The sequence below is a fragment of the Rhizobium sp. BK377 genome (genome assembly GCF_014193935.1).
In the GTDB taxonomy this organism is placed as follows: Bacteria; Pseudomonadota; Alphaproteobacteria; order Rhizobiales; family Rhizobiaceae; genus Rhizobium.
Window position 1 is genome coordinate 1 of record NZ_JACIAC010000002.1, and the last position, 53,730, is coordinate 53,730.

The following is a 53,730-nucleotide window of genomic DNA, read 5'->3' on the forward strand; positions in this document are numbered from 1 at the left end:
GTGCCCGGGATGTAGAAGTAGCCGGTGCCGTAAGCGTCGCAGACGCGAACGTACTCAACCGGTTCCGGCTCGGCAGCGACGATTGCGTCTGCTGCAAGTACCGGAGTCGATGCAGCAAATGCTGCTGCCGACGCGAGCAATACCATCTTGATGTTCATTGTAGAATTCCACTCCTTTGTCGATCGGGGCTTTACCCTGTCTCCGAAGATCCAAAGCCGACCCGTTTGAACAGCCTCACGGCGTGCGGATCGATCGAACCGCCGAACGTTCATCCCACAGACATCAGACTGTAGCAATTCGTGAACGGCCCCCACCCGCAAACGCAGCATTCTTTCTGCGCAAAGCGTGGTTTTTATACAACAATTTCAACGAATTGGATAGGTGACGCGCAAAAACCGCCGCGACAAGCAGCGGCTGTCGCAAGCGGTTGGATAATCCTCCCAAGGCATCGCGAAACGGAGCAAGCTCAAACGCTTCGCGAAACAAGGGAACTGTAGCGCCGGCTAAGGACTATATAAAGATCGGAGATTGGGACATTGTGTCCTGAAATCGAACCTAATGGTGCAGATCGCGACCATTTGATCGACCTGAAGGCCCGCTGGGCGTTGTCTTATCAATCAAGATAGATACGCGCGTTGCCATTGGCCTAACGTTTTGGCCAAGAATCAAAAATATTGCAGCGCGCGATATTGCGCTGCACGGACATTATCCAGATATCCCCTGGTCTCTGCCCGAATCAGCACTTGCGCCTCCCCAACGCCCAGGCCAATTCACGACCAGGGTGGCTTCGCACAGTTCCATGACAGGAAGATTACAATTTGGAAAGGTTTAGCGCTCGACGTCGAGATGTAGGTTGTTCGTCTGAGAAGTCACGGATGAACTCCTGAGTCTCCGCGGCTCGTCTGCGCAGATATGTCTCCAAGAGGAGCTTCTCCCCTCGTTAAAGCAGGCGTGATTCGCTCGCGCCTGCTTGAATTATACGCACTTCATTGAAGGCGCCTGCCCGCCTCAGTCCTCGTTGGACTTGGCGTTTTCGATTAGCATGTAGTCGAGCGGCAGCTGCGTCGAATACTTGATCTGCTCCATCGCGAAGGCAGAAGACACATCCCGAATCTCGATCTTGGCGATCATCCGCTTGTAGAAGGCGTCATAGGCGGCGATATCGGGCACGACGACGCGCAGCAGATAGTCGACATCGCCGCTCATGCGATAGAATTCGACCACTTCGGGGAACTCCGCCACGACCTCGGAGAAGCGGCGCAGCCATTCGATGGAATGGGTCGCGGTGCGGATCGACACGAAGACCGTGACCTTGGTGTTGACCTTTTCCGGATCGAGAATCGCTACCCGGCGCTTGATGACACCGTCTTCCTCCATTTTCTGGATACGCCGCCAGCATGGCGTCGTCGAAAGCCCGACCTTTTTGGCGAGGTCGGCGACGGCGAGCGTCGAATCTTCCTGGAGCAGGCGCAGTATCTTTCGGTCGAGGCGATCCATGCGAAATTAAGTCCCTTTCGAATTATTTTCTTTGTATAGCGCGATTCCGGCCGACGAAAAGAATTTTGTTTCAGAAGGCAAGCATTTTGATTCGCCGACGTAGCTCGGGAAGCAGTTCTTCCTCGAACCACGGATTCCGTTTGATCCAGCCGGTATTGCGCCAACTTGGATGCGGCAGCGGAAGAACAGCGGGCTTGCCTGGAAGAGTGAGGCTGTCGCGCCAGGCCCGCACCGTCTCTGTCATGTTTTCGCGCCGCATCGACCCCATATGCGAGGCCTGCGCATATCCGCCGACGGCAAGCACCAGTTCGATCTGCGGCATGGCCGGAAGCACGCGGCCCCGCCAGACCGGCGCGCATTCCCGTCGCGGCGGCAGGTCGCTGCCCTTGGCGTCGTAACCCGGAAAGCAGAAGCCCATCGGTACGATCGCAAAGCGATCCCGGTCGTAGAAGGCGGGTCGGTCCACCTGAAGCCACTGCCGCAGCCGGTCGCCGGAGGCATCGTCGAACGGCAGCCCGCTTTCATGGACGCGAAGCCCCGGCGCCTGGCCCGCGATCAGCACACGGGCGCGCGTCGAAAGAACGGCAACCGGCCGAGGCTCATGCGGTAGACGATCGTCTATGCCGCGGATCGGCGCGTCGCGACAGATCCGGCAGGCGGCGATGGCCTGCCGTAATGCCTCCAGCCCGTCATCGGGCTCACCATCAGTCATTCCCATCCTGTCCATTCGCCGATCAGCCGCCGCAGGCTGGAGCTTTCATGCCGCGCCTGATCCCTGACGTCGCGCGGCATTTCGAAACGACCTGCCCAAAGCCCGAGCTTTTGCACCCGCGCCTGCTCTTCCTCGTGCTGGTAGCCGCCATAGGAAACTGCCATGCCCGAGGCTACCATGCGCGCATTGATATCGCCGGCGTTGCTGCGGCAGACGACCAGAAGCCGGTCGTAACGATCCCGCTCGCTTCCCCCGCATTGGGTGCCTTTGTCAGAAACCAGCTGCTGCAGACTGCGCTGGGCAAGTCTGCCGCAGGGCCAGTCTTGTCCTGCCCGCTCGCATGTCTGCGACAGTTCCGGCGCGTCAATGCCCTTCAGCCGCATGCGCTCGCCCTCAAGAGCAAGGCTGTCGCCATCGGCGGCATGGAAGGCCCCCTGATGCTGGATGTCGGGCCTGTCGTTGAGCTTGGCCGCGATTAATGCAACGAATACAAGAAAAGCCAGAGCGGTTGTACCGTCCCGGGTCAAGACAAGAAGCCGCGCCACGCTTTTGCCTCCTTCAAAAACAAACCCTTGGCAAAGATGGCAAACATCTTCTTAAGACTTTCCGGTTAAGCTCTTATTCATCTGCGGAACAAATTTCAACGTGCACATGAGTACCGGCGTCAGCACATCGACCGACAAGATCATTGTCGACAAATCGCGCGGCCACCGCAACAAGGCGGTCTCCAGGGCCGTAAGGCAGACGCGCGAACGCCTGCAGTCCGGTCATACCTCCAGCTCTGCCTTCGATCGTGATGTGCTGCAGATGTATGTCACTGCCGTGCTGCAGGGCGCGGCGATCATGCCGCTTTTCGTCATCATCGTCGCAGCACTCGGCACCTATTTCGCCGAGGATGCGAGCCTGCTCTTCTGGGCGTTGCTGACGCTGACCTGCCATACAGCCAATATTCTTCTGGCACGCCACGCCAGGACGAAGGAAATAACGGCTGAAGCGGCGCGCCGTTGGCGCAACCTGTTGCTTGCGGGCCAGTTCCTGATCGGCTGCTGCTGGGCGGTCTTTGCCCTGCAGGACTGCTCGGCCTGCGAACCTTCGAGCTTCACGCTCTATAAGGGTGCCACCCTGTTGATCGCACTGTCGGTCACGACCATGTCGAATTTCATGCTGACGCCGGCCGTGCTCGTCGGCTTTGCGCCCGCTGTCGTGGCGCTCGCCGCAAAAAGCGGCCTGTCGCGCGATATTCTGGAACTCTCGCTGGCCGGTGTCTTCACCGTGACGGTGGTCTTCTTCAATTATATCAGCGACCGGCTCTTCCAGTTCAGCCTGAAGATCCTTTCCTTCCAATCGGAAAAGGATGATCTGATCGCCGAGCTGGAGGTGGCAAAATCCATGTCGGACGAGGCGCGCCGCCGTGCTGAGGAGGCAAACCTCGCCAAGTCTCGCTTCCTCGCCTCCATGTCGCATGAGCTGCGCACGCCGTTGAATGCCATACTCGGCTTTTCCGAGGTCATGTCGGCAGAGGTCATGGGTCCGCTCGCAAATCCGACCTATAAGGAATATGCCGGCGATATCCATCGCTCCGGCCAGCATCTGCTCGATCTCATCAACGAAATCCTGGACCTGTCACGCATCGAAGCCGGCAAATACGAGCTCAGCGAGGAGGCGGTCTCGCTGCTCGACATTACCGAGGACTGCATCGGCATGGTGCAACTTCGCGCCCGCGCCAAGAACATCACCATCCACGATCAGGTCGAGCGCCAGCTTCCGGCGATCTGGGCGGATGAGAAATCCATGCGTCAGGTCGTGCTCAACCTACTTTCCAATGCCGTGAAATTCACGCCTCAGGGTGGAGAAATCAACGTCAAGGTCGGCTGGACGGCCGGCGGCGGCCAGTACATCTCCATCAAGGATAATGGCCCCGGCATTCCCGAAGACGAAATCCCGGTCGTGCTGTCGGCCTTCGGCCAGGGCTCGATCGCCATCAAGAGCGCCGAACAGGGCACCGGCCTCGGCCTGCCGATCGTTCAGGCGATCCTTGCCAAGCATGACGGCCAGTTCATCCTGAAATCCAGGCTACGCGAAGGCACCGAAGTCATCGCCATCCTGCCGGCCAAGCGCGTGCTGCAGAGCATCCCGGCTGTGGAACAGGCTCAGCCGGTTGCCAAGAAGCGCCGCAGCTTCGCTTAGTCCATCCCATAACTTAAAAGAACAGATGCCTGATGATGACGAAGCCGAGATAAAGGCTGCAGGCAGCGATCATGCAGGTCACGGCGAAGGAGCCGAGATCCTTGGCATGTTTGCCGACGATCGAAATCTCCGGTGAAATCCGGTCGATTACTTCCTCGACCGCCGTATTCATCGCCTCTATGGAAAAGAGCCCGAGGAAAAGCACCGTGGTGACGACGAATTCCGTGGCGTCAGCACCGATGAAGAAAAGCACGATCAGCGCCACGGCAAAGAAACCGATCTCCTGCCGGAAGGCCGCTTCCCTGAAGACCCGCAGGAAGCCGGCCCAGGAATAGCTGGCCGCTGCCACGAAATGGCGAAATCCCGTTTCCTTGATCACGGCAGGTTTCGTCAAAGGCGCCTCGTTTCCTCCAAGCCGGTCTTTTTGCCGACGCTTTCATGTATGAGCGAATACGCAGATACCGTTTCCCCGATCTCGGCGCAAGCAATGCGCTGGCAGGGTTGCGGTTTTGACCGTATCAATGTTTGCCGGAAACGCCGGCCTGGCTGAAGGTGGCCATGCCGGAATGGCAGGCGGCAGCCGCCTTGACGATGCCGGCAGCAAGCGCTGCCCCCGTGCCTTCGCCAAGCCGCATCCCGAGCGCCAGAAGCGGCGTCTTGCCGAGCTGTTCGATGGCGCGCAGATGTCCCGGTTCGGCCGAGACATGGCCGATCAGGCAGTGGTCGAGCGCAGACGGATTGGCCGCCCTGAGGATAGCGCCTGCGGCAGTTGCCGTATAACCGTCGATCAACACAGGAATACGCTCCATGCGCGCCGCAAGAATGGCGCCCGCCATCGCCGCGATCTCGCGACCGCCGAGCCGGCGCATGATTTCCAGGGGATCGTCGAGGTGATAGCTGTGCAGCTCCACGGCGCGCTCGACGGCATCGATCTTGCGCTCCAGCATCTCGCCTTCCGAACCGGTGCCGGGGCCGACCCAGTCGCGCGCCGTGCCGCCATAAAGCGCGTAGTTGATGGCGGCCGCAATCGTCGTGTTGCCGATGCCCATTTCGCCGATGCAGAGCAGGTCCGTGCCGCCGGCAATCGCTTCCATGCCGAAGGCCATGGTGGCGGCACAATCGCGCTCGGTCAGCGCCGGTTCCTGGGTGATGTCGCCGGTCGGGTACTCGAGCGCCAGATCGAAGACTTTTAGGCCGAGATCATAGGCGACGCAGATCTGGTTGATTGCCGCCCCGCCAGCCGCGAAATTCTCGACCATCTGCTGCGTGACTTCAGGCGGGAAAGGCGTGATCCCCTGCCGCACGACGCCATGATTGCCGGCGAAGATCGCCACCAGCGGCCGATTGACGGCGGGCGGCTTGCCCGTCCAGGCGGCGAGCCAGAAAGCGATCTCTTCCAGTCGTCCAAGCGCACCCGGCGGCTTCGTCAGTTGTGCGTCGCGTTCGCGGGCGGCGACCAGGGCGCGACCATCCGGTCCCGGCAGCTCACGAAGAAGGGCGCGAAAATCGTCGAACGGCAGGCCTGAAACGCTCATCTGAATGGCTTTCCTTGTATTCTTGTCTTTTCCCGGCAAATCGGGTTCTTTGCGTGGCGACTCTCTTAAAGCGAGCGGCTCAGGCTCACAACTCAAAAAGCCCGAAGATGGCAGTCGTCCGAGAAGACCAAAACGCCGCAGGGGAGACGGGGGCCGCCGAGAATGATCCCAGGAATGATAAAGGACATTGCAGTCGATGCCGCGCGCGCAGTGGCGTTCTTAAGCCGCATTCCCATGCCGCCATGGCTCTTTACCGGCGATGACGGCAAGATTAGCCGGCTGGTCCGTATCTTCCCCGTGGCCGGGCTCGTTATCGGCGCCCTGCCCGCTCTCGTCTTCCTGCTGATGCTGGCATTTTACGCCGACCGCTTGATGGCCTCACTCGCAGCGCTCGCCGTGCAGACGATCCTGACCGGCGCACTGCACGAGGACGGGCTTGCCGATACCGCCGACGGTATCGGCGGCGGCAAATCCCGCGAGCAGAGCCTTGTTATCATGAAGGACAGCCGCATCGGCAGTTACGGCGCGATCGCCCTCATCCTCTCTTTTGCCCTGCGGGCCTCGGCACTTGCCGCCATTGCACGTGAAGCATCGCCTTTTGCCGCAGCACTCGCCATTCCCGCCGTCGCCGCACTCAGCCGCGGGGCCATTGCCTGGCACTGGCAGCGCCTTCCCGCGGCAAAGCCGGATGGGCTCGCGGCCTCGACCGGCAGCCCCGCCGAGGTAGCCATGCAGATCGCCCTCGTCACCGCGGGCTTTATCACCGCCATCCTCGTCTGGCCGACACTCGGTCTGCTGCCGTTGGTTTCGACCCTTCTTGGCGCCGGTTTCTCGACGCTGGCCTTCACCTGGTTCATCCGCCGCAGGCTCGGAGGGCACACCGGCGACACGCTCGGCGCCACCCAGCAGATTTGCGAGGTCGCAGCCTTCTGCGCTCTTGCCATGGCGCTGTGAAATTACGATATATCGCCCATGCGAACACCATGCATCCGCGTATGCTCCTTGGATCCTCTCACCGGTCTTTGCGCCGGATGCGGCCGCACAACGGATGAAATTGCCGGATGGATGCGCTTCTCCGACAAGGAGCGCGAGACCATCATGGAAAACCTGCCCACCCGCCTCGCGGCACCCGCTGCCGAATCGACGAAAACCCTGGAGGCCATCGGTTGATGCGCCTCATTCTCCTGCTTTCCGTCATTGTCATCGGCCTTGCCGTCCTGCTCCTCAACAATGATCAGAGTCCCATCATGGGCCTTGAAAGCGATGATTTCGGCCGCTTCGTCTACCTGTTGCCAATCGCTCTGATGCTGGCAGCCGGAATCTGGGGCAGCCGCCAGAATATCGGTCAGACCCTGCGCCAACTGACGATCTGGGTCGTCATCATCCTGGCGCTCGCCACTGCCTATCTCTACCGGCAAGACGCGATGGCAGTCGGCAACCGCCTGCTTGCCGGCCTCGTGCCCGGCCGCGCCGTGGTGGTTACGACCAGCGAAGGCGGGCAGGAAGTCATCGTCCACAAGATGCTGAACGGCCATTTCGAGACCGAGGTATCGGTCAACGGCCAGTCCGTGCCGATGCTGGTCGACACCGGCGCCAGCATGGTGGCGCTCTCGCACGCCGACGCGCTGCGCATCGGCATAGACCCGAAGCAGCTCACCTATTCCATGACAGTGATGACCGCCAACGGTCGCGCCCGCGCCGCCCCTGTTACCCTCGATCAGGTTGCGATCGGCCCGATCGTGCGCAGCAATGTCGCGGCATCCGTCGCCGAAGACGGCAGGCTCGACCAGAGCCTGCTCGGCATGAGTTTTCTTGAGACACTCGGCTCCCTGCAGATGCAGACGGATGAGTTAAGGATGCGGGACTAACAGCCGCATCCGCCTTGCGGCACGGATCCTCTAGCCCTAGTCTCTCCGCATCCCCGCCATAGAGGGTCACATCCGCCAATGTCCATTACCATTGCATTGTTCGGCGCCGGCGCCATGGGCAGCGCCGTTGGCCGCCGCCTCGCCGAGTCCGGCGCCAAGGTCATCACTTTTCTCGACGGACGCAGTAAAGCGACGATCGATCGCGCCCGCGTAGCGGGCCTCATCCCCGCTCCGCTTTCGGCATTCGCCGAGGCCGATATCATTCTCTCCATCGTCCCGCCCGCCGAAGCGCAGGAGGTTGCGGATCTCATCGCTCCGCTGCTGCGCGGCAGCGGCAAGAAGCCGCCCTTCGTCGATCTCAATGCCATCAGCCCGAAGACCATGGAAAAGCTTGCAGCGAGCCTTGCTCCATCAGGCGTTAAGGTCCTCGACGGCTCGATCATTGGTGGCCCGCCGGTATCAGGCAAGGCCGGTCCGGTCGTCTGCCTCAGCGGCGATCTCGCCTGCGAGCCGGATTTGCTCTCCCGCTTCGGCCTGAAGATCCGCCCCTTAAAAGGCCCGGTCGGAGCCGCCTCGGCTTTGAAGATGTGTTACGCCGGCATCAACAAGGGCATCACCGGCCTCTCCGCCGCCATGCTGCTTGCCGCCGCCCGCAACGGCGCCAGTGAGGCATTGAAGGTGGAGCTGGCCGAAAGCCAGGCCGAACATCTGAAGCGGCTGCGCCAGTCCATTCCGGACATGTTTCCGAAGGCCTATCGTTGGGTGGCGGAAATGGAGGAAATCTCCGAGTTTCTCGGAGCCGATGATCCCGCCGCCCTCATCTTCAAAGGCATGGCAGGCGTCTTCCGGACCATTGCCGATGATCGCGCCGGCAGCCGGGAGCTGATCACCACTCTTGAGCGGATGCTCGAGGACGGAGATTAAACCGGTCACAGGCCCTGCGCGAAATCTATAATCGCGCGGCTGACGATCTCCGGCCGCTCCTGCGGCAGCCAATGGCCAGCACCGGGCACGAAGTGCGTCGCCCTGAGGCAAGGCGCCAGCCCTGGCATCACATCGATAACCTCCCGCATACCGGGGATGGCGAGGCCCGTGTCGCGTTCGCCGGTCATGAACAGCGAGGGAACCTCTACTTTCAGCCCCGCCAAGGCTTTCTGCAGTTCCCAGTTCCGGTCGAGGTTCCTGTAATAATTCAACCCGCCGCGAAAGCCTGACGCTTTGAATGCATCGGCAAAGACGTCGAGCTCGGCTTGCGGCAGCCATTCAGGCAGCCTTTCCTCGTCGGGCAGATCAGCAAGCAGACCGGATGCGCGCGAGACCATGCCGAACGGATTGGGCGTTCCGTCGCCTGGCAATCGCGGACCCGCCTCACCGCCGGCAGCGCCATAGATCTTGCGCAGTGTGACATCCACATTCCGCTCGAACTCGGTTTCCGCCAGTCCCGGCTCCTGGAAATAGAGCACATAGAGCAGGTGATCCGCTGTCGCCGGAAAGATTTTCGTCGGCGGCACGGGCGGCTGGCCCATGAAAGGCACGCTCATCGCGACAATGCCCCGAAATCTGTCCGGCCGCATCAGTGCGGCCTGCCAGGCAACCGTCGCACCCCAGTCGTTGCCAACGATAACAGCCTTTTCCTCACCAAGCGCATCGATGAGCGCCACCATGTCGGCCACGAGATCAAAGACTGTATAGGCGCCGGTCTCATCAGGGCTTTCCGTTCGGCCATAACCGCGCATATCGGGCGCCACGGCATGGAAGCCCGCCCCGGCAAGTGCGGTAATCTGATGGCGCCAGGCATGCGAGGTCTCTGGAAACCCATGGCAGAGCAGCACCAGCGGCCCCTCGCCGGCTTCAGCAATGTTCATCCTCAACGTTGCGGTTTCAATCATGCGCTGCTGCATCGCTGCCTCCTCGACAACAGGCGCGCTCCGGAAAAAATGCACCCGGGCGCCATTGAATCTTTAATTCCGTATCTTTTTACGTTACAGAAAACAGGAGTCAATAGAGCGTAACACTATTTGTTACGCTATCGAGAGGCACAGATGCGACAAGACGGAAGACTGGCGCGGATGATCCACGTTCTCGTCCATATGGGATTGCTGGGCGGCCGGGAAACGAGTGAGCGCATCGCCCAGATGCTCAACACCAATCCTGTGGTCGTCCGCCGCACCATGGCCTCGCTGCGCCAATACGGCATCGTCGAATCGGAGGGCGGTCGCGGCGGCGGCTGGTCGCTGACGAGACCGCTTTCCGAGATCACCATTCTGGATGTGCAGCGCGCCCTGCAGGGCGAAACCATTCTCGATGCGCCGCTCTCAAACGATCACCCTTCCTGCCCGGTCGAGCGCGCCGCCAACACCAAGCTGCAGCGCGCCTTTGAAAGCGCGGAGCAGACGCTTGAGCGGGAATTCCAGCAGGTGACGCTGGCCGAAATCGGCGAGATCGCTATGGCTTCCGCCTAGGCTGAAAAGCGGGCGTGACCGGCGTCATCCTTGTCGGCAATGCCTGACGCCTGCCTTACCGACAGCCGTAGCTGCGGGAAACGACGGTCATCACCAGATCGTCGCCCTCGGCACTGCGAACGCCTGGATTCTCCTGCAGGAAGTGGCAGAGCATTTCGCCGATAATGATCGGTGTCGTGCCCGGCGGCAGGCAGATATTCCACCCGACCGAATGGCCGAGACGGGTTATGCTGACCATCGCCTGCGGATCCCCGGCCGCATCTGCGAACGCACGCCGCGCAAGAAACTCATCCCGGTTCCATTTGTCGAGCCAGCTGGAAACATAGCCGGTGACGAACTGCCGCGAACCGCCACAATCCGAAAAGAGAAGATCGCCGCTGGCATATTCCATCGGCGCCTTGGCCGAGACAGTCGCCAACAGGGTTGCAATGAGAATGCCCGGCATCTGATCCCTCGCCCGCATATCGATGCCGGAAACTTCAGCCCGAACATGTCGGAATTAAGCTGGAACTATTGCCGATCCATGACGTCGGAGAAGATGGTAAATGCCCGAATCGGAACTGAAATTCCTTGTTAATGGGGGTAAATAGCCTTCAATGCGACTTGCCTTGCAGCAGCACATCAAAGACCATCTGCTTGAATGTCTCGAGCGGCGCTCCGATGCGTTCTGCGCGCATACGTAGAAGCGCCCCTTCCCAGCCGTTGATGGACGAGTTCGAGGCCAGGCTCTCGGCCTTCAGCACTCCGCCCTAAGCCATTCATTTCCCCTGATAAAGTCGGATGTCGCAGCAGCTTCACGCAGCGGCATGTTCAGCCTGCCGGCTATCCCACCATTTCAGCACCCTGAGCGCCCTGAGCGTCACCCAGCGGGAGGGTTCACCCTCGCCGTCATCCATTACAAACCAGGTCCGGCCGGAGACGCGCCAGTCAAGCGGCCAGCGACCGTCTTCGAGTCGTCGCGATCGGAGGTATCTGATTGCCTCCTTCAGTCGCACATCAGGCGCAGCCCCGGTCAGCAAGCTTGAGGCGCGAAAATAATCGAGCCCCCGCAGCACATCGAAGCGCCAGCGGTTCGGGTGCAGGAACTGCATGAACTTCTCGTCGACCGGTTCGCCGGTGCTGAGCCGCCACATCAGGTGCCGCGCCAGCAGATAATCCTCCCCCGACCGTCTTGCCTCGCGCGATAGCTCCGTGCCGCCGGTTGCCCGCTCATATTCCAGAAGCCCCTCCAGTACATTGATCGTCGTGTGGAAGGAGGAGCGCAGCGAGCCATTCGCCCGCTCGCAGTTCCAGCCGCCGTCGGACTGCCGCTCGCCAAGCAATCTTTCGACGATCGTTGAGACATCGACGCCGAAATAGGCGCCGTCACCAACCGTGCGGCCATTGATGCATTCCTCCACCTCGCCCTCCCAGAAAGGCTGCCCGCCCTCGTCCCAGCGGCAATTGGCGCCGATGAGCGCGACGGTTCTCTTGGCGCTCTCGGAGTGCGGATCGAGCCCGAATTCGCGAAGCTGCGTCAACGAGAAATTCGTCGCCGTCCAGGGCTGGCCAGTCGCCTGCCATTCCTCGCGCGTGAAATCGCGGGGAAGGAAGGAACCGCCCGCCCATTGCCCATCGGCATCCTGAAAGGACAATAGCTTGGCACCCCACCCCTCCCGCTCGACCTTCTGCCGCTCGGCAGACCAGACGGGTTCGGGCGCGTCCAGAAGATCGCGCAGCACCTGCCAGCGGATAGCGGGATCGGAGGCGAGCAGCCAGTCGATCACGGATGTCTCAGATGGCATCGGCAGGTCTCCCTTTGTTGCGAAGACGGTTTAAAGTTTGGCCAAGCATGCGTCTGCCGTCAATATTGCGAGGCTCTACGCGAGGATCCCCCCGGAGACTCCCTCTGCGCATGGCAGCCTGATATAGGAGCGCCCATCCTTGCCATGGAGCGCACGGAGCTCGAGATGAACCCACGACAATTGAAAACCTTCCTTGCGGTCGCAAGGCATTGCAACTTCACCCGCGCGGCCAGCGAGGCGAACCTCGCCCAGTCGAGCCTCAGCGACCAGATGCAGGCGCTCGAAGAGGAATTGGGCGTTCAGCTTTTCGAACGCTCCCGGCAGGGCGTGACCCTGACACCGGCCGGTGACACGCTGAGGGCCTATGCCGAAGAAATCCTTGCCCTGAACGACGACGCAAGGACTGCAACCCGTACAGCAGCCGGTCTTGAGAAACAGGCTCTGACGATCGGTACGCTCGAAACCATTGCGGTGGAGAAACTCGCGCCCTTTCTGTCGCGATTTCGCAGGGTCCATGCCGATATCGCTCTGACGCTGAAGGTCGCCGGCAGCGGTGAATTGCAGGGGCGGCTAAGAGATGGCTCGATCGATATCGCCTTCACATTCGATCGCGGAGAACAGGACGAACGTTTCGCGACCCGTCTCGTCTCGCAGGAACCGCTGATGCTGATTGGAGGCCGCAATTCCACGGCCACGCCGCCCGAGAGCCTTGCAGATCTGAGCCGCCTGCCCTTCATCGCCACGGAACCCGGTTGCGTCTATCGCCGCCTGTTCGACACCGCCTTCGCCGAGGTAGGCATTGCCGCACCCGCTATCGTCACGCAAGCCGACAGCATCCAGACGATCATCCGCCTCGTTGCATCGGGCGCCGGTTACGGTCTTGTCCCGCGTCTAGCCGTCACCCCGGCCGTCGAGCGCGGCGATGTCCTTGAATTGCCCTGGCCGGGCGACACGCCCACCGCCTCGCTGATCTTGATATGGCGGCGCCGGCGTGTGCAGCCGCCTGCGCTCTCCATGTTGCTTTCCGCAGCAGTAGAGGAACTTCGGCCGGTCAAACCAGCCGATGCCCGCCTTCGACGTGCAGGATAGCGCCTGTGGTAAAACCGTTGCCGATCAGGAAGCGGATTGCATCGGCAATATCTTCGGCTCGGCCCACGCGGCCGACCGGCAGGCGCTTGGCCATCGCTTCCAGCGTCGCCTGTTTGGCGTCGCCGGCCACGAAACTCCAGATCGGTGTATCCACCCATCCCGGCGACACCGCGTTGACGCGCAGAGGCGCAAGCTCCACCGCAAGCGCCCGCACCAGCCCTTCCAGCGCCGCATTGACGGCCGCAACGACCGAACCGCGAGCCGCCGGCCGATAGGCCGCGACGCCTGACGTATAGGTGATCGAGCCAGACGGCGGCAGACAGGGCGCGCCGTATTTGGCAAGCAGCAGCGGCCCGTAGAATTTGCTCTCGACCACCCGCTGCGCCGCTAAAAGCTGCAGATCCGGCAGAAGCTGGTAAGCCCCTTCGATGTCCGCCGCCGTGCTGACGATATGATCGACCGGCCCGCAATCGCGAAAGAAGGCCGCGATCTCCTCCTCCCGCGCAAGATCGAGGGTGGCGGTCTTAAGATCGGAGGGATCACCGAGTTCCCGCCGCGCCGCTTCAAGCCTCTCCTCACTGCGCCCGGCAATCGTCACCCGCGCCCCCTCGGCCAGCAGCCGTCGCGCCAGCGCCAACCCCATGCCGGAACTACCGCCCACGATGATAATCTCTGCGCCTTCTATTCTGATCTCAGCCATCTGCATCTCCTTCTTGGCTGGGAGAGCAGATGCCTCGCTACGGACTGCAAGAAAAACGGAAGAAACCGATGACGCCATCGGTTTTTCCGATGATGCTGGCAAGGGCGGCGATGCCTCAGGTCGGCCAGAGCATCCCGGCGACGGCGCAGCCGAGCAGCACCGGAATGACCGCCAGCTTGAACCGGAAGATCGCGATTGCCGCCGCAAGGCTCAGCAATAGCGACGGCAGCGACAGCGACGTCCAGACGGGCAGCTCGATCGAGATAGGTCCGATGCTGTAAACCCCGGCGCTCCGGAACAGGAAGTGCAGGCCGAACCAGATCGCGAGATTGAGGATGACGCCGACGACGGCCGCCGTGATGGCCGACATCGCGCCTGCCAGCGCGGCGTTGCCGCGCAGCTTCTCCACGAAGGGGGCGCCGAGGAAGATCCAGAGAAAACAGGGAACGAAGGTTACCCATGTCGTCAGGATGGCGGCGAGCGTGGCTGCCGTCATCGGACCGAGGCTGCCGGGATCGCGATAGGCCCCCATGAAGCCGACGAACTGGAGAACCATGATCAGCGGCCCGGGCGTCGTTTCCGCCATGCCCAGACCATCGAGCATCTCGGTGGGCGTCAGCCATCCGAAGCGCTGGACGGCTTCCTGCGCGACGTAGGCAAGCACGGCGTAAGCGCCGCCGAATGTCACCATCGCCATCTTGCTGAAGAACACCCCGATCTGCGTGAAGATATCGCCGGGGCCGAGGAAGAGATAGAGCAGCAGAAGCGGCAGCAGCCAGAGCACCAGCAGGACCGACGAGATCTTCAGCGACCAGCGGAGGTTCGGTCGCGCGTGATCAGGTATGTCTTCCCCGAGCAGCGCGTCTGCGTCGGACAGAACCGCGCCGCCGGCTGCCTTATGCCCGCCGCCGACCTGGAACAGGCGCGAGCCCGACTTCGATCCTAAGAAGCCGATGATGGCGGCCGCCAGGATGATGAGGGGAAAAGGCACATGCAGGACGAAGATCGCCAGGAAAGCGGCTGTCGCGATCCCGATCATCGCCCTGTTCTTCAGCGCACGGCCGCCGACCCTGACGACCGCCTGAATGACGACGGCAAGCACCGCCGCCTTCAGACCGAAGAACAGGCCTTCGACGGCATCGACGCTGCCGAGGGTCACGTAGAGATAGCTAAGCGCCAGGATGGATAGGAAACCCGGAAGCACGAACAGGATCCCAGCGACCAGGCCGCCGGCGGTCCGGTGCATCAGCCAGCCGATATAGATGGCCAGCTGCTGCGCCTCCGGCCCCGGAAGCAGCATGCAATAGTTCAGCGCATGCAGGAAGCGGTGCTCGCCAATCCACCTCTTCTCATCGACGACGATGCGGTGCATGACGGCGATCTGCCCGGCCGGTCCGCCGAAGCTGAGGGCTGCGACGCGCACCCAGACGCGAAAGGCCTCGCCGAAGGCGACGCCATGTGGGTCCGGCGGCGCCCCGCTATCGGGCGCCGCATGGGTGACGGCACTGTTCACGTCAGTTCCCCTTCTTCGCGGAAGGCCAGTTGTGGGTTTCGTCCGTGGCATCGCGGCACCAGCGGTAGAAGGCATCGTAGAGCAGCATGCCGGCATCCAGCTGCTTGAGGTCGTCGACGAACATACGTGACAAGCCGAGCGAGGCCGCCAGCAGCCCGGCGGCTTCGGGGGCTATATCCGGCCGGGCGGTATCGGCGCCGCGAACGATCGTTGCGAGCCTCGACAGCGGCCCCGACGTAAGGCCGAATTCCGCAACCATTACATCGAAGGTGCAGAGCTCGCCGCGATGGCTCCAGAAGACCTCTTCGATATCGAAGGGCACGGCGCCGAAGCGGTCGGCAACCAGTAAGACGTCTGACGTAGGCACGAAAAGAAAAACCGCGGCGGGATCGACGAAGCGCCGGATGAGCCACGGACAGGCGATGCGGTCGATCTTCGGACGCGCACGTGTGACCCACACGGTCCGTCCCTGCCGGTCGCGCGGCGGAAGCCTGTCGACGGGCACGGCCACGCCGCCCGAGCCTATCCACGCTTCGAAGCCGCCTTCCAGCACCTCCGCAGCGCCGCCCGCATGGCGGATATGCGCGGCGACCCCATGGCTGAGCTTGCCGCCTGCCTGGCAGACGACGACCACCGGCCCGGCGAAGCCGGCCGCCCATTCGTCGATATTGGTATGGGATTTACGGATCGAGCCCGGCACGAGCCTCGGATCACGGGCGAAATCATCGTCGACGCGCACGTCGACGATGACAGGCGCATTGGGTGTGCCGACCATACGGTTCAATTTGTCTGAAGATATTTCGAGAAATGAAGGCATGACGCGTCCTCCGGTGTTCGGTTTCATGGACGCGATTCTTCGGCATGTCGCCTCGTGGGGTGATCGCAACCCCATATGGTTTTTATGCGCGCCGTCGTTTTTCGTGTCAAGCGGCGGAGGAACTCAATTCCGCCCGCCATTCGCCCTGATCACCTGCCCATTGACCCAGCCGCTTTCCGCACTCGCGAGAAACGAGACGATGCGAGCGATATCCTCCGGCTGCCCAAGCCGGCCGAGTGGGATTTCGTTCGTCAGGCGCTGGATCAGCTCCAGGGAGCGGCCGGCGAGCAACAGTTCGGTCGCGACAGGCCCGGGCGCCACGGCATTGACGGTGACGCCGCGGTGGCCGAGTTCCTTGGCGAGGATATGCGTCATCGCTTCCACCGCCGCTTTGGTCGCCGTGTAGACGGCATTACCCGGCGAATAATGGCCGATGATGCTGGTGGAGAGATTGATGATGCGGCCGCCGTCGCGCACCCGTCTTGCACCCTCGCGCATGCCGTTGAAAGTGCCGGTCAGGTTGACGGCGATCAGGCGCTGATAGTCTTCGTCGCTCACGTCGGAAAGCGGTCCGAAGGTGGTGACGCCGGCATTGTTGACGAGCACGTCGACGGTTCCGAACTCCGCTTCCGTGCGCTGGAAGAGGTCGGCAACCGCCCCTGAGTCCGAGACATCGGCGCGGAGCGCGAGCGCCCTGCCGCCGCCTGCCGCGATGGCCGCGGCCACTTCTTCGGCCTGCGTAGCGCTTCCCGCATAATTGACGACGGTCCGGAAGCCATCGGCTGCGAGCCGTCTGGCAATCGCCGCACCGATGCCCCTGGATGCGCCGGTGACGATGGCGGTCTTGATCTCGTTCGACATGTGTCATTCTCCGTTCTGTTCCGGCTCAGGCGATCGCAGGCACGCCAAGGCGTATGCGCCTCACCGGCTCCGGTGACGCGTCAAATGAACTCGACCTCGTTGTGCTACCCGATCGCTTGTGCGCTTGATCCGACGTCGGTAATGTGAGCGATAACTCGCTTTCCCGCTACTCGCATTTCAAGGCCCGTTTCAGCGATGTCCGAAAGCCGCTCTGCGCCCAGAAAAGCGCCCAAACAGGCCCGCTCGCTCGCGACGGTCAGCGCGATCGTCGAGGCTGCCGCTCGCATTCTGGAGGAGCGCGGCCATGAGGGTTTCTCTACCAATGCGGTGGCCGAAAGGGCCGGAGTCAGCGTCGGCTCGCTCTATCAGTATTTCCCGCGCAAGGATGCGCTGATCGGTGCGCTGATCCTGCGCCAGACCATGTCACTGATCAGAGATGCGAAAAGTGCTGCCGATCAATCGACGGGTGAAGCGGCGCTCTCCGCCCTGATCGCCCCATGCGTTCGCCAGCAGCTTGAACGCCCCGCCCTTGCCCGCCTGCTGGACTATGAAGAAGCGCGCCTTCCGCTCGATGCGGAGACCGAGCAGGTCAAGCGCCGCTTCTTCGAGCTCACCCGCGAGGCGCTGCTGCGGCCGGACATGCCGGCGCAACCCGATATCGATGTCGCGGCGCGCGATGTGGTAGCGATCGTCAAGGGCATGATCGATGCCGCCGGCGAGCATGGCGAGGAGGACAGAAACGGGTTGACGCTGCGCGTCAAACGCGCCGTCATCGGCTATCTCAGAGCTTCACCGGAAGGCGGATAATCCCGGAACCAGATTTAAATCCGGATAAAAGACCCCTCGGTCCGGGAGCAGGACCGAGGGGTCTTCATTTGCAGGATAAACGCGGCGATCGCTGGGAACGACGAACCTTCGGGAGGGAACAAGGCTGCCGCGTTGCATCAGGAACGACAAGGATCGCGCTTGGTTCCCAGAAAATTGTCAGCCGCCAGCCTGCGCAGCAGAAAATCCGCGCGGGTTTCAACGTCTGTCTTCGGCAGGATGACGAGTTCATAGCCGATTTCAGGAAAGGCCGCAGTCAGCCGCTCGTATTCGGCAACCGCCTCCTCGAAACCATGCCGCCGCTCGGGATCATTGACATAGATCTCCGGCCACGGCGGCGTCAGAAACACCGTCTGGTAATAACGATGCCGATCCCGGAGGGTCTCCAGCACCGCTTCTCCGGTAGCGGCCTGCAGCGCGGCGGCGCCATCGATCAGACCGCGATCGAAAAACGTCCAGCCCGACTGCGTCTCTGCCAGCGCCTGATCATCGAGCGCCATCGCGATCGCGCGTCTGGCAAATGCCACCGGATCGACCCAGGGCAAGGCTGCGCCCTGCCCGGCCAGCTCCTCTTTCACGATCCGCCGTCCGGGCTCCTCGACGGTGGCGTAGCCGCGCCGGGAAAGCTCTTCGAGCAGAGTGGATTTCCCGCCGCCGGAGCAGCCGGATATGACGACCAGTTTGATCATGGATATCTCCAATCAGTGACAAGGATGAAATGCCGGGCCGGAGCGCCACGAGTCCGTTACGCCACCGGCGCTTGAGTGCTGAGAGGGATTGGGATTGCGGGGCCGAACCGCCTCATCGCTGCGCGAAGCATGAGGATACGCCACCCGTTTGGAAAATCAGGAGCCGATTTCCAGATCGAAGGCGTGGCCCCGCTGGGAGCCGGAGCAGCGCAGTGAACCCCGATGAATCGCGGCGATGCGCTCGACGATCTTGAGGCCGATCCCGAGGCCGTCGCTTTGCGTGGCAAAAGTGTTGACGGCGGCGGGATGCTGATCCTCGACTCGAATACGGCCATTGGCAACACGCACGATAATGGCGGTACGGATAGGCGTATGGCGCACGGCATTTTCGATCAGGTTGCGCACGGCATCTTTGAGCAGGGCCGGCACACCCTGCACGATGGCGGCATCGACCTGCGCGGAGAATTCCAGCGAATGGTCGTTTTCGTAGACCCAGGGCGCAAGCTGTTCCACGACGCTGGATGAAAGCTCGACGAGATCGACCTCCTCGAACATGCCGTGATCGAACGTGTCAAGCCTTGCGAGGGCGGTGATCTGGCTGACGAAGCGCACGAGATCGTCGAGGTCCGCCTCCGCCTTGCGCGCCCGCGGATGGTCGATATGGCCAAGCTCCAGCTTGATCGCCGCAAGCGGCGTGCGCACCTCGTGCGCGATGCCCGATGTCAGGATCTTCTGGGATTTCATCAGTTCGCCGACACGTTCGAAGGCCCGGTTGACGGCCTCGGCGAGATGGGCGATCTCCCGCGGCATATCCTGGAATTGCAGATGCGAACGGGAATCCATCGGGTCGATCCGTTCGGCCGCTTCGGCCGCGATCCGCACCGGCTTCAGCGCCTGGCGCACGGAAAGCAGGGTGGCGCCGAGCACGAGCACCAGCAGAATGCTCATCGGCACGATCATATGTTCGATCACCTCATTCCAGAGGACATCCGATACGACATCCTGCGGATCCCCCATCGTCGCGACATCGACGAGGAAGCGCCGTCCGCCGATCGTGAACGCGCGCCCGCCCACCAGCGTTAGCGGTTTGCCGGCTTCCAGCGACCGCAGCCAGAAATCCGGAGGGTTCACGTCCGGCGGCAGGAAACGGCTTTCGCAGGCGGCGTCGCAGGACTGGAAAACAAACCCGCCATCGGCCTCGCGGATGCGGGCCACATAGCCGGTCTGCGCCTGCCCGTAGCGCCCCTGGACGCTCTCAGGAAGCCAATAGCGGACGGCGCCGTCCTCCACCGCGATGCCGGAGGCCAGCCGTTCGGTCTCCTGCTCCACGAAGAGCCGTGAAAGCTCCCCCACATTCCAGTAATAGTCGGAGAAGATCACGGCGAGCTGCACCACCATGGCCAGCACCGCGAAGAAGGCGATACGCCGGGCCAGGATCGCGCCCAGTGTCGGCGACCGGCCGCTCATGCGCGCGCCTCCCGCATCATGTATCCGACACCTCTGACGGTCTCGATCAGCACCTTTGTCGGATGTCCTTCGAGCTTCTTGCGCAGCCGGGAAACAGCAAGCTCGACGGCATTGCTGCTGCGCTCATCTCCGAATTCCGAGAACGCATGCTCGATCTTCGGCTTGGGCACAACCTGGCCGCCATTGCGCATCAGAAGTTCGAGCAGCCCTTTCTCGGAGGGCGCAAGCGCAATCTCGGTACCCGCACAGACCACCCGGCGCGAGGCCACATCATATTCAAGTGCGGCGAATTCCAGGACGGGCATGACGGTAGCCGGCGCGCGCCGCGTCAGGGCGCGGATGCGGGCGATCAGCTCACCGTTGTGAAACGGCTTTACGAGATAATCGTCCGCGCCGGCATCGAGCCCGGCGATGCGTTCGTCGATCGCGCTGCGCGCGGTCAGCACCAGAACCGGCATCTGAATCCTTGCGGCCCTGAGCGACCTGAGAAACGCGATCCCGTCCTCATCAGGCAGGCCGAGATCGAGAAGCAGCAGGTCATATTCCGCTTCCTGCAATGCGAGCCGCCCCTCCTGCGCGAGCGCGAAGGCATCGATCTTCCAGCCGACATCGTGGATGGCTTCGCAAAGCAGCTCGCGAAGCCGGGAACTATCCTCGATCAGCAGTATCCTCATGCCCTCTTTCGACCCGTGACCATCGACCAGACGAGGTTTTCCTTGTGTCTCCAGCTTTCGACGATGGCCGCACCCGCATGGATGAGGGCAAGCACCATGATGCCGTTTGCGATGGTGCCATGCAGCTTCTCCAGCCACTTCTCGCCCCAGAAGGCATCCAGCGTCGTCATCCAGCCGGTTAGCGCCGTTGCCGCCAGCAATGCCATCAGGGCAAGCATCATAACCGATGCCAGCGGGTTGTGACCAAGATAGCGTCTCTCGTTGCCGTCGATCATATCGAGGATCTGCTCCATCACCCTGCGCGGCGTCGGCAGGAAATCGGAAAAGCGAGCGTGTTTTGTACCGGCGAAACCCCAAATGATGCGAATGACAATTGCCGCAGCCACGATATAACCCGTGATGCGGTGCCAGTATTTGCCCTCTTCGAGGATGAAGAGATTGAGCGCGCAGGCCGTAACGACAGTCCAGTGAAACAGCCTGACGACCGGGTCCCAGACCCTGATTGTCTCCGTGGCGGCTTCGGAGGGCTCTTGGCCCTCCTCCTCCTTCTTCTTCAATGAGATGGCGGACATCGCTCAATCGCCCTTCTGGACAATCTCGCCGGAAACCGGATTGAAATAGACTTCGGCGCGCTCGCCGTTCTTGTCCTTGCCGTAGATCTCGTAGCAATTGCCGGTGACCTCGAAGGTTTTGATCTTGTAGCCCATGGCCTCGATCTTCGCCTTCATGGCCTCCTCGGACATCCACTTGGATTTCGGCTCCTTCGTGCAGCTTGGGCTCGCGAGCGCCAAGGCCGGCGAGAGCGACAGGATTGTAAGAGCGGCGATCAGTTTCAGCTTCATGATTTTACCCTTTTGCTGCGGCCCCTAGCGGGCGACGACAATCGGGTAGCGCGACGAAGCTGTCTGTTTGCTGTCGGGAATTGCAGACTGATCTCTTTCAGCCGGCGGATACTGAGCTCTCCGCCCTATTTGCTACGCGGCAGCGGCCGCAGGAACAGGCGCTCGTAACTCTTGAACGGCGGATCGGCGCCGAAGCGCGCGTTGGCTGCGATACTGTCGGGATCTGCAGCGACATTGGCGCGGTAGCTGAGATAGGTCTCCTCATCCGGAAAGGTGAAGAGCGCTATCGCAATATTGCCTGCCCCATCCGCCCCGGCGCCGGGAAAACTCAAGCCTGCACCATCGGGCTTTTCGCGCGGCATGAAATATCCGTGATGTGTTCCGCCATAGCGCTCGATGAGCTGCATCCAGACTTCGGCATAGGCTTCGAATTCCGCGCGTTTGTTCGGATCGAGGCGGTAGCGCACCTCGCAGGTAACAGGCATGGTCGACTTCAAGGAAATTCCTCCCATGTCAGCATATAGCTCATAAGAGGACGCCGGCCATGCACACAGTGCCAGATCTGACGGAATTGCAGGAAACGCGGCTGCGTATGGAGGTCAAATACCTGCCCGCCTCGCCGTTCCGGCGGAGTTATGAGCGGCTCTGCCGGCGCTTCGAGGAGGATCTCGCCGATGAACGGGACCGCCTGCTCAGCCAGTGCGCAAGCCTGATGCTGATCAAATTCATTCAGGAGGATATTGCAGGTGTGACGGATTGATGCCGGCTCTGAGCCCTAACCGGTCCGTCATTCCAGCTTGCCGCGAATCGCGCCGCCCGCTACCTCTTGGGCAAGGCTCGACCCAAGCCTCCTCCCTCCATCCGGGAAAGCATCGTCCATGCGGGGCAATCCACCATCGAACCATCTGTTCGAGCACCGCATAAGGAGGGGTTGCGTTTCCGGCTCGCAATGGAGGTTTGAATGAAACTGTCTGCACCCATCTATCAGCTGAAGCGCCGGGCGAAATTGCTGGCGCGTACCGACACGATCCCGCTCCATCAGGCGCTCGATCGCATCGCGCAGGAGGAAGGCTTTACGGCCTGGAGCTTGCTTTCTTCCCAGCATGAGTCAACTGCATCTCCCATGCTATCGCAGCTTGCTGATGGCGATCTGCTGCTGATTGCCGCCCGCCCCGGCCACGGCAAGACCCTGCTCGGCCTGCAGCTTCTGCTCGATGCCGTCAGGCAGGCCCGAAGGGCGACCTTCTTCACGCTCGAATATACCGAAGCGCAGACCCTGCAGCGCCTGCATGCCCTGCCCGAAGGCCACGTGCTGGGCGAAAAGATCGAGATCGTCACCTCGGACGAGATCAGCGCCGATTACATCATGCGCCATCTCGCGGGCGCGCCCAAAGGCACGGTTGCCGTCATCGACTATCTGCAGATCCTCGACCAGCAGCGCATCAAACCGAGCCTTTCTGAACAGGTGACCGCGCTTCGTAGCTTTGCCCGCGAAACCGGCATCGTGCTGGCCTTCATCTCGCAGATCGACCGGTCCTTCGAGGCCGACGACAGAGGCCTGCCGGACCTGACCGATATCCGCCTTCCTAACCAGCTCGATCTCAGGCTGTTCAGCAAGGCCTGCTTCCTGCACAATCGCGACGTCCAGCTTCAGCGCGTCGGCTGAACCGGAAATCGGGGCCGGCGCCCTGCCTGAGCTGTCATGGCGGGCAATGGCAGAGCTCTGCTCGCGTGATCTTAGGCAGAAAGTTGCAGAAATGCCGCAGACGACAGTTCCCTCTCGTGGACTGCGGTATGACACTCCCGTTCGGCCGGATCATTTGCTATCCCTGCGCCCGAAGAGCATGGGCGCATCGAGGTAGACTTTGCCTAAGTAAGAATCGGTCTCAACCCAGTTTCACCCGTACGGCTTGGCGGCTATGGCTGCCGGCGTATGAATGCGTTCATCGGGTGGCGGCAAGAGACCGGTTTGGCATTGTTCTCAATGTGCCAGTGCAGTTCCGCTGTCTCTGCTCTTCAACCACCCCAAGGCATCGCCACACCGCGCCCTCAAGGCATTTCTCTCGCGCCATCTTGGTGGACTTCCGAACGGAAGACCAAGACTTATGTGCGATACTTTACGGGTCCGATGGACCGTTACGCCGAAAACCGCCCCCCAGCCCTGGATCGCCTGTGGCGGATGCGGCGGATTGAGAGCCTTTCAATCCAGTGACAAGATCAGGCTGAATGCCAACGGCCGCAAGCTGGATGCCTGGCTCATCTACAAATGCCTCACCTGCGACAAGACCTGGAACCGGCCACTCTTCGAGCGCCAGAACGTCCGCGATATCGATCCGGCCACTCTGGAAGCGCTGCAATCCAACGATATCAGATGGATCCGGACGGAAAGCTTCAACCTCGATGCCTTGAAACGCAAATCGCAGCGCATCGACGAATTCCCGGAATTCGATATTGCGAGAGAGGTGCTGTCAGAGACTGCCGGCTGGACGCGGCTGGAAATCGAACTGGTGGTACCGTTGCCTGCGGGCATACGCCTCGACCGTCTGCTGGCGTCCGAGCTGAGGCTTTCGCGCACGCGGCTTCAGACGCTCCACGGGAGAGGTCTGCTCGGAACGAGCTCGGATCGCGCCGACATCCTGCGGCGGCGTATCAGGACCGGTATCGAAGTGGTGATCGATCTTGCGACCGTCGCGGATCGCGAGCTCTCCTGGGGACCTCTGGCAACCGGCAGTCCCAGGTAGCCTATTGCGCGAAGGCCCGTATGCCGGGCCTTCGCCACTCCATGGGGCATTCCACAGAAATGGGGGCAGTCAGTGTGAGGCCGGCGACGTGGCGAGCGACACTGCCGGCTCATGCACCGGTCGCCGACCGGCGATCCTCCGAGGCTTCAGCCGGTCCTGCGATGTCAGGGGATTGTCCGCGTCGATGGAGCGGAAGAGCGCCTGCAGCTCAGGCTCCTCGACAAGCAGCGCTGCCTCTGCCGGCGAAATCCAGATCTTCTGCCTCTGGGCATATTCGCGGAAATGCGCCGCCTCGGTCGCCAGCCGCAACAGATGGATCGAAACCGTCAACGGCGTCTCATGATCTTTCAGGTAGGTGTAATAGCCGAGCGGCTTCTTCCTCACCTTGCCGATGATCCCGGCTTCTTCGAAAGCCTCGCGCTGAGCACAGCGATAGGGCTTTTCCCTCCGCTCCGGATAACCCTTGGGGATCACCCATCGTCCGGTATCTCGGCTGCTGATCAGCAGCACGCTCAGCCTTCCGCCCCTCTCGACGCGGCAGCAGATGGCACCGCTCTGGTCAACCCAGCGGCCGCCCGCCTTTGCCGGGACTTTCTTATTCAATTCAGATAAATGCCTGGATGGATGCATAGTCCGCTCGTTGTCTCCTTCTCCTTGCATGAAGAATAGAGCACAACGCCGAATCGAAAATAGCGACCCCTAAAATTAGGGTATCCGATGCACGAGCAACCCCTTGCCCTCAGGCAAACAGGTTTGCAATCCCATAGCAGGCGGCGGCGATAGCGGCGGCAGCCGGCATGGTGATGATCCAGGCAATGACGATATTGCCGGCAATACCCCAGCGCACGGCCGAAAGACGCCGCGCCGCCCCGACGCCGATGATCGCGCCGGTGATCGTATGCGTCGTCGAGACGGGGACGCCGAGCCACGTCGCACCGAACAGCGTCAGCGCCCCGCCGGTTTCGGCGCAAAATCCCTGCATCGGGTTGAGCCTCGTGATCTTCGAGCCCATCGTGTGAACGATACGCCAGCCGCCGAAGAGCGTGCCGAGCGCCATGGCCGACTGGCAGGAGATGACCACCCAGAGCGGCACATGAAAGCTCCCGCCGAGATGACCCTGGCTGAAGAGAAGAACGGCGATGATGCCCATCGTCTTCTGCGCATCGTTGCCGCCATGACCGAGCGAATAGAGCGATGCCGAGACGAACTGCATGAAACGGAAGGTGCGGTCGACGGCGAACGGCGTCTGGCGCACGAACATCCAGGAGACGACGAGCACGAAAAACAGCGCCAGCAGGAAACCGATTGCCGGCGACATGACGATCGCACCGACTGTCTTCAAGAGGCCACTCCAGACGATGGAACTGAAGCCGACCTTCGCAAGTCCGGCCCCGACCAGTCCGCCGACCAGCGCATGCGACGAAGACGAGGGAATGCCGAACAGCCAGGTGACGATGTTCCAGACGATCGCCCCCATCAGCGCCGCAAAGATCACCTGCGGCGAGACGATTGAGGGATCGATGATGCCGGTGCCGAGGGTTTCGGCGACATGCAGGCCGAAAAACAGAAATGCGATGAAGTTGAAGAAGGCCGCCCAGGCGACGGCATATTGCGGCCTCAGAACCCGGGTGGAAACGATCGTCGCAATCGAATTCGCCGCGTCATGCAGTCCGTTCAGGAAATCGAAGAACAGGGCCACACCGATCAGGCCGATCAGCAGCGGAAGGGAGAGAGTGGCTTCCATCAGACGTTCTCGATGACGACGCCGCTGATTTCATTGGCCACGTCCTCGAACCGGTCGACGATCTTTTCCAGGTTCGAGTAGATCTCGCTGCCGATCATGTAGGCCATGGCATTGCCGCTGGCACCATGCCGGCGATAGAGGTCCTTCAGCCCCTCGTCATGCAGTTCGTCAGAACGGCCCTCGACTCGCGTGATCTCCTCGGCGATCGCCGACAGCTGATGGGCATTGGCGCCGATCCTGTCGAGCAGCCCGATCGCCTGCTGCATCAGGCCGGCAGCCTTGACGATCTCGCCGCCCAGTTCCCGCATCAGCGGATCGAAGCTCGATTGCTCGAAAAGCCGTATGATCTTCACCGTCTTGTGCATCATGTCGATCGCATCGTCCATGGACTGGATCAGGTCCTTGATGTCGCCGCGATCGAAGGGCGTGATGAAGCTGCGCCGGATGGCAAGCAGAACTTCACGTGTAATCTGGTCGGCATCGTCCTCCAGGGCGATGATGCGATCGCAGTTCTCCTGAACCGCCTCGCCTTTCAGGAGCTTCTCCATTGCCTCGGCTGCCGCCACGACGGTTTTCGCATGCCTGCAGAACATCTCGAAGAAGCGGTCCTCCCGCGGCATCATCTTGCGAAACACGCTCATCATATCAGGCGATCCTTCCCTGTGCGGGCGACGGTCATCGGAGACTGTCATAAATGTGTCATAAAGCGTCGCAGGCAATTGATCGAAAAAGTAAAAGTTGACAATGCTTGATGTCATGAAATCCAGCAAAAAAGGTGCAAAATCTCGCACCGGTCCATCGAGACCCCTGTTGAAGCAGCTTGCAGGACGGCCGGAGAAGCTCTTTTCCGGCGCCTTTCGCCAGCAATATGGCGCGCTCTGCTTCCGCTATACGAACCCCGGTGCGGAGACCGACCACCCCGAGATCGAAGTCCTCGTCGTCACCACGCGTGACAGCCGCCGCTGGATCATTCCAAAGGGCTGGCCGATGAAAAAGAAGAAACCGCATGAGGCGGCCGCCACCGAGGCCTGGGAGGAAGCCGGCGTGCGCGGAACCGTCAGCAAACAGCCGGTCGGCCGCTATACCTATCTCAAGGAACTCGATGACGGCGACGTCGTTCCCTGCATCGTCGATATCTTTCAGATCGAGGTGGCGCACACCCAAGAGCAATTCCGGGAAGTCGGCCAGCGCGTGCTGGACTGGGTGAGCCCGGACGAAGCAGCCCGGCGCGTACGCGAACTCGAACTGAAATCCCTGCTCGTCGATTTTCGCCCCCGGTCCGGCAAGGGGCAGCGCAAGAAGAAGGGCTAAGACGTAGAGCAACCCTACTCCCGGTCGCCCCGCTTCTCCTGCGACATAAGCTGGCTGAGCGTTGCCGCCGGGATCGCATCGGCGGCATAAGTGAAGGTGCCCGATGATTTCACCTCCTCGGCCGCCCGCAGCAGTGCACCCAGTGCGGCGCGCGCAAAGGACCCGCCCACACTCACACGGCGCACCCCGGCAGCCGAGAGTTCGGTAACGCGATAGCGCGGCCCCTTCAGCCCCATCACGACATTGACGGGCTTGTCGACGGCGGCGCAGACCGTTCTGATCGCTTCGATATCAGGCAGGCCGGGCGCATAGAGCACATCGGCGCCGGCTGCCGAGAAAGCCTGCAGCCGCCTGATCGTGTCATCGAGATCGGGACGCTCCCACAGAAAATTCTCCGCCCTTGCCGTCAGCAGGAAAGGCAGTGTCCGCGCCGCTTCCGCCGCGGCCTGCACACGCTCGACGGCCTGTGAGAGATCATAGATCGGCCTTGCCGGATCGCCGGTTGCGTCTTCGATCGATCCGCCGACCAGCCCGGCAGCAGAGGCCAGCCGGATCGTTTCGGCGCAGATCTCGGGCGCGGCACCGAACCCGTCTTCGAGATCGGCGGATACGGGAAGATCGGTCGCTCCGACGATCTCCGCGGCATTGTCGAGGATCTCGCCGCGCGTCAGGCTGGCAAATGAATCCCGCTTGCCCTTGGAAAAGGCATAGCCGGCGCTGGTCGTTGCCAGGGCTTCGAAACCAAGGCCTGTCAGGATCCGCGCCGAGCCGGCATCCCATGGGTTCGGAATGACGAATGCCTCATCCCGCTGATGCAGTGCCTTGAACCGCTCGAACTTCGTCTGTTGCTCCGCCACGACTCTCCTCCTCCGCATATGACAGCTAGGTCAGACTAGCATCCGCGAACAAAATGTGAACGACTTTGTACTGTCTATACAGTTTTTGCCGATGGCGGTCCGCCGATCAGTTGCGTAGCCGATAGCCCGTCTTGAAGATCCAGCCGAGCGTGCTGAGACAAATCACCAGAAACAGCGAAATCATGCCGAGGCTGACCAGCGGGTTGACGTCAGCGATCCCGTAGAAACTCCAGCGGAAGCCGCTGACGAGGTAGAGCACCGGGTTGAAATGGCTGACGGCCTGCCAGAAGGGCGGCAGCATGTTGATCGAGTAGAAGCTGCCGCCGAGGAAGGTGAGCGGCGGTACGACGAGCATCGGGATCAAGTTCAGCTGTTCGAAATTCGTCGCCCAGATGCCGATCATGAAGCCGAACAGACTGAAGCTGATTGCCGTCAGCAGGAAGAACAGCACCATCATGAAGGGGTGCTCGATGCGGACATCGACGAAGAGATTGGCAGTCAGGAGGATGATGGTGCCGATGATCAGCCCCTTGGTGGCCGCCGCCCCGACATAGCCGATCAGGATTTCCGTCATGGCGACGGGGGCCGACAGGATCTCGTAGATCGTGCCGGTGAATTTCGGAAAATAGATGCCGAAGGAGCCGTTGCCGATGCACTGGCCGAGCAGCGTCAGCATGATCAGGCCGGGCGTGATGAAAGCACCGTAGGAGACGCCCTCCACCTGCTGGATGCGCGAGCCGACGGCAGCACCGAAGACGATGAAATAGAGCGAGGTGGAAATGACGGGGGAAACCACGCTCTGCAGCAGCGTGCGGCGCGTGCGCGCCATCTCGAAATAGTAGATCGACTTGATCGCCTCGAAGTTCATCTTGCGGCTCCCACCAGCGATACGAAAATGTCTTCGAGCGAGCTCTGCCGCGTCGAGAGATCCCGGAAATGGATGTTGTTCTCGCCGAGGCGCGTCAGCAGCGATGCGACGCTTTCGTGCTCGTCGCGCGTATCGAATTCGTAGACCAGCCGGTTTCCCTCTGCCTCGATCGACAGGCCGTTGCCGGCAAAACAGTCCGGCAGCGTGTCGAGCGGATCGTTGAGTTCGAGGATAAGCTGCTTGCGGCCGAGCTTGGCCATCAGCGCCTGCTTGTCTTCGACCAGCAGCAGCTCGCCGCCATTGATGACGCCGACGCGGTCGGCGATCTCTTCGGCCTCTTCGATGTAGTGTGTCGTCAGGATGATGGTGACGCCTTCGGCACGCAGCCGCTCGACGACCTTCCACATATCCTTGCGCAGCGTCACGTCGACGCCGGCTGTCGGCTCGTCGAGGAAGAGGATGGAGGGTTCGTGCGACAGCGCCTTAGCGATCAGCACGCGCCGCTTCATGCCGCCCGAGAGCTGGCGCAGCGTATTATCCTTCTTGTCCCAGAGCGACAGGTCGCGCAGCACCTTCTCGATATGGGCCGGCTTGGCCTTCTTGCCGTGCAGCCCGCGCGAAAAGCTCACTGTGTTCCACACCGTCTCGAACTGGTCGGTGGTCAGTTCCTGCGGCACGAGGCCAATCAGCGTGCGCGTGGCACGGAAATCCTTCACCACATCGTGCCCGTCGACCACGACCGCGCCGCCGCTCGGATTGGCGATGCCGCAGATGATCGAGATCAGCGTTGTCTTGCCCGCCCCGTTCGGCCCGAGCAGCGCCAGGATTTCGCCGCGCTCGATTTCGAGGTTGATGCCCTTCAGGGCCTGGAAGCCATTTGCATAGGTCTTGGTGAGATTCTGGACGGAAATGATCGGTGCCATAGGGGCTCTTTGCGGATATCAGTCGAATTTGGCCCGCTATATAGCCCCATTATGAAGCTTTGACATCCCGGCGGGTCTGAACACTGAATTCACACCATTGTCCCATCCGCCGATCCTATCAGGCATTGGACGCTATCGCGGGTCATCTGCCGCGTGAAAGAAAATCACCTCCCGGCTTCCCATGTCATCAATCGGTGATGTTCATCCCCCATAAACACACGCGAGGACAGCATCGGCTCCCGCCCGCCGCCACCCCTTTGCGGAGCCGCCCCTTCGGCGATCTCGTTACGCCTCTCTGCTGACCTCGGCATTGTAATGAAATTTATTGTCAGTCACGAAATGCAAGGAACCGGCCCAGTATCCCCTGTTCAGCCGTGTTCGTCTAAGCCGGCCCCTGGCCGGCTTCTTTTTTGTCGAAGCACAGCCTACGGCACGGCCTCATGCTCCTCCCGCGCCGCCTCCCAAACTTCCTTCGCCGCATCGAGGTTGATAAGCGCGATGGCAAGCCCGACGACGAGATCGGGCCAGATCGAATGCCAGAGATAGGCCGTCACCAGACCGGCGGCGATGATGGCGATATTGGCGGCCGCATCGTTGCGGGCCGACAAAAATGCCGCCCGCGTCAGCGAGCCGCCGGCATGGCGGTGGGCGGCGAGGATATAGGCGCAGAAAAGATTGACGGCGAGCGCCCCGAGACCCGCAAGCGACAGCGGCACGGGCAGCGGCGGCACCGGATGGACGACCTTGCCCCACGCCGTCACCAGGAAGGCGAGCGCCGGCACGAGCAGGATGCCCGCCATGCCCATGCCGACCCGCGCCCGGCTTTTCGCCGACCATGCCATGGCAAAGAAGATCAGCAGATTGACCGAGGCATCTTCGAGAAAATCCACGCTGTCGGCAAGCAGCGAGACGGAACCTATCGCCAGTGCTACCGCAAATTCCACGCCGAAATAGCCGAGATTGAGAAGCGCGACCGTCATGACGGTGCGCCGAAGGGCCTGTTCCATGCTGCTGTTCCCTACCCGATGGCGTTTCGTCCGAAGCCCCTCGCCTTAACCCGACCAAGGTCGAGGGACGTGCATACGACGCCTTGGAGAGTGCGGAGACGTTTACGACATACCTCTTCTCCCCGCCGGGGAGAAGATGCCGGCAGGCAGATGAAGGGGCTCCGGGCGCAAACGGACCTTTTCAAAACCCTTCCCTCACGACACTCGTTGCTCGATCTTGGACGGGTTTGAAACAGGATCTTTTAAACTGAACAGGAGAAGCGAAGAGAGCCGCTTCAGTCGTTGACGCTTTCGAGGATATCGTCGAAAAGCCGTTCGGCATAGCGCATCGTTTCGATCTGCTCTTCCGGCGAAAGCTTGTGTGCAACGCATTCCGCCCGTATCGCGGTCCTGAGCTTTGCCAGCAGGGCTGCCTGTTCATAGGGCGTGAAGGCGCCGTCGCGAACGGTGATCTTTGCGATCGTTTCCAGGATGGCGATACGGCCTTCCACCTGTCTAGCCGAGCCGACATAGAACGGCCGCGGCGGGCGGAGGTTACGGCGCGGAAATGCTACGATGTTGCTCATAGCCCGCTCACAGGGCTGGTGTCTTGAAATCGGAGCCTGACAACATGGTGTGCAGCTTGTATTCGCTGTCGGCACCCTGCCGGTAAAGGTCGATTGTCACACGAGCGAGTTCACGCGCCTCAGTGCAGTCGCGTGACCAGCCGCGCTCCGCGCAAAGCCGGTCGAAGGCCTTCTGCACGATCGCTAGTTCCACAGCGCCGATCCAGCGATCCGCAGGCGCATCCGTTCTGATCTTCGGTTGCATGATCTCCTCCCGATCGCTCCATAAAGATGCTGCCAAACGCATGAATGTGGAGAGAGTTCCACACAAAATGCGGAACGCAAAAATCTTCCTTCGGCTCCCCCGCACGCCTTGGTTTACCGCCTGAAAGCGTCCCCGCCGGCCGCCGGAAAAGGAAAAATTGTGCGTTAAAACTCTTAGGAATCGTCCAATCCGCGCTTGTAGATCGGTCTCCCGCCTGACGGCCCGCGCCTCCTACGGCCCGGCCCCGAAGAACGCGAGCCGGGTCAGGATCGTATAGTCCGCTTCCGATACCATCAGGGCCACAAAAACCAGCACCAGGAGCGGCGGCAGCAGGATCGCGTAGACCAGCGCCAGCCGTTCCCAGGCCATGTGCATGAAGACGGCGACGATCAGGCCTGCCTTCAGCATCATGAACACCAGGATCAGCGTCCACCTGAGATAGCCCTGGATGCCGAGATAATCGACCATGTAGGAACCGGCGCTGAGCACGAAGAGCAGGCCCCAGACGAGGAGATAGAGCCGGATCGGGTGCTGCTGCCCGCTATGTGTTTGAGCAGGCGCCGTCTGGCTTTGTGCATGCGCCGTTGTCTCGCTCATGACGACCTCACCACAGATAGAAAAACGCGAAGATGAAGACCCAGACCAGGTCGACGAAGTGCCAGTAGAGGCCCATGATCTCGACGGCCTCGTAGCGGCCCTTTCGGCTGGTGAAGAAGCCGCGGCGCTCCACATCGAAATCGCCACGCCAGACCTTGCGGGCAATGATCAGCAGGAAGATGACGCCGATGGTGACATGCGTGCCGTGAAAGCCCGTGATCATGAAGAAGGTCGATCCGAACTGCGCAGCACCCCACGGATTTTCCCAGGGACGCACGCCTTCGGTGATCAGCTTCGTCCATTCGAAGGCCTGCATGCCGACGAAGGTTGCCCCGAGAAGTGCGGTCAGCAGCATCAGGGCAGCGGTCCTTCCCCGTTCGTGGCGATAGCCGAAATTGACCGCCATCGCCATGGTGCCGCTGCTCGAGATCAGCACGAAGGTCATGATCGCGATCAGGATCAGCGGAACGTCCTGGCCGCCGATGTGGAGCGCGAAGACCTCGCTCGGATTGGGCCAGGGAACCGGCGTCGACATGCGGGCCGTCATGTAGGCGATCAGAAAACAGCCGAAGACGAAAGTGTCGCTGAGCAGAAAGATCCACATCATCGCCTTGCCCCAGGAGGCGGTCTTGAAGGCGCGCTGATCCGAGCTGAAATCGGCCGCGACACCACGCAGGCCTGGTAGCCCGACGCCGGGCTCGCCATGTGTCTGGACGGGATGTGCCATCTGCAAATCTCCTAGTTCAGTAGCGTACGGCAGAGATCGACGAAATCATTCGCCCAGCCGGCAAAGAGCGCGAAGAGCAGAAGCCAGACGGCGAGCATGAAATGCGAATAGATGGCCGAGAGATCGACGCTGAGCCGCAGCCTTTCGGGCTGGACATCGGCTGAAAATGCCCTCACCGTCGTATGCGAGAGAACGGCAAGCCCGCCCAGAATATGCAGGCCGTGCAGGCCGGTGAGCATATAGAAGAAGCTGTTGGCGGGGTTGTCGGCAAGCACGTAGCCGGCCGCGTCAAGCTCCCGCCATGCCTGGATCTGGCCGACGAGGAAGAAGACGGCAAGAGCAAGCCCTGCAACGAGCGCCGGCCGCAGGCTTTCCATGCGGCCGTGCCGGGCTTCGCGTCTGGCCCATTGCAACGCAACGCTGCTCAAAGCGAGTGCTGCGGTATTCACCCAAAGCAGGCGCGGAATCGGCATCCCCCACCAGTCGGCGGAGGCCATGCGCATGAAATAGGCGCTGACGGCAAGGCTGAACAGCGCGCCGACGACGCCGAGAAACACGAAAAGGCCGATCTTCACCGCCGGCACCGGTGACTGCTGCCTTCGGGCATCGTCATGAGCCGGCAGCTGCACCGACCCCGTTTCGAGCCATGGCTTCGAGGTCAGCCGCTGCCCCGAGAGCCACCAGATGATGATGGCGCCGATTGCGGCGAGAAAGATCAACGTGACGTTCATGCCGGAACCTCCCGCGTGACGCCGCCGCTTGCCGGCACATTCTGAGGAATGAAATCCTCGGCCGCGCCAGGCACGCTGTAATCATAGGCCCAGCGGTAGACGACAGGCAGTTCCTTGCCCCAGTTGCCGTGCGCCGGCGGCGTCTGGGGCGTCTGCCATTCGAGCGTCGTTGCCCGCCAAGGATTGCCGCCTGCCTCCCTGCCCCGGAAAAGGCTCCAGACCAGATTGAACAGGAAGACTATTTGGGCAGCCCCGACGATCAGCGCCATGATAGTGATGAAAATGTTCAGCGTATGGGCCGAAGGCGGAACGAAGGCTGTCTCCCCCATCTCGAAATAGCGGCGCGGCACGCCGAGCAGGCCGAGATAATGCATCGGGAAGAAGATGGCATAGGTGCCGAGGAAGGTGATCCAGAAGTGGATCCGGCCGAGCGTCTCGTCCAGCATGCGTCCCGTCACCTTCGGATACCAGTGATAGATCGCCCCGAAGATGACGAGGATCGGCGCGACCCCCATGACCATGTGGAAATGCGCGACGACGAACATCGTATCCGACAACGGCACGTCGACGACGACATTGCCGAGGAACAGACCGGTGAGCCCGCCATTGACGAAGGTGACGATGAAGGCAAGCGCAAAGAGCATCGGCAGCGTCAGGTGGATGTCGCCGCGCCACAGCGTCAGCACCCAGTTATAGACCTTGATCGCTGTCGGCACGGCGATGATCAGCGTCGTGGTGGCGAAGAAGAAGCCGAAGGCCGGGTTCATCCCGCTGACATACATATGGTGCGCCCAGACGACGAAGCTCAAGGCTCCGATGATGACGATCGCCCAGACCATCATCCGATAGCCGAAGATGTTCTTGCGCGCATGCGTGCTGATCAGGTCCGAAACGATGCCGAAGGCAGGCAGTGCCACGATATAGACCTCCGGATGGCCGAAGAACCAGAACAGGTGCTGGAACAGGATCGGGCTTCCGCCGCCGTGCTGCAGCTGCGTGCCCATCTCGACGATGGCAGGCATGAAGAAGCTGGTGCCGAGCAGGCGGTCGAACAGCATCATGACGCAGGCGACGAAGAGGGCCGGAAAGGCCAAGAGCGCCATCACGGTCGCGGTGAAGATGCCCCAGACGGTGAGCGGCATGCGCATCAGCGTCATGCCGCGTGCCCGCCCCTGCAGCACAGTCACCACGTAGTTCAGGCCACCCATGGTGAAGCCGATGATGAAGACGATCAGCGAGGTGAGCATCAGGAGGATGCCCCAGTCCTTGCCGCCGGGCGTGCCTGACAGGACGGATTGCGGCGGATAGAGCGTCCAGCCGGCTCCTGTCGGGCCGCCGGGCGCAAAGAAGCCGGCGACCAGGATCAGCACCGCAAGCAGATAGATCCAGTAGCTCAGCATGTTCGCGTAAGGAAATACCATGTCGCGCGCGCCGACCATCAGCGGGATGAGGTAATTGCCGAAGCCGCCGAGGAAGAGCGCGGTGAGCAGATAGATCACCATGATCATGCCGTGCATGGTGATGAACTGGTAATAGTGGTCGGCATCGATGAAGGAGAGCGCGCCGGGAAAGGCAAGCTGGATCCGCATCAGCCAGGAGAGCACCAGCGCCACCATACCGATCGAGATGGCGGTAATCGAATATTGCACGGCGATGATCTTCGCATCCTGGCTGAACACGTATTTCGTCCACCAGCTGTGCGGATGATAAAGCTCGACATCCTCGACTTCGGCGGATGGGATGCTGCCGGATGGAATCTCGACCATGATCTCTCTTCCCTTCCTTCCCGATGCGGCCTCCGGCCGTCATCTGCCGGTTGCCAGCCGGCAAGTGGCCTTTGGCCACTTTCGCCGGCTTCAGTTTACCGGCGGTGGCTCTCCCGATGACGCCGTAAGCTGGGTGAATGTCTGCTGCTGATCGAGCCAGGCCTGATAGTCCGCCGTTTCGTCGACCACGACGGTCCCGCGCATCTGCGGATGACCGACACCGCAGAGTTCGGCACAGAGGATCTCGAAGGTTCCCGTTCGCGTCGGCGTGAGCCAGAAATAGGTGACCATGCCGGGGATCATGTCCATCTTGGCACGGAATTCCGGCACGTAGAAATCGTGGAGCACATCCACGGAGCGAAGCAATATGTGGACCGGCTTACCGACAGGCAGATGCAGCTCGCCGCCCTCGACGATGAGGTCGTCGAGGCCGTTCGCGTCGTTCTTGTCGAGGCCGAGTGGGTTCTCAGGGGTAACGTCGCGCGTCTGCGCACGGCCAAGCTTTCCGTCCGCGCCCGGCAGGCGGAAGCTCCATAGCCATTGCTGGCTGACGACCTCCACCGATGCGGCATCGGCAGGCACCGTGATGAACTGGTTCCACACGAAGAGCCCCGGCGCCAGCATGGCCGCGACGCCGACCGCCGTTCCCCCTGCCAGCAGCAGCTCCAGCCTGCGGTTCTCGGGCTCGTAATGCGCCCGGTTGCCCGGCTTGTGCCGGAAGCGGAACACGCTATAGGCCATGAAGGAAATCACCGCCACGAAGACGATGCCGGTGATCCAGAAGGTGATGACGAGCGTGCTGTCGATATAGCTCCAGTTGGATGCGATCGGCGTCCACCACCACGGGCTCAGCACATGGAACAGCACGGAGCCGACGACAACAAGGACGAGAACGAGCACAACAGCCATTTCCGCCCCTCCCTGGGCCGACCGACCGTGAAACCGCATTCCGAAATATTGTGTTTATTATCGCACAGATAGAAAATATGGGCAATTACCGCTATTTAGGCATAGGTAACGGCCCGGTTCATCACTTGGAATATTGTTTGAGATAGGCGATGAGATCGGTGATTTCCTGATCATCCTTCAGGCCGACGAAGGCCATCTTCGTGCCCTTCACCTTGACTTTCGGATTGTGCAGATAATCGCGCAGCGTCGCCTCGTCCCAGACGAGCCCGCCATCGCCGGCCGCCTTCATCGAAGCCGAATAAGCGAAATCGGGATGCGTTCCGGCCTTCCTGCCGAGCACCCCGTTCAGCGATGGACCGACCTTGTTCGTATCGGATTCGACGATATGACAGGTCGCGCATTTCTTGAAAACAGCGGCACCCGCTGTCGGATCGCCCTCCTGCGCCCCTGACCTGCCAGGGGAAAGAGCAATCACGGATGCACCGATCAGCAGAACGACACGATAATCCACGGCAAACCTCATCCTCCTAAAGGTCGCCCCGCCACTCCCGCCCTCCGCTGGCATTCGCGCGCGGATCGTGGTTGCGATGGCCGAAAGCTTAATCTTTCGCGCAAGCAAGTCAATCGGTTCCCCAATTGGGAACTGGGGCATGCGGCAGAGCAGCCGCCAAAACTGACATATGATGCATGGTGGCGATATCAGGCTTAGTCGTCGCTCGACCAGCGGACGCCGGCGTCGTCCGCCGCTTCGATGAAGGCTTCCCGCGCCTCGTCGGGAAGAAGCTGGCCTTCCAAGACAGCCGCAAAGCAGGCCAGCGCATGCTCGAAGGCCAGACCATGGGTGACAGGCCATTTTTCGGCAAGAAGCACCGCCGCATGGCCCGTTCCACGCACGGTAATGGGAATCTCCTGGCCCGGAAGCCGGATATGCAAGGGTATGGTCCAATCTGGCATGATGAATAGCGCCGCCGCCCAGGATCGATCGTTCCGCGCCCAAACGCGGCGACCGGGAGAAAGTTCCCGCACGAGCACTCTGGGTGTCCTAAACAGGATTACCATTCGGTGATAGGGATCCCTGCCTATCGGCAACACAAACGGCCCGATACCGTCAGGGGATAATTCCGGCCAATGCGTTAGTGATGGTAGCCAATTTCGTGTGCGATGCGCTGGCGGGCACGGTTCACCCGGCTCTTGATGGTGCCGATCGGGCAATGGAAATGGTTTGCCGCTTCCTCATAGGAACGCCCGTCCACCAGGATGAAGGCAAAGGCGGCACGATAAGGCTCCGGGAGGTGTCCGCAGGCAGCTTCAAGCTCATGGCCGCGCAGATGCCATTCCTGATCCGCAGGCACACTGCCCTGCGACGAAGCGCAATCCTCCAAACCGAACGTCTCGCGCTGCCTAAGTCGGAAGCGCGTGCAGAAGGAATTGCGCATGATCGTAAACAGCCAGGATTTCATCCTCGTGCCCTGTTTGAACTGCTCTATATTGGCGAGCGCCCTGACTAGCGTTTCCTGCACGAGATCATCAGCATCCGCTGGCGTCCGGTAAAAGGTGCGGGCAAATGCCCTCAGCGCTGGAATGTGCGCGACTATTTCCTGTTGAAGAATTTCGGGGGAATATTTCACGTCCCAGCTCCCTGGCCCTTGATATGGATGGCCGTCGAGATGACCCACACTATCGCGGGCCTTCGATATAGAGGGGAAAGGGTACAGACCTCTATTCGTTCCACGACCGAACATATTTGAGAGGAAGCCGCGCGGAGGGAAGACTGACGGCATCCGGAGCGCCCCTGACGTCAGCTGCCGTTTTCGCTTGGTGCAAAGAGTGCCTTGGCGATCTCGGCAAGTGCGACCGGGCTCCCCGATGAGCCTGTAGCCGCCGTATCTTGCGGCACATTCACGTCGACCCGTGTCAGAACTCGATCCAGGTTTCCAGCCGGGCCTTCCGGAAGGATTGTTGGGCACTTGCCGGCGCCGCGCTGTTAGCCGCTCAGTAGGCTCAAGAGATGCTGCACATGCCGATGAACGGCATCCGCACTCTCCTCTGCCGATAGCGAGGTAACATCGAGGTTGAGTTTATTGACATGCTCGGGATTGAGCACCTGCAGCGTCCGGCTGCGTTCCCGCGAGGCTTCGGCATCGACCGATTTTAACCGCTTGCGCCGCTCCGCTATGGCAACCCGCCGCGCCAGTTCCTCCACCTCGCAAAGCAATCGCACCGGCACCAGCAGCGATCGCCGCTGCTCGGCAGCGTCGGCAATCTGTTGGAAGGTTCGATGACTGCGCTCGTCGTCCTGAATGCCGGCATGGGTGAAGATGAAATTGACTGAAGGCGTGCTGAAGGCGACGATCGTATCCAGAACCGCCTGCCGCACCCTGCCCGTTTGCTCCCAAATCTCCTTGGGCAACGGCGTTGTCAGATCATGATCGAGAACGCCGAGCACCGGGTTGTTGACCCAGTGATTGTCGATGATTTTTGCCGAAAGAAGCGGGCTCAACTGCTTGGCGATGGTGAGCTTGCCGCTGCCCGGAAAGCCGATGAGCAGGAGGAAGATGCCATTCATGGGGGCGCAACTTCATGAACAGGTTGACGACAATAGTTTTGTGCGAATGGGCGCATGACACCTCTCAAGCTTCAACAAATATTGTTAGATATTGATAGGGCGAAACTGTCGCTGTCACCGTCGGCATCAGCGACGCTGACTCAGACCTCTCCGTAATGTCAGCTTATTTGCAGACGGCTCGTCCGCCCCTGCGCGACATGAGATCAAAGTGGAAATGGTTCCAGTGCTCCGGATTGTAGCCGGGGCCGAGCACGGTAGTGAAATAATTGCAGCTGTCGCTGCGCACCGCCTTCAGCAGGCGCCCTTCGCGGAAGGAGAACAGTCCCTTCTTGCGCACGTCGATTTCATGGCCGTCTTTCAGCACGAACTTGCCGACATCGATGGCGTTGCCTTTCGCGTGTTCCGATATCGGATTGTATCTCTGGCGGCTGTTGTTCATGCGCCGGCAGGAGTAGCCGCCAAGCGGCTCGATGGTGCGAATGCCGGTCCAGTAGCGGAATCGGGCCGACGGTGCGAGTTCGTTCTTCACCCATTTGGCGAAGGCGAGTGTCACCTGGCAATTCAGAACCACCGCCGGCTTGACGCCGATATTACCCGAAAGGCCCTTCAGCGACACCGGATATGGCACTTGGCATGACGGCCCGTTGGAGATCGGCGGGCGGTCCTCGAAGATCACGCCCATACGCTTCAGTTCGCGCCGGCAGGAAAGCTCCGAGGCCGGCATGGCGCCGGGATCGACGGGAGTTGCCGGCTCGCTCATCATGGGATTGTTCGGCCGCAGCATGGCGACCTGTTCCGGCTCATCCTCTTCCGGTACGCGCGTCGGCGCAAGAACCGGGCTGCCGTCGCTCCAGGTCTGCGCACGGTTGCCTGCGGCGCGCATCGGCGCACGGCTCATCTGGCTGGCGGCGACCGGCTGCGGCATGGTCCGCTGGTTGAGTTGTCTCGGATTATCGGTGCCGATACCGTCGACGACGGGCTGGGTGGCGTTGCCCTCGGCAATCTGCTGCTGCTCGTCCTGCGCCAGCCCCACCACCGGCTCGTTATCAGATCCGGCGCCGAGTTCCTCATCCATATTGACGCCCCCTTCGGGAACGGCGAGCGGCTTCACGCCGCCCCAGTTGCCGCCGGATGCCTCTTGCTGCTGGCCCTGTTGCTGGGCGAGCGCCTCGTCGCTGTCGATCATCGGCAAGCGCCGCCGCCCTTGCTGGGGCGTGCCCATGGGCGCCGATGGCTGTGCCGGGGCGCGCATCTGCTGGCCCGTTCCGGCAAGGTTTGGCGTATCGAGATAATCGATCTGCCCCTGCGTATTGCCGACGGGAGCGCTGGCGACAGGATAGGGTTGCTGGCTCTCGACCGTCGCCATGCGCGCGGCCCCGCGCGCCGGCGTGATGGAGCTCACCCTGGTGCCATGATCGACATTCTCAGGCGGCACCAGGCCGTCGCTGATCGAACAGGTCGTCAATGCCGCAGAAAGCAGGACTGGCAAGGCGGTACGCCGGAGAAGGGAAAGGAACGCCATACTTATCGCTTCCGCATGCGGCCTGTGATCGGAAAACCTCGATTCAAATTTAATTAAAAACGGTGAATGAAAGCTTTACGTGTGGAGAATGGCTTATCGTGAGGGTCAACACTCGCTGGAGAGGTATCTCGACACCGCGGGATTAGAGGATGCCCTTGAAAGCCGTTTGGTGAGCCGGTCCGCTCAAGCTTTCCACCGCACATCGCGAAAGGCGCAAACGAAATGAACACACTTGAAATCCGCATCAAAGAAATCCGTGCACGCGAGGAGGCCTTGCATCGGCCGGAGATACGCCGCTCCCGCCAGGCCTTGGAAGATCTGCTGGCGGAGAGCTTTTGCGCATTCGGCGCATCGGGGACAGTTTATCGGCGCGCCGACATGATCGAACTTATGCTGCAGGAAAGCGACAGCGCCGGTAACGGCGAACTTTATTCCGGCGACTATGCCTTAAGACCGATCTCGGCCGATGCTGCCCTCCTGACCTACCGCACATGGCGCAAGCAGGCGGACAGATCGGAGCGGCATGTGCTGCGCAACTCAATCTGGAAATACGACGGACGGCGCTGGCAGATGCTCTTCCACCAGGGCACGCCGACACGGCACTAGCGCCGCAAGCGGATCGTCGATCCGGCGCCGGCGCCTCCGCGAAGGCCGGTCATTGCTTTGGGCCTATTGGCATCCCCAGCCGGCACCATACCTACTGCACCATAAGCCCGTACTCAGAAAAACAACCGATGGAAGCGGCAGTAGAAAAATTACTCGAGCGCTACTAACGCCTTTTCCGGCAGGCACTCGCCGGCAAAGCCGATATGGATGAGGTCGCCACCCTCTATGCCTCCGATGTCATCGCCGCCTCGCCTGCCGGAGTCAGGTCCGGCAAGAATGACGATGGACTCAGGCGGATGATGGCGCAGGGGTTATGAGCGCTATCGCTCCATTGGCACCAAGGAGATGACGCTTCGGCATATTCGCCTTTCGACGATCGATGAGAGCCACTGTGTTGCCCATGTCGCCTGGAGGGCAACTTATGCCCGCAAGGACCAACCGGACACCGACATTGACTTCGAGGTCCATTACCTCGTGCAGGTTCTGGATGGAGATGCGAAAGTCTTTGGCTGGGTCTCCGGCGACGAGCAGGCGCTCTTGAAGCAGCATGGTATCGGCTGACGCGCTGCCAGACCTGACCTGTCTTCGGAGGAAAAACATAGGGCCGCGGCAACCAACGCCGCGGCCCTTTGTCGTCACATCAGCAGCCTGTCAAGCCGCCCGGCCGTACTGGGCACCCTGCCCGGCCTGACCGCGCAGCCGGAACTTCGACAGCAGCGCCCGCAGTTGCTGGCTTTCCTCCGCAAGGGTCTGGCTGGCGGCCGTGGTCTCCTCGACCATCGCCGCATTCTGCTGGGTCATCTGGTCCATATGATTGACCGAGGTGTTGATCTCGTGCAGCCCGGTCGCCTGTTCGCGGGCGGCGGTGGCGATGGTGTCGACATGGGCGTTGACGCGGTTCACCAGGGCCTCGATTTCGACCAGCGCATCGCCGGTGGAGCGCACCAGCGCCACGCCGCCTTCGACTTCGGCTGCCGAGCTCGAAATCAGCGTCTTGATCTCCTTGGCCGCATTGGCCGAGCGCTGCGCCAGCTCGCGTACTTCCTGCGCCACAACGGCAAAACCGCGGCCCGCCTCGCCCGCACGGGCCGCTTCCACGCCGGCGTTCAGCGCCAGGAGGTTGGTCTGGAAGGCGATCTCGTCGATGACGCCGATGATCTGGCTGATGCGGCTCGAACTATTCTCGATGCGGCTCATGGCCGAGACGGCGTTGCGGACGATCTCACCGGATTTGCCGGCACTCGTCTTCGTCTCCGCCACCATGCTGCGTGCCTCATTGGCACGCTCGGAGGCGGTGCGCACCGTGGCGGTGATCTCGTCGAGCGCGGCTGCAGTCTCTTCGAGCGCTGCGGCCTGCTGCTCGGTGCGCTTGGAGAGGTTGTTGGTCGCCTCGCTGATATCTCGGGCGCTGTCATTGACGACATGGCTCGATTCCGCGATCGCATTGATGACGCTGTTCAACGCATCGACGGCGGCGTTGAAGTCGGACCTGAGCTTGGCGTAATCCTGGCCGAGATCATCGATTGCAACCGTCAGGTCACCCGCTGCAAGCCGTTCCAGCCCGGCGCCGAGCGCGCGCATCGCCGCCGTCTGGCGTTCGGAGGACGAGCGCAGGCTCGCCTCGTTGCCGCGCCGCTCGCTTTCGATCTCCTGCCGGCGCTCGTCTTCGCGAACGCGCAGTTCCGCCCGCTCGGCAACGGAGTCGCGCAGCACGATCAGCGATTTCGCCATCTGGCCGATCTCGTCGCGCCGGTCGGCGTCTGATATCTCCACGGAAGCGTCTTCGTCGGCAATCGCATTCATAGCGGCCTTCAGACGTGCAACCGGCGTCGTCACGCTGCGCACGATGGCATAGGCGATGGCGAGGGTGGCGATGGCGCCGATCAGGCAGAGAGCCGCGGCCCAGATCGCATTCTGGCGATAGAGCGCAGCAAGGTCATCCGCATAGACGCCGGTGCCGACGACCCAGCCCCAGGGCTGAAAACCTGCCACGTGCGAATATTTCAGCACCGGCTGGTCGGCGCCGGGCTTCGGCCAATAGTAATCTACGAAGCCTTGCCCGTTCGCCTTCACCGTATTGACGAATTCGACGAACAGGAACTTGCCGTTCGGGTCCTTGTTCTGTGTGAGATCCTTGCCGTTGAGTTCGGGCTTGACCGGATGCATCACCATCGTAGGATGCATGTCGTTGATCCAGAAATAGCCGGTACCGCCGCCGTAGCGCATCGAGGCGATCACTTCCTTGGCGGCCTCCTGCGCCTGCTCGCGGGTCATCGTGCCCGCCTGCTCCAGCTTGTAATATTTGTCGAAGATGGCAAGCGCCGTGGCGTCCATCTGCGCCAGACCGGCTTTGCGCTCGGCTTCCAGCTCGCGATAGGAATAGTTGAGGAAGAAGATCATCGTCGCGGCAAGCACGACTAGCGCGAAGGCGACGAGGCTGTAGAGGCGGGTTGAAATCCTGATGTTGCGCATGGGGTTCCGGCGGCTCTCATATGTGACAATGATCAGATACTGATGGAGGTCGCTTACCGGACGGTAAAACTTGATTAGAATATTTTGAAAAAACGCTGCGTAAGGCGATCAGGCGGCCACGATGCAACATCAAGCAATTGAATTCAAACCGCATTTTAACGACTGACGACTTTGCGCAACCAGCAGATATCTTTCGGGTACACGGCCCGAACAGTCGGTTTTGCGGGCCTTCGCACCGCCTGGCCTTTGCATTAGGGTGATTCTACATGAATCACCGGCCAGATAAGGAGCCCTTGATGACCGATGCCGCCAAGCCGACAGGCGAACTCACCTTGCGTACGCTCGCCATGCCTGGGGACGCCAATCCGGCCGGCGATATTTTCGGCGGGTGGGTCATGGCGCAGATGGACCTGGCAAGCGGCATCCGCGCCGCCGAGCGCGCAAGGGGCCGCGTCGTCACCGCCGCCGTCAAGGAAATGGCCTTCGAACTGCCGGTCAAGATCGGCGATACGCTGTCGATCTATACCGAGGTGGAGCGCGTCGGCCGCACCTCGATCACGCTGAGGGTTGAAGCCTGGGCGCACCGCTCACGCTACAACCAGCAGGAAAAGGTCACCGCCGGCACCTTCATCATGGTGGCGCTCGACGAGGACGGCAAACCCAAGGTCGTCCCCCAGGAGTGAGATGATGCAGGCGGCGGCGACACCGGAAGTCTACGTCTACATCCGCACCGTGATGTCGATGGTGATCGGCCTCTCGCTCGCCCGCCTGCTGACCGGCCTCGGCGGCATCGTGCAATCGCCTGGCAAATTCAGGGTCTACTGGGTGCATCTCGGCTGGGTCGCCTCGATGTTCCTGTTCATCATCCATTTCTGGTGGTGGGAATATCGCCTGCAGTCGCTCGCCGTCATCTCCTTCGGCGTCTACCTCTTCCTCATCAGTTTCTGCTGCCTGTTCTTCTTCCTCTGCGTGCTGATCTTTCCGACGACGATCGAGGATTACGGCGGCTACGAGGAATATTTCATCTCGCGGCGGCGTTGGTTCTTCGGCATGCTGGCCGTGACCTATGCAGTGGATTTTCTGGATACATTGCTGAAGGGCAAAGCATATCTCGCGGCGCTCGGGTGGGAATATCCGGCGAGGAATGCCGCCTATATCGTTCTGTGTATCGTGGCCGCGTGGACGGCAAATCGCCGATTTCATGCGGTGTTCGTGAGCATTGGCCTCATCTACCAGATTACGTGGATCTTCCGGCTGTATGATTTCATTTGAGGCTCTCTTCTCCCTCATTCCTGTGACAAGCACAGGAATGAATGCCTTAACCCCGCAAAAACTGAGACCCCTTGTCGAAACTCAGCCCCGGGAAAATCTTCCCCGTCAGGTCCCCGGCCGAGACATCGAACTGACGATAAAGCATCGCCGCCGCCAGTTCCCGCACATCGGCGGTCGGCATCAGGTCGCGATCGTCGAGCAGGCTGCCATCTGCAATCCCCGGCCATTTACCGAGAATGCGCCCGCCATCGATTGCTCCGCCCGCCAGCACCGCGCAGCCGCCCGTGCCATGGTCCGTGCCGCCGGAACCGTTCTCGCGCACCGTCCGGCCGAATTCGGTCATGGCGAGCACCACCGTCTTCGACCAGAGACCCGCACCCATCGTCGCCTTCAATGTCGTGATCGCCTGTGCCAGATCCTGCACCGGCCGCTTGAACTGGTTAAGCTGGCCGACATGCGTATCCCAGCCGGTGATCGAGAAGCTGGCAATGCGGTAATCGCCCTTCAGCATGTTGCCGGCAAGAGCCGCCACATCGGTGATCTTCTCGCCGCGCTGGCTGGAAGGTTCAGCCATCATGGAAGCGCTGTTGGCCCGCATCGCCTCGTCCATCGCCTTCGCAAAGGCCGGATCGCCGTCATAGAGGCGCATCAGGAACTGCATCTCGTCCTTGGCAGGTCCGAGATTGGAATCGGAAGCCCAGACATCGACATTGTTCGGGCCTGTCAGGATCAGCTCCGTGGAGGTGTTGACGTCGATCGCCTTTCGCGCATCCGATCGCGGGATGACGGCAAGCGCCCGATTGAGCCAGCCGGTCCTCTCCTCGGCCACATGTTCGCCGCCGGATTCCAGCATGTCCTGCCCGTCGAAGTGGCTGCGCTGGTCGCGATAGGGCGTCGAAACGGCATGGACGAAAGAAAGCTCCTTCGCCTTCCAGAGCGGCATCAGATCGGCGGCGGCCGGGTTCAGGCCGAAATGCCCGTCGAGATCGATGAGCCCCTTGTCCGGCGTCAGCGCCAAGGTCGGCCGAAAAGCCGCAAAACCGGCATCGCCGTAAGGCTGTACGAGATCGAGCCCGTCCATCGCGCCACGCAGCACGATCGTCACGAACCTGTTTTCGCCTGGCATCGCCGCGAAAGTGACGGGCGTGACGATGGGTGCTGCGGCAAGACAGCAGGCGGAGGCAAGGAAACCGCGCCGGGAAAGCGTAAACTCTGTCATGACAGGCTCCTATCGGCGATTGAATTCGGGAGAAGCGAGCACCAGCGTCAAGCCGCTGATCTTGTTCGGTGCCTGCGAGACGACACGGATCGTCTCGTCACGGGCGGCATCGGCGAGCGTCGCTTTCAGGAATTCGCGCGGATCGGCATCCTTGCCGAACTGGGCGCTGGCGCGGCGTGCCCATGACAGGCGCTCCGAAAGCTGGCTTGCGGTGATCCAGGCGGAAAAACCTTCCTCGAAGCCGGCCGGGCTTGGCGGCAGCCATGTCGGCTGGCCCATGCGGCGAAGAGCACCCTGCCCGAGCGCACGCGCCGTCTGGAAAGCCTTGCGCCGCTTGATCCTGGCCTCGTCATCGACGCTCGGCGGCGCGTTCGTTGCTTGAGCGTCGGGGGCCTGAGCATCGGGTGCTTCAGTATCAGGAGCTTGCGCATCCGGCGATCGCCTATCCGATCCGGCATCCTCCGTCCGCGTCATTGCCATCATGTCGTCGCCATCGCCATCTTCCTGCTGATAGGCCTGCATGAAGGCAGCGACATCGCCCGCGCCCGCGCCGCTGTTCAGCGCCCGAAGCCCGGTGACGATAAAATCGAAAGGCTGGCGCGCCTTGGCGCCCTCATCCCGCCAAGCGGCCGGATGGTCGAGCATGGCACGGTAGACGGCCGATAGCTCGCCATCCGTCTTCTTCCATGCTTCACTCATGGCAGCGATCATATCCTGCGGCGGCTGGTCCGAGATGAAATGCACCGCAAGCTTGCGGCTGATATGCTCGGCCGTCTTCGGATTGGCCGCGAGATCGTCAAGCATCGCGAGATAATCCTCGCGCCTGCGCTTCGCCCCGCCATAGCTCACACCGAGCACTTCATGTCTGCCGGGCTCGGATATCTGCGGGCGGAAGTCCGTCTCCATCTCCTTCTGGTCGACGGTGAGCCCGGTCAGCACCATGGCCGCCGAGCGCACGTCGGCCTGCGTATAGCCGCTGCCGGCGCCGAGTGTGTGCAATTCCAGAAGCTCGCGGCCGAGATTTTCGTTCAGTCCCTTATTGCGCCGCATGCCGCCTTGGGATCCGGCCCGAGCGACTGGGCCTGATCGAGATAGATCAGCATGGAGGGATGCTCCGTGGCGCGGCGCAGCAGCGTTGCGAATTTCCCGCCCATGTAAGGCCGGATTGCCTCTGCCTCGTAAAGCGGCACGATCAGCCGCATTGGCAGGCTCTTGGCGGCACTCGTAGAAAAATGGTTGGTCCAGAAGGTCGCGAGCCGCTGGTTGAAACCATCGGGCGAAAGCACCGCCTGCATCAGCCGCGCATTCGCATCCATCTGGAAGAGCATCTGTGCGCGGCGCTGCAGAAGCCGCCGCTGCTGCCGGCGATCGAGATCGTCGCGATCGGTCTGCCGGATCTGTTTCAGCCGGTCCTGCAGGTCGAGCAGCGCAGCACGCCGCGCCTCGATGCCGCCGACCGGAAAGCGCGGCACGCTGCCGGCACCGCGCGTTACCTGCGCGATCAGATCATCCTTGGTTTGCGGCAAGGCCTCGCCCGGCCGCAACCCATAGCCGAAACGGATCGCCGCCATCGTCGGAAAAGACAGGCTCATGACCACTCACCTCCTCATCACCAGACGGTGACAGGGTCTCAGCCAATTGCGACGGCAGTCTGTAGGAAATGCGGCGATTTTCCGACATGGACGATTTGTAATCTATTGAAATCGTTAGGATAGACCTGCTGCATCGCCGCATTTGCCACGCTGCCTGCCCTTGCGTCGTCGACTTTGTCAAAGCCTGCGAAGCGGCGGACACACCGGCCGAACCTGTCGTTATCGTCTGGTGGTGGCGGCCGGCGACAGAGCCTCCAGCCTCCCGGGCAGATATCCCGTCAACCCCGGAAGATGAAAGACGCGCCGATTGCAATCAGCGCAAAGCCGATGGCATGGTTCCAGGTCAGGTCCTCGCCAAGCCAGAAAATCGAGAAGCCGGCAAAGACGATCAGCGTAATGACTTCCTGCATCGTCTTCAGCTGCGCCGTCGAATAGACGGCCGAGCCGATGCGGTTGGCGGGAACCGCCAGGCAATATTCGAAGAAGGCGATGCCCCAGCTGGCGAGAATGGCGAGGAAGATCGCGCTGCCCTTGTGCTTCAGATGCCCATACCAGGCAAAGGTCATGAAGATGTTGGAGGCAAAGAGCATGATCACCGGCCAGAAGGCGGCCGGGTTGAGCGAAAACGGCATGGGCTGATCCTGTAGGTGAAGCCGAAAGTGGACCGCACGTTTAGCAGCGGTTTTCAGGCAATCAAGTCTTGATCGACCAATATTGCCTCAGCCGCCGTGCTTTTCCGATGCGCGATAAAGACGCGGGCTCGACATGTCGCTGGGCGGCTCGCCCTCGACCATCACCTTGTTGCGCCCTGCGTCCTTTGCGGCGTACAGCGCCTTGTCGGCCCGCGCGATCTGCTCATAGAGAGAATGATCGGCAGAATTGGCGGCGGCGACACCGAAGCTTGCGGTGATCCCGCCGTCGAAACCGATCGGCCCGCCGTCGAAACCGATCGGCCCGCCGTCGAAGCCGTTCGGCTTGCGGTTAGCGCTGGCAAAGGCAAGCCGCAGCCGGTTGGCGAAATCGGCAGCCGAAGCCAGCGGCGTTGCGGGCAGGAAGATCACGAATTCCTCGCCACCGAACCGCGCCGCAAAGCAGCCCTCCGGCAGCCGCGCCTGCAGCATCTCGGCAAAGGCGCGGATTACCTCATCGCCGGGTCCGTGGCCAAACGTGTCATTCACCCATTTGAAATTGTCGATGTCGCAGATGATGACGGCGCCTTGCGCCCCTTTCCTCTCCTCGACCATGCGATCGAAGCCGCGCCGGTTCAGCATGCCGGTCATCGGATCGCGCTCTGCGGCGTCGCGATGCGCGGCGATCGTATCGAGCGTCGTTGCCGAAAGCGCCGAAAGCGCAAACATCAGCGCCAGGATGGAAGCCGTCGCCTGCATCGTGAAGGCATATTGCGACGAGATGAAATCCTCATGGCCGCCATAGGATGGCACGATGAAGACGAAGACCACATTGCGGATGATGATATCGGCAATGACGAGGCCGGAGACGGCAAGCAGCAGCTTGTCAGCCGCATGGCGCATGTGCCGCAGACTGACAGCGACGGCAAAGCCGAGCAGCACCACGCAGGCAAGATCATTCAGCAGGAACTCTGCCGGAATGCTGACGGCCACCAGCGCCGCATAGAGCATGCCCGCATACATCACCCCGGCAAAGGCAAGACGCAGCCGGAAATAGGAAGGCCGTTTGAAACGGGCGAGCACTGCGCCGGAATAGAAAATGAACGCGAGAAGGAACAACGCATCGGCAATGGCAGAGGCGGTGCGCTCTTCAAGCAGGCTATCGAAAAGCGGAACGGAAAACGCGGCCGCAGAGAAAAGATAGCCCGGCCCCCACAACTTCGCTTCCCGCGACCCGAACCGGCCGACGAGCAGGAAGGTGCAGCCGAAAATCAGCATCATGACCGGCAGCAGGAAGGCGAAATTACTATCCATGACCCCTCGCGGCGGACGCAATACAGAACCGGCGCTTCAGAGACGCTAGGACAATGATCTTAAAAAAGGAGAAACCGGCCGGGATCAGAAATTCGGACCAGAACTAGGCATTACGCAGCGGTCGGATGCCCGCAAGGCGAAGACGGACACGATGACCATCGCTGTCCGGGAGCGATTGCATCGGCGCCCCTCCTCGGAGGCGGCCCAGCAAGACAGAGGCGCGCGCGCCCAGCACAGCCCCGCCTTTCAGGTCTTGGGAGCGCAGGGGGCTTCGTGTCTCTCGCCGCCCATCCACCGTAACCACGGCCCGACATGGAACAGGCTCATCAGCCCATACATGGCCGCCATGCCGCTGAGGGCCGATGCGCCATGCATCGGCATTCCGCCCATCGAGCAGATCATGTCTACCGCCGGATCGCTTGCCGAGAGCGCAGCCATCACGGCAAAGGTGGGCGCTGCCGCAAGCGATAACCCGCGCGCGATACCGGGCAGAAGCGGGCCGGCGCTGAGGCCGGCCCCCATCTTCGAAGGCGTGCTCATACCCCTGCCTCGTAACGGTCGTGGTGACGCCACCACACACCCGTTTCGTTGCGCCCCAGCGGTGCGCGGTCGAGCAGCTGGTACATGCCCCAGATCCCGTCCAGCCCGCGGGCATAGGAGGAGTAGCTGTGGTAGATCTCGCCGTCCTGCAGGACGAAGGCGCTGAGGCCGGGGCGGTCGCGGGTGTAGGTGGAGATATCGGTGCCCGTCGTTGCGGCCATCTGTGCCACCGGGCCTTCGCCGCCGCGCAGCTCCCATTCCTGTACCCTCTTGCCGGCCTGCGCATCCGGGTTCGGCGGTTCGCGGCGATAGTTATATTCGATGCTGCCGTCGCGCTGTTCCTGCAGCGTGAACACCACATTGAAATCACGGTTGAAATCGCTGCCGGCCGACGAGGCCCAGTCGAAGGTCCAGCCCATGCGGCGCTTGAATTCCAGGAGTTTGGCCAGCGGCGCGCGGGAGATGGCGGTAAAGGCGACATCGTGATTTTCCAGATGCACGATGACGCCGTTGAAGCCATCGGCGATCGCCGAGCAGGATGGGCAGCCGGCCGTATAGTCCGGCCCGAACATGAAGTGATAGACGAGCAGCTGCGAGCGGCCCTTGAAGAGTGCCGAAAACGGCACGATGCCGGCTTCTGTCTCGAACCGATAATCCTTGTCGATCTTCACCCAGGGCAGCTCCTGGCGGCGCTCGGCCAGTGCATCGCTGCGGCGCGTCAGATCCTTCTCCTCGTCGAGCAGCGCCAGCCGCGCCTGCAGCCATTCCGCCCGTGTTCCGGTCTTGTGCATCATCATGGATCTTCTCCTCACTTTACGTTGAAAGGTCAAAGCCGACGGGCCGTTGCCTGCCGATGGGGAATAAACTAGGTCTGATATCGCAAGGGTGGGAGTTACAAGTGTGACGGGATTCCGATGGACTCGCTGATCGTGGCTGCCGCACAGGCGTTGGCCGTGGGCGATGCGCTGGGCGCAATGAAGCGCGTGGCGCTGCGCGACGACCCACCGGCCCTGGCGCTTCGCGGCATTGCCATGGCCCAGCTCGGCGACCTCCCCCGCGCCAAGGCACTTTTGAAGAGCGCTGCCCAGGCATTCGGTCCGCGCGAGGCAGTGGCCCGCGCCCGCTGCATCGTCGCGGAAGCCGAAATCGCCCTCGTCTCGCGCGATCTCACCTGGCCGGAAAAGGCGCTGGAAGGCGCGCGCGTGACGCTCGAAAGGCGCGGCGACCGCGTCAACGCCGCCCATGCCCGCCACCTGCAGATCCGCCGCCTGCTCCTGATCGGCCACCTCGATGCCGCCGAAAAGCTCCTCGCCGGTCTCGACCCCTCGCCGCTGCCGCCGGCCGCCCGCGCCGGCCATGAGCTCGCCCTTGCCGGCGTCGCGATCCGCAGGCTGCGCACGGAGCCGGCGCGCCAGGCCCTGGCGAGGGCGGCAGAGGCAGCATTGAAGGCCGATATACCATCCCTCGCCATAGAGGTACGCGATGCGGCAAAGGTTCTGGAAGCACCCGCCGCCCGGCTGATCGATGGCGGCACGGAACGGCTGCTGCAGCTTCAGGAGGTCGAGGCGCTGCTTGCCTCCGATACGCTCGTCATCGATGCCTGCCGCAACGTCGTGCGCGCGGGCGGCGAGATCGTGCCGCTCGCAAGCCGGCCGGTACTGTTTGCGCTCGCCCGCGCGCTCGCCGAGGCCGCGCCATCCGATGTCTCCCGCTCAACCCTGCTTGCCCGCGCCTTCCGCGCCCGCCATGCCGATGAATCCCACCGGGCGCGGCTGCGCGTCGAGATCGGCCGGCTGCGTGCGGCCCTTGCCGATCTTGCTGACGTAAAGGCGACGAGCCACGGCTTTGCTCTGATCCCGCATGATGGACGCCCCGTTACGGTGCTCGCGCCACCAATCGAGGAGGAGCATGCCTTCCTGCTGGCACTTCTCGCCGATGGCGAATCCTGGTCCAGCACGGCGCTGGCGATTGCGCTGAACTTGAGCCCGCGTACGGTGCAGCGGGCGCTCGACGCGCTTGAAGCGGCCGGCAAGGTGCAGTTTTTCGGCAACGGGAGAGCACGCCGCTGGATGATGCCGCCTGTCGTCGGCTTCCCGACGACATTGTTACTCCCCGGCCCGCTGCCGAGCGACTAACATCTCGCCTGTAACAGAGGACGGAAACACCATGAAAACATCGCAGGCAGAGATCATCCGCGAATATGGCCCCTTCGAAGGCGCGCGCAACATCGGCGGCGTCACCTATGACGGCAGCAAGGTCTGGTTTGCCGCCGGTGAAAACCTGCGGGCGCTCGATCCCGAAAGCGGCACGGAAATCACCGCCATCGACGTCGCCGCCCATGCCGGCACCGCCTTTGACGGGCGCTATCTCTTCCAGATCGCCGAAGACAAGATCCGCAAGATCGACCCTGAAACCGGCACCGTCGTCGCCACCATCCCCGCCCCCGGCAAAGGCGCCGATTCCGGCATGGCCTGGTGCGAAGGCAGCCTCTGGGTCGGCCAATATCGCGAAAACTGCATCCACCAGATTGATCCGGAGACCGGCAAGATCCTGCGCACCATCGAATCCAAGCGCCATGTCACCGGTGTGACCTGGGTGGATGGCGAGCTTTGGCACGCGACCTGGCAGGATGACAAAAGCGACCTGCGCCGCATCGATCCCAAGACCGGCGACGTTCTGGAACGGCTGGACATGCCTGATGGCACGGGCATTTCCGGGCTGGAATCGGATGGCGGCGACGTATTCTATGCCGGCGGCGGAAGCAGCGGCAAGGTGCGGGCGATCCGCCGACCGCGGTGAGGAACGGCGGGGCAACGAAACCTTAACCATAGGAGAACCGCTTCGGAACCGTCTCTCCTGCCGGAAGTTTTCCTTCTGCAATCGAGCAGGTGAAGTGCCATGGTTCAGTCGTTTCGGGAGCGGTATATCACGCGCGAAGAGCATCAGCGGATCGTCGATTATTACCGGAAGCTGGTGGCGCGGCTCTATGGCGATGTCCGGGACCTGCGAGCGCAGGCTGAGGTGCCGGTGAAGCAGGCTCAACCGGCTGCCGAACGCGCGGGCAAAGCGCCGCATGACCTTGGGCCGAATGTCGTCAGCCTCGGTTCTTACCGCGACCGCCGGAAATCCCGTATCTGACAACCGATATGCTTCAGGGCTGACACGCTCTGCTGCCCGCCGGAGTGGAACCTTCCGGAATCGCACCCGTTGTCATCATAAGGCGCCGAAACCGGCTGCGAGAGCAGAGGCGGCATCACGCGCATCGATGATGATCGAATGCCAGGGAGTGATCACATGGCAAATCTTCACACCGAAAACACCCCGACCTTTGCGACGGGCACGGCCACGAGCAGCCTGACCGCCTTCTTCGACAGCCGCGACGACGCCGAACGCAGCGTCGAGCGCCTCAAGGATGCGGGCATCCCGGCGGACTCGATCCGCCTGTTGCCCGGCTACGAGGCCGACGGCGACCGCGCCAATGTCGC

65 protein-coding genes and 1 pseudogene (1 of these 66 only partly in view) are annotated in these 53,730 nt (G+C 61.7%); 20 read left to right on the forward strand and 46 right to left on the reverse strand.

The window, feature by feature from the left end; all coding sequences use genetic code 11:
• The 4 genes from FHT92_RS08490 to FHT92_RS08505 form a co-directional block, all read right to left on the reverse strand.
• Positions 1–158 (reverse strand): porin (locus FHT92_RS08490; RefSeq protein WP_183823881.1); only part of this gene is annotated, 158 nt, incomplete at its 3' end.
• Positions 159–1,008: 850 nt separating this feature from the next.
• Positions 1,009–1,497, reverse strand: coding sequence for an Lrp/AsnC family transcriptional regulator (locus tag FHT92_RS08495; protein WP_113301461.1), 489 nt, complete (start codon positions 1,495–1,497; stop codon positions 1,009–1,011).
• 70 nt (positions 1,498–1,567) lie between these two features.
• A complete protein-coding gene (locus FHT92_RS08500; RefSeq protein ID WP_183823883.1) occupies positions 1,568–2,209 on the reverse strand; it encodes a uracil-DNA glycosylase family protein in 642 nt (213 codons plus the stop codon).
• Positions 2,206–2,754, reverse strand: a complete 549-nt coding sequence (locus FHT92_RS08505) for a thermonuclease family protein (protein WP_183823885.1) — start codon at positions 2,752–2,754, stop codon at positions 2,206–2,208. Before FHT92_RS08505 ends, FHT92_RS08500 begins: the two co-directional genes overlap by 4 nt.
• Positions 2,755–2,860: 106 nt before the next feature.
• On the opposite strand from FHT92_RS08505, the gene FHT92_RS08510 reads away from it, so the two are divergent.
• On the forward strand, positions 2,861–4,396 hold the full coding sequence (locus FHT92_RS08510; RefSeq protein ID WP_183826150.1) for a HAMP domain-containing sensor histidine kinase: 1,536 nt from the start codon (positions 2,861–2,863) through the stop codon (positions 4,394–4,396).
• A 13-nt stretch (positions 4,397–4,409) separates the two neighbouring features.
• Here the strand turns inward: FHT92_RS08510 and FHT92_RS08515 are convergent, their stop codons facing one another.
• Both FHT92_RS08515 and cobT read right to left on the reverse strand, forming a co-directional pair.
• Complete coding sequence (locus tag FHT92_RS08515; RefSeq protein WP_183823887.1) at positions 4,410–4,790, reverse strand: diacylglycerol kinase; 381 nt, start codon at positions 4,788–4,790, stop codon at positions 4,410–4,412.
• A gap of 124 nt (positions 4,791–4,914) precedes the next feature.
• On the reverse strand, positions 4,915–5,931 hold the full coding sequence (gene cobT, locus FHT92_RS08520; protein WP_183823889.1) for a nicotinate-nucleotide--dimethylbenzimidazole phosphoribosyltransferase: 1,017 nt from the start codon (positions 5,929–5,931) through the stop codon (positions 4,915–4,917).
• Positions 5,932–6,105: 174 nt separating this feature from the next.
• Between cobT and FHT92_RS08525 the strand changes: the two genes are divergently transcribed.
• The 4 genes from FHT92_RS08525 to FHT92_RS08540 all read left to right on the forward strand — a co-directional run bounded on the left by FHT92_RS08525 (position 6,106) and on the right by FHT92_RS08540 (position 8,723).
• Entirely contained in the window at positions 6,106–6,885 is a 780-nt protein-coding gene (locus tag FHT92_RS08525) for an adenosylcobinamide-GDP ribazoletransferase (protein ID WP_246735168.1), read from the forward strand.
• A gap of 18 nt (positions 6,886–6,903) precedes the next feature.
• Positions 6,904–7,101 carry a DUF1289 domain-containing protein gene (locus tag FHT92_RS08530; protein ID WP_183823893.1) on the forward strand — a complete coding sequence of 66 codons (198 nt, stop codon included), beginning with the start codon at positions 6,904–6,906 and terminating at the stop codon, positions 7,099–7,101.
• Complete coding sequence (locus FHT92_RS08535) at positions 7,101–7,799, forward strand: TIGR02281 family clan AA aspartic protease (RefSeq protein WP_409527146.1); 699 nt, start codon at positions 7,101–7,103, stop codon at positions 7,797–7,799. The genes FHT92_RS08530 and FHT92_RS08535 overlap by 1 nt, the downstream gene beginning before the upstream one ends.
• Before the next feature lie 78 nt (positions 7,800–7,877).
• Positions 7,878–8,723: an NAD(P)-dependent oxidoreductase gene (locus tag FHT92_RS08540; protein WP_183823897.1), complete on the forward strand. Its 846-nt coding sequence runs from the start codon at positions 7,878–7,880 to the stop codon at positions 8,721–8,723.
• A 5-nt stretch (positions 8,724–8,728) separates the two neighbouring features.
• Here the strand turns inward: FHT92_RS08540 and FHT92_RS08545 are convergent, their stop codons facing one another.
• A complete protein-coding gene (locus tag FHT92_RS08545; RefSeq protein ID WP_183823899.1) occupies positions 8,729–9,700 on the reverse strand; it encodes an alpha/beta fold hydrolase in 972 nt (323 codons plus the stop codon).
• A gap of 141 nt (positions 9,701–9,841) precedes the next feature.
• Between FHT92_RS08545 and FHT92_RS08550 the strand changes: the two genes are divergently transcribed.
• Positions 9,842–10,261 (forward strand): Rrf2 family transcriptional regulator, encoded by a 420-nt coding sequence (locus FHT92_RS08550; protein WP_183823901.1) that lies wholly within the window; start codon positions 9,842–9,844, stop codon positions 10,259–10,261.
• A 55-nt stretch (positions 10,262–10,316) separates the two neighbouring features.
• Here the strand turns inward: FHT92_RS08550 and FHT92_RS08555 are convergent, their stop codons facing one another.
• The 3 genes from FHT92_RS08555 to FHT92_RS08565 all read right to left on the reverse strand — a co-directional run bounded on the left by FHT92_RS08555 (position 10,317) and on the right by FHT92_RS08565 (position 12,045).
• Positions 10,317–10,706, reverse strand: a complete 390-nt coding sequence (locus tag FHT92_RS08555; RefSeq protein WP_183823903.1) for a Rap1a/Tai family immunity protein — start codon at positions 10,704–10,706, stop codon at positions 10,317–10,319.
• A 148-nt stretch (positions 10,707–10,854) separates the two neighbouring features.
• Entirely contained in the window at positions 10,855–11,004 is a 150-nt protein-coding gene (locus tag FHT92_RS08560; protein WP_183823905.1) for a TetR family transcriptional regulator C-terminal domain-containing protein, read from the reverse strand.
• Between the two features lie 51 nt (positions 11,005–11,055).
• Entirely contained in the window at positions 11,056–12,045 is a 990-nt protein-coding gene (locus tag FHT92_RS08565) for a squalene cyclase (RefSeq protein WP_183823907.1), read from the reverse strand.
• 165 nt (positions 12,046–12,210) lie between these two features.
• On the opposite strand from FHT92_RS08565, the gene FHT92_RS08570 reads away from it, so the two are divergent.
• Entirely contained in the window at positions 12,211–13,134 is a 924-nt protein-coding gene (locus FHT92_RS08570; protein WP_183738811.1) for a LysR family transcriptional regulator, read from the forward strand.
• Here the strand turns inward: FHT92_RS08570 and FHT92_RS08575 are convergent.
• From FHT92_RS08575 to FHT92_RS08590, 4 genes are all read right to left on the reverse strand, one after another.
• The gene (locus tag FHT92_RS08575) at positions 13,097–13,834 is read right to left on the reverse strand and encodes an SDR family oxidoreductase (protein WP_183738813.1); all 738 of its coding nucleotides are present in this window, start codon (positions 13,832–13,834) and stop codon (positions 13,097–13,099) included. The two genes, FHT92_RS08570 and FHT92_RS08575, sit on opposite strands and share 38 nt — an antisense overlap.
• Positions 13,835–13,949: 115 nt before the next feature.
• Positions 13,950–15,347: a chromate efflux transporter gene (gene chrA, locus FHT92_RS08580; RefSeq protein ID WP_183823909.1), complete on the reverse strand. Its 1,398-nt coding sequence runs from the start codon at positions 15,345–15,347 to the stop codon at positions 13,950–13,952.
• Between the two features lies 1 nt (position 15,348).
• A complete protein-coding gene (locus tag FHT92_RS08585; protein ID WP_183823911.1) occupies positions 15,349–16,164 on the reverse strand; it encodes a chromate resistance protein ChrB domain-containing protein in 816 nt (271 codons plus the stop codon).
• 123 nt (positions 16,165–16,287) lie between these two features.
• A complete protein-coding gene (locus tag FHT92_RS08590) occupies positions 16,288–17,025 on the reverse strand; it encodes an SDR family oxidoreductase (RefSeq protein WP_183823913.1) in 738 nt (245 codons plus the stop codon).
• Positions 17,026–17,220: 195 nt separating this feature from the next.
• Here FHT92_RS08590 and FHT92_RS08595 point away from each other — a divergent pair, with 195 nt between their 5' ends.
• Positions 17,221–17,832 (forward strand): TetR/AcrR family transcriptional regulator, encoded by a 612-nt coding sequence (locus FHT92_RS08595; protein WP_183823915.1) that lies wholly within the window; start codon positions 17,221–17,223, stop codon positions 17,830–17,832.
• Between the two features lie 137 nt (positions 17,833–17,969).
• On the opposite strand, the gene FHT92_RS08600 is transcribed toward FHT92_RS08595, so the two are convergent.
• The 6 genes from FHT92_RS08600 to FHT92_RS08625 all read right to left on the reverse strand — a co-directional run bounded on the left by FHT92_RS08600 (position 17,970) and on the right by FHT92_RS08625 (position 22,019).
• Positions 17,970–18,539, reverse strand: coding sequence for an AAA family ATPase (locus tag FHT92_RS08600; protein ID WP_183823917.1), 570 nt, complete (start codon positions 18,537–18,539; stop codon positions 17,970–17,972).
• Positions 18,540–18,695: 156 nt separating this feature from the next.
• Positions 18,696–20,006 carry an ATP-binding protein gene (locus tag FHT92_RS08605; RefSeq protein WP_183738831.1) on the reverse strand — a complete coding sequence of 437 codons (1,311 nt, stop codon included), beginning with the start codon at positions 20,004–20,006 and terminating at the stop codon, positions 18,696–18,698.
• Positions 20,003–20,680: a response regulator transcription factor gene (locus tag FHT92_RS08610; protein ID WP_183823919.1), complete on the reverse strand. Its 678-nt coding sequence runs from the start codon at positions 20,678–20,680 to the stop codon at positions 20,003–20,005. Before FHT92_RS08610 ends, FHT92_RS08605 begins: the two co-directional genes overlap by 4 nt.
• The gene (locus FHT92_RS08615) at positions 20,677–21,252 is read right to left on the reverse strand and encodes a cytochrome b/b6 domain-containing protein (protein WP_183738838.1); all 576 of its coding nucleotides are present in this window, start codon (positions 21,250–21,252) and stop codon (positions 20,677–20,679) included. The genes FHT92_RS08610 and FHT92_RS08615 overlap by 4 nt, the downstream gene beginning before the upstream one ends.
• A gap of 3 nt (positions 21,253–21,255) precedes the next feature.
• Complete coding sequence (locus tag FHT92_RS08620) at positions 21,256–21,522, reverse strand: PepSY domain-containing protein (RefSeq protein WP_183738841.1); 267 nt, start codon at positions 21,520–21,522, stop codon at positions 21,256–21,258.
• A gap of 125 nt (positions 21,523–21,647) precedes the next feature.
• Positions 21,648–22,019: an NIPSNAP family protein gene (locus FHT92_RS08625; protein ID WP_183738844.1), complete on the reverse strand. Its 372-nt coding sequence runs from the start codon at positions 22,017–22,019 to the stop codon at positions 21,648–21,650.
• Between the two features lie 47 nt (positions 22,020–22,066).
• Between FHT92_RS08625 and FHT92_RS08630 the strand changes: the two genes are divergently transcribed.
• The 3 genes from FHT92_RS08630 (at position 22,067) to FHT92_RS08640 (ending at position 24,263) form a co-directional block, all read left to right on the forward strand.
• The gene (locus FHT92_RS08630; protein WP_183738846.1) at positions 22,067–22,282 is read left to right on the forward strand and encodes a hypothetical protein; all 216 of its coding nucleotides are present in this window, start codon (positions 22,067–22,069) and stop codon (positions 22,280–22,282) included.
• 201 nt (positions 22,283–22,483) lie between these two features.
• The gene (locus FHT92_RS08635) at positions 22,484–23,188 is read left to right on the forward strand and encodes a DNA helicase (RefSeq protein ID WP_183823921.1); all 705 of its coding nucleotides are present in this window, start codon (positions 22,484–22,486) and stop codon (positions 23,186–23,188) included.
• Positions 23,189–23,627: 439 nt separating this feature from the next.
• Positions 23,628–24,263: a DUF1062 domain-containing protein gene (locus FHT92_RS08640; protein WP_183823923.1), complete on the forward strand. Its 636-nt coding sequence runs from the start codon at positions 23,628–23,630 to the stop codon at positions 24,261–24,263.
• A gap of 69 nt (positions 24,264–24,332) precedes the next feature.
• Here the strand turns inward: FHT92_RS08640 and FHT92_RS08645 are convergent, their stop codons facing one another.
• From FHT92_RS08645 to FHT92_RS08655, 3 genes are all read right to left on the reverse strand, one after another.
• Positions 24,333–24,866 carry an NUDIX hydrolase gene (locus FHT92_RS08645; protein WP_246735176.1) on the reverse strand — a complete coding sequence of 178 codons (534 nt, stop codon included), beginning with the start codon at positions 24,864–24,866 and terminating at the stop codon, positions 24,333–24,335.
• Positions 24,867–25,002: 136 nt separating this feature from the next.
• Complete coding sequence (locus FHT92_RS08650) at positions 25,003–26,007, reverse strand: inorganic phosphate transporter (protein ID WP_183823927.1); 1,005 nt, start codon at positions 26,005–26,007, stop codon at positions 25,003–25,005.
• Positions 26,007–26,651 carry a DUF47 domain-containing protein gene (locus FHT92_RS08655; RefSeq protein WP_183823929.1) on the reverse strand — a complete coding sequence of 215 codons (645 nt, stop codon included), beginning with the start codon at positions 26,649–26,651 and terminating at the stop codon, positions 26,007–26,009. Before FHT92_RS08655 ends, FHT92_RS08650 begins: the two co-directional genes overlap by 1 nt.
• A gap of 112 nt (positions 26,652–26,763) precedes the next feature.
• Here FHT92_RS08655 and FHT92_RS08660 point away from each other — a divergent pair, with 112 nt between their 5' ends.
• Complete coding sequence (locus tag FHT92_RS08660; protein WP_183823930.1) at positions 26,764–27,318, forward strand: NUDIX hydrolase; 555 nt, start codon at positions 26,764–26,766, stop codon at positions 27,316–27,318.
• A gap of 14 nt (positions 27,319–27,332) precedes the next feature.
• On the opposite strand, the gene FHT92_RS08665 is transcribed toward FHT92_RS08660, so the two are convergent.
• The 16 genes from FHT92_RS08665 to FHT92_RS08740 form a co-directional block, all read right to left on the reverse strand.
• Positions 27,333–28,175: an oxaloacetate decarboxylase gene (locus FHT92_RS08665; protein ID WP_183823932.1), complete on the reverse strand. Its 843-nt coding sequence runs from the start codon at positions 28,173–28,175 to the stop codon at positions 27,333–27,335.
• 106 nt (positions 28,176–28,281) lie between these two features.
• On the reverse strand, positions 28,282–29,043 hold the full coding sequence (locus tag FHT92_RS08670) for an ABC transporter permease (RefSeq protein ID WP_183738867.1): 762 nt from the start codon (positions 29,041–29,043) through the stop codon (positions 28,282–28,284).
• Complete coding sequence (locus tag FHT92_RS08675) at positions 29,040–29,966, reverse strand: ABC transporter ATP-binding protein (protein ID WP_183823933.1); 927 nt, start codon at positions 29,964–29,966, stop codon at positions 29,040–29,042. Before FHT92_RS08675 ends, FHT92_RS08670 begins: the two co-directional genes overlap by 4 nt.
• Before the next feature lie 425 nt (positions 29,967–30,391).
• A complete protein-coding gene (locus FHT92_RS08680) occupies positions 30,392–30,973 on the reverse strand; it encodes a cation transporter (RefSeq protein ID WP_183823935.1) in 582 nt (193 codons plus the stop codon).
• A gap of 275 nt (positions 30,974–31,248) precedes the next feature.
• Entirely contained in the window at positions 31,249–31,539 is a 291-nt protein-coding gene (locus FHT92_RS08685; RefSeq protein WP_183738875.1) for a hypothetical protein, read from the reverse strand.
• A gap of 7 nt (positions 31,540–31,546) precedes the next feature.
• On the reverse strand, positions 31,547–31,783 hold the full coding sequence (locus tag FHT92_RS08690; protein ID WP_183738878.1) for a hypothetical protein: 237 nt from the start codon (positions 31,781–31,783) through the stop codon (positions 31,547–31,549).
• 231 nt (positions 31,784–32,014) lie between these two features.
• The gene (locus FHT92_RS08695) at positions 32,015–32,380 is read right to left on the reverse strand and encodes a cytochrome C oxidase subunit IV family protein (protein WP_183738881.1); all 366 of its coding nucleotides are present in this window, start codon (positions 32,378–32,380) and stop codon (positions 32,015–32,017) included.
• A 7-nt stretch (positions 32,381–32,387) separates the two neighbouring features.
• On the reverse strand, positions 32,388–33,107 hold the full coding sequence (locus FHT92_RS08700; RefSeq protein ID WP_183823937.1) for a heme-copper oxidase subunit III family protein: 720 nt from the start codon (positions 33,105–33,107) through the stop codon (positions 32,388–32,390).
• A gap of 11 nt (positions 33,108–33,118) precedes the next feature.
• A complete protein-coding gene (locus FHT92_RS08705; protein WP_183823938.1) occupies positions 33,119–33,838 on the reverse strand; it encodes a cytochrome c oxidase subunit 3 in 720 nt (239 codons plus the stop codon).
• The gene (ctaD, locus tag FHT92_RS08710; protein WP_183823940.1) at positions 33,835–35,604 is read right to left on the reverse strand and encodes a cytochrome c oxidase subunit I; all 1,770 of its coding nucleotides are present in this window, start codon (positions 35,602–35,604) and stop codon (positions 33,835–33,837) included. Before ctaD ends, FHT92_RS08705 begins: the two co-directional genes overlap by 4 nt.
• Before the next feature lie 90 nt (positions 35,605–35,694).
• Positions 35,695–36,513 (reverse strand): cytochrome c oxidase subunit II, encoded by an 819-nt coding sequence (locus FHT92_RS08715; RefSeq protein ID WP_183738892.1) that lies wholly within the window; start codon positions 36,511–36,513, stop codon positions 35,695–35,697.
• 121 nt (positions 36,514–36,634) lie between these two features.
• On the reverse strand, positions 36,635–37,024 hold the full coding sequence (locus tag FHT92_RS08720) for a cytochrome c family protein (RefSeq protein ID WP_312858753.1): 390 nt from the start codon (positions 37,022–37,024) through the stop codon (positions 36,635–36,637).
• Positions 37,025–37,218: 194 nt separating this feature from the next.
• The gene (locus tag FHT92_RS08725) at positions 37,219–37,572 is read right to left on the reverse strand and encodes a DUF982 domain-containing protein (protein WP_312858754.1); all 354 of its coding nucleotides are present in this window, start codon (positions 37,570–37,572) and stop codon (positions 37,219–37,221) included.
• Between the two features lie 74 nt (positions 37,573–37,646).
• Entirely contained in the window at positions 37,647–38,141 is a 495-nt protein-coding gene (locus FHT92_RS08730; protein ID WP_183738907.1) for a sigma-70 family RNA polymerase sigma factor, read from the reverse strand.
• Positions 38,142–38,497: 356 nt separating this feature from the next.
• Positions 38,498–39,079, reverse strand: coding sequence for an AAA family ATPase (locus tag FHT92_RS08735; RefSeq protein ID WP_183823946.1), 582 nt, complete (start codon positions 39,077–39,079; stop codon positions 38,498–38,500).
• A 163-nt stretch (positions 39,080–39,242) separates the two neighbouring features.
• Entirely contained in the window at positions 39,243–40,601 is a 1,359-nt protein-coding gene (locus FHT92_RS08740; RefSeq protein WP_183823947.1) for an extensin family protein, read from the reverse strand.
• A 222-nt stretch (positions 40,602–40,823) separates the two neighbouring features.
• Between FHT92_RS08740 and FHT92_RS08745 the strand changes: the two genes are divergently transcribed.
• The gene (locus FHT92_RS08745) at positions 40,824–41,207 is read left to right on the forward strand and encodes a DUF4440 domain-containing protein (protein ID WP_183823949.1); all 384 of its coding nucleotides are present in this window, start codon (positions 40,824–40,826) and stop codon (positions 41,205–41,207) included.
• Between the two features lie 345 nt (positions 41,208–41,552).
• Positions 41,553–41,768, forward strand: a complete 216-nt coding sequence (locus tag FHT92_RS29835; RefSeq protein ID WP_409527147.1) for a hypothetical protein — start codon at positions 41,553–41,555, stop codon at positions 41,766–41,768.
• A gap of 90 nt (positions 41,769–41,858) precedes the next feature.
• Here FHT92_RS29835 and FHT92_RS08755 read toward each other — a convergent pair whose 3' ends face one another.
• Positions 41,859–43,679, reverse strand: a complete 1,821-nt coding sequence (locus FHT92_RS08755; protein WP_183823951.1) for a methyl-accepting chemotaxis protein — start codon at positions 43,677–43,679, stop codon at positions 41,859–41,861.
• Positions 43,680–43,975: 296 nt separating this feature from the next.
• On the opposite strand from FHT92_RS08755, the gene FHT92_RS08760 reads away from it, so the two are divergent.
• Positions 43,976–44,362, forward strand: a complete 387-nt coding sequence (locus FHT92_RS08760) for an acyl-CoA thioesterase (RefSeq protein ID WP_007816464.1) — start codon at positions 43,976–43,978, stop codon at positions 44,360–44,362.
• A gap of 4 nt (positions 44,363–44,366) precedes the next feature.
• On the forward strand, positions 44,367–44,951 hold the full coding sequence (locus FHT92_RS08765) for a hypothetical protein (protein WP_183823953.1): 585 nt from the start codon (positions 44,367–44,369) through the stop codon (positions 44,949–44,951).
• A 46-nt stretch (positions 44,952–44,997) separates the two neighbouring features.
• Here the strand turns inward: FHT92_RS08765 and FHT92_RS08770 are convergent, their stop codons facing one another.
• The 6 genes and pseudogenes from FHT92_RS08770 to FHT92_RS08795 form a co-directional block, all read right to left on the reverse strand.
• Positions 44,998–46,170 (reverse strand): DUF1501 domain-containing protein, encoded by a 1,173-nt coding sequence (locus tag FHT92_RS08770; protein ID WP_183823955.1) that lies wholly within the window; start codon positions 46,168–46,170, stop codon positions 44,998–45,000.
• 9 nt (positions 46,171–46,179) lie between these two features.
• Positions 46,180–47,762, reverse strand: a pseudogene (locus FHT92_RS08775) (DUF1800 family protein).
• Between the two features lie 278 nt (positions 47,763–48,040).
• The gene (locus tag FHT92_RS08780; protein ID WP_183738925.1) at positions 48,041–48,394 is read right to left on the reverse strand and encodes a DMT family protein; all 354 of its coding nucleotides are present in this window, start codon (positions 48,392–48,394) and stop codon (positions 48,041–48,043) included.
• 87 nt (positions 48,395–48,481) lie between these two features.
• The gene (locus tag FHT92_RS08785) at positions 48,482–49,705 is read right to left on the reverse strand and encodes a GGDEF domain-containing protein (RefSeq protein ID WP_183823956.1); all 1,224 of its coding nucleotides are present in this window, start codon (positions 49,703–49,705) and stop codon (positions 48,482–48,484) included.
• Between the two features lie 246 nt (positions 49,706–49,951).
• Positions 49,952–50,245, reverse strand: coding sequence for a hypothetical protein (locus FHT92_RS08790; protein ID WP_246735178.1), 294 nt, complete (start codon positions 50,243–50,245; stop codon positions 49,952–49,954).
• Positions 50,242–51,042, reverse strand: a complete 801-nt coding sequence (locus FHT92_RS08795; protein ID WP_183823958.1) for a DUF899 domain-containing protein — start codon at positions 51,040–51,042, stop codon at positions 50,242–50,244. Before FHT92_RS08795 ends, FHT92_RS08790 begins: the two co-directional genes overlap by 4 nt.
• Before the next feature lie 117 nt (positions 51,043–51,159).
• Between FHT92_RS08795 and FHT92_RS08800 the strand changes: the two genes are divergently transcribed.
• The 4 genes from FHT92_RS08800 to FHT92_RS08815 all read left to right on the forward strand — a co-directional run.
• On the forward strand, positions 51,160–52,380 hold the full coding sequence (locus FHT92_RS08800) for an HTH domain-containing protein (protein WP_183823960.1): 1,221 nt from the start codon (positions 51,160–51,162) through the stop codon (positions 52,378–52,380).
• 31 nt (positions 52,381–52,411) lie between these two features.
• Entirely contained in the window at positions 52,412–53,044 is a 633-nt protein-coding gene (locus FHT92_RS08805; RefSeq protein WP_183823962.1) for a DUF5074 domain-containing protein, read from the forward strand.
• A 99-nt stretch (positions 53,045–53,143) separates the two neighbouring features.
• Positions 53,144–53,383 carry a hypothetical protein gene (locus FHT92_RS08810; RefSeq protein ID WP_183823964.1) on the forward strand — a complete coding sequence of 80 codons (240 nt, stop codon included), beginning with the start codon at positions 53,144–53,146 and terminating at the stop codon, positions 53,381–53,383.
• Between the two features lie 156 nt (positions 53,384–53,539).
• On the forward strand, positions 53,540–53,730 hold the 5' portion of the coding sequence (locus tag FHT92_RS08815) for a hypothetical protein (protein WP_183823966.1). 574 nt of this gene lie beyond the right edge of the window; 191 of the gene's 765 nt are visible here — the first part of the coding sequence; its start codon is at positions 53,540–53,542; its stop codon lies off the right edge, out of view.

What these genes read in the sequence shown, in the direction of transcription:
- FHT92_RS08495 (WP_113301461.1), bottom strand. Translation starts at nt 1,497, where the DNA reads ATGGATCGCCTCGACCGAAAGATACTGCGCCTGCTCCAGGAAGATTCG.
- FHT92_RS08795 (WP_183823958.1), bottom strand. Translation starts at nt 51,042, where the DNA reads ATGATGATGCACAAGACCGGAACACGGGCGGAATGGCTGCAGGCGCGG.
- FHT92_RS08660 (WP_183823930.1), top strand. Translation starts at nt 26,764, where the DNA reads ATGAAATCCAGCAAAAAAGGTGCAAAATCTCGCACCGGTCCATCGAGA.
- FHT92_RS08805 (WP_183823962.1), top strand. Translation starts at nt 52,412, where the DNA reads ATGAAAACATCGCAGGCAGAGATCATCCGCGAATATGGCCCCTTCGAA.
- FHT92_RS08760 (WP_007816464.1), top strand. Translation starts at nt 43,976, where the DNA reads ATGACCGATGCCGCCAAGCCGACAGGCGAACTCACCTTGCGTACGCTC.
- FHT92_RS08550 (WP_183823901.1), top strand. Translation starts at nt 9,842, where the DNA reads ATGCGACAAGACGGAAGACTGGCGCGGATGATCCACGTTCTCGTCCAT.
- FHT92_RS08540 (WP_183823897.1), top strand. Translation starts at nt 7,878, where the DNA reads ATGTCCATTACCATTGCATTGTTCGGCGCCGGCGCCATGGGCAGCGCC.
- FHT92_RS08650 (WP_183823927.1), bottom strand. Translation starts at nt 26,007, where the DNA reads ATGGAAGCCACTCTCTCCCTTCCGCTGCTGATCGGCCTGATCGGTGTG.
- FHT92_RS08685 (WP_183738875.1), bottom strand. Translation starts at nt 31,539, where the DNA reads ATGAGCAACATCGTAGCATTTCCGCGCCGTAACCTCCGCCCGCCGCGG.
- FHT92_RS08810 (WP_183823964.1), top strand. Translation starts at nt 53,144, where the DNA reads ATGGTTCAGTCGTTTCGGGAGCGGTATATCACGCGCGAAGAGCATCAG.
- FHT92_RS08655 (WP_183823929.1), bottom strand. Translation starts at nt 26,651, where the DNA reads ATGATGAGCGTGTTTCGCAAGATGATGCCGCGGGAGGACCGCTTCTTC.
- FHT92_RS08735 (WP_183823946.1), bottom strand. Translation starts at nt 39,079, where the DNA reads ATGAATGGCATCTTCCTCCTGCTCATCGGCTTTCCGGGCAGCGGCAAG.
- FHT92_RS08690 (WP_183738878.1), bottom strand. Translation starts at nt 31,783, where the DNA reads ATGCAACCGAAGATCAGAACGGATGCGCCTGCGGATCGCTGGATCGGC.
- FHT92_RS08525 (WP_246735168.1), top strand. Translation starts at nt 6,106, where the DNA reads ATGATAAAGGACATTGCAGTCGATGCCGCGCGCGCAGTGGCGTTCTTA.
- FHT92_RS08640 (WP_183823923.1), top strand. Translation starts at nt 23,628, where the DNA reads ATGTGCGATACTTTACGGGTCCGATGGACCGTTACGCCGAAAACCGCC.
- FHT92_RS08770 (WP_183823955.1), bottom strand. Translation starts at nt 46,170, where the DNA reads ATGACAGAGTTTACGCTTTCCCGGCGCGGTTTCCTTGCCTCCGCCTGC.
- FHT92_RS08600 (WP_183823917.1), bottom strand. Translation starts at nt 18,539, where the DNA reads ATGATCAAACTGGTCGTCATATCCGGCTGCTCCGGCGGCGGGAAATCC.
- FHT92_RS08700 (WP_183823937.1), bottom strand. Translation starts at nt 33,107, where the DNA reads ATGGCACATCCCGTCCAGACACATGGCGAGCCCGGCGTCGGGCTACCA.
- FHT92_RS08615 (WP_183738838.1), bottom strand. Translation starts at nt 21,252, where the DNA reads ATGTCCGCCATCTCATTGAAGAAGAAGGAGGAGGAGGGCCAAGAGCCC.
- ctaD (WP_183823940.1), bottom strand. Translation starts at nt 35,604, where the DNA reads ATGGTCGAGATTCCATCCGGCAGCATCCCATCCGCCGAAGTCGAGGAT.
- FHT92_RS08790 (WP_246735178.1), bottom strand. Translation starts at nt 50,245, where the DNA reads ATGAGCACGCCTTCGAAGATGGGGGCCGGCCTCAGCGCCGGCCCGCTT.
- FHT92_RS08545 (WP_183823899.1), bottom strand. Translation starts at nt 9,700, where the DNA reads ATGCAGCAGCGCATGATTGAAACCGCAACGTTGAGGATGAACATTGCT.
- FHT92_RS08785 (WP_183823956.1), bottom strand. Translation starts at nt 49,705, where the DNA reads ATGGATAGTAATTTCGCCTTCCTGCTGCCGGTCATGATGCTGATTTTC.
- FHT92_RS08755 (WP_183823951.1), bottom strand. Translation starts at nt 43,679, where the DNA reads ATGCGCAACATCAGGATTTCAACCCGCCTCTACAGCCTCGTCGCCTTC.
- FHT92_RS08575 (WP_183738813.1), bottom strand. Translation starts at nt 13,834, where the DNA reads ATGGCTGAGATCAGAATAGAAGGCGCAGAGATTATCATCGTGGGCGGT.
- FHT92_RS08510 (WP_183826150.1), top strand. Translation starts at nt 2,861, where the DNA reads ATGAGTACCGGCGTCAGCACATCGACCGACAAGATCATTGTCGACAAA.
- FHT92_RS08535 (WP_409527146.1), top strand. Translation starts at nt 7,101, where the DNA reads ATGCGCCTCATTCTCCTGCTTTCCGTCATTGTCATCGGCCTTGCCGTC.
- FHT92_RS08610 (WP_183823919.1), bottom strand. Translation starts at nt 20,680, where the DNA reads ATGAGGATACTGCTGATCGAGGATAGTTCCCGGCTTCGCGAGCTGCTT.
- FHT92_RS08675 (WP_183823933.1), bottom strand. Translation starts at nt 29,966, where the DNA reads ATGGCACCGATCATTTCCGTCCAGAATCTCACCAAGACCTATGCAAAT.
- FHT92_RS08765 (WP_183823953.1), top strand. Translation starts at nt 44,367, where the DNA reads ATGCAGGCGGCGGCGACACCGGAAGTCTACGTCTACATCCGCACCGTG.
- FHT92_RS08585 (WP_183823911.1), bottom strand. Translation starts at nt 16,164, where the DNA reads ATGCCTTCATTTCTCGAAATATCTTCAGACAAATTGAACCGTATGGTC.
- FHT92_RS08590 (WP_183823913.1), bottom strand. Translation starts at nt 17,025, where the DNA reads ATGTCGAACGAGATCAAGACCGCCATCGTCACCGGCGCATCCAGGGGC.
- FHT92_RS08570 (WP_183738811.1), top strand. Translation starts at nt 12,211, where the DNA reads ATGAACCCACGACAATTGAAAACCTTCCTTGCGGTCGCAAGGCATTGC.
- FHT92_RS08530 (WP_183823893.1), top strand. Translation starts at nt 6,904, where the DNA reads ATGCGAACACCATGCATCCGCGTATGCTCCTTGGATCCTCTCACCGGT.
- FHT92_RS08595 (WP_183823915.1), top strand. Translation starts at nt 17,221, where the DNA reads ATGTCCGAAAGCCGCTCTGCGCCCAGAAAAGCGCCCAAACAGGCCCGC.
- FHT92_RS29835 (WP_409527147.1), top strand. Translation starts at nt 41,553, where the DNA reads ATGACGCTTCGGCATATTCGCCTTTCGACGATCGATGAGAGCCACTGT.
- FHT92_RS08725 (WP_312858754.1), bottom strand. Translation starts at nt 37,572, where the DNA reads ATGGTAATCCTGTTTAGGACACCCAGAGTGCTCGTGCGGGAACTTTCT.
- FHT92_RS08670 (WP_183738867.1), bottom strand. Translation starts at nt 29,043, where the DNA reads ATGAACTTCGAGGCGATCAAGTCGATCTACTATTTCGAGATGGCGCGC.
- FHT92_RS08740 (WP_183823947.1), bottom strand. Translation starts at nt 40,601, where the DNA reads ATGGCGTTCCTTTCCCTTCTCCGGCGTACCGCCTTGCCAGTCCTGCTT.
- FHT92_RS08715 (WP_183738892.1), bottom strand. Translation starts at nt 36,513, where the DNA reads ATGGCTGTTGTGCTCGTTCTCGTCCTTGTTGTCGTCGGCTCCGTGCTG.
- FHT92_RS08500 (WP_183823883.1), bottom strand. Translation starts at nt 2,209, where the DNA reads ATGACTGATGGTGAGCCCGATGACGGGCTGGAGGCATTACGGCAGGCC.
- FHT92_RS08800 (WP_183823960.1), top strand. Translation starts at nt 51,160, where the DNA reads ATGGACTCGCTGATCGTGGCTGCCGCACAGGCGTTGGCCGTGGGCGAT.
- FHT92_RS08705 (WP_183823938.1), bottom strand. Translation starts at nt 33,838, where the DNA reads ATGAACGTCACGTTGATCTTTCTCGCCGCAATCGGCGCCATCATCATC.
- FHT92_RS08745 (WP_183823949.1), top strand. Translation starts at nt 40,824, where the DNA reads ATGAACACACTTGAAATCCGCATCAAAGAAATCCGTGCACGCGAGGAG.
- FHT92_RS08630 (WP_183738846.1), top strand. Translation starts at nt 22,067, where the DNA reads ATGCACACAGTGCCAGATCTGACGGAATTGCAGGAAACGCGGCTGCGT.
- FHT92_RS08635 (WP_183823921.1), top strand. Translation starts at nt 22,484, where the DNA reads ATGAAACTGTCTGCACCCATCTATCAGCTGAAGCGCCGGGCGAAATTG.
- FHT92_RS08620 (WP_183738841.1), bottom strand. Translation starts at nt 21,522, where the DNA reads ATGAAGCTGAAACTGATCGCCGCTCTTACAATCCTGTCGCTCTCGCCG.
- FHT92_RS08780 (WP_183738925.1), bottom strand. Translation starts at nt 48,394, where the DNA reads ATGCCGTTTTCGCTCAACCCGGCCGCCTTCTGGCCGGTGATCATGCTC.
- cobT (WP_183823889.1), bottom strand. Translation starts at nt 5,931, where the DNA reads ATGAGCGTTTCAGGCCTGCCGTTCGACGATTTTCGCGCCCTTCTTCGT.
- FHT92_RS08565 (WP_183823907.1), bottom strand. Translation starts at nt 12,045, where the DNA reads ATGCCATCTGAGACATCCGTGATCGACTGGCTGCTCGCCTCCGATCCC.
- FHT92_RS08695 (WP_183738881.1), bottom strand. Translation starts at nt 32,380, where the DNA reads ATGAGCGAGACAACGGCGCATGCACAAAGCCAGACGGCGCCTGCTCAA.
- FHT92_RS08680 (WP_183823935.1), bottom strand. Translation starts at nt 30,973, where the DNA reads ATGGAACAGGCCCTTCGGCGCACCGTCATGACGGTCGCGCTTCTCAAT.
- FHT92_RS08605 (WP_183738831.1), bottom strand. Translation starts at nt 20,006, where the DNA reads ATGAGCGGCCGGTCGCCGACACTGGGCGCGATCCTGGCCCGGCGTATC.
- FHT92_RS08555 (WP_183823903.1), bottom strand. Translation starts at nt 10,706, where the DNA reads ATGCCGGGCATTCTCATTGCAACCCTGTTGGCGACTGTCTCGGCCAAG.